Source organism: Caballeronia sp. J97, assembly GCF_905220305.1.
In the GTDB taxonomy this organism is placed as follows: Bacteria; Pseudomonadota; Gammaproteobacteria; order Burkholderiales; family Burkholderiaceae; genus Caballeronia.
In genome coordinates this window covers 173015-226455 of record NZ_CAJMZL010000007.1, presented here as the reverse complement: position 1 = coordinate 226455, position 53441 = coordinate 173015, and the positions used below count along the sequence as shown (strand labels likewise).

Below are 53441 nucleotides of genomic sequence, written 5' to 3'. Positions count from 1 at the left end.
CTAGACGAGTGGCATATTCTCGACATCTCGAACGTGAGGGCGGTCAACCCAAGCAGGGTGATCTGGGGGGCAGTCTTGAGCTGCCACGAAATTTTCGGTCATCGCTAAACGATATGTGCAGCGGTCTTCAGCCGCGGGACTATGACAAACATTGCAAACGAGCCATCCACAGCGAACCGAAACATGATGCGTTCTGTTCAGCGCATTCTTGCTGTGTTCGAAAGCTTCAGTGCCGATAGAACCAGCCTGACCTTACAGGAGGTTGCGGAGCGCATCGAACTGCCGAAGTCGACCGCCTTTCGCATAGTGCAGAGTCTTGAGAAGGCAGGTTACCTGGTCCGTCTCGAGGATCAACAGTACTGCCTCTCGTTCAGGTTCACTCGCCTGGCGGGCATGGTCAGGAGCACCTTGGACGTTCGAGCAATCGCTCGACCAATACTGGTTGAACTAGCTCAACAGACGAAGGAAACGGTTTCATTGCATACCCTGTCGGGACGAAGCCGTGTTTGCATTGATGCCCTATCCACTGTATCTGCGCCGTTGCGAGCGGTTACCCAACCCGGCGAGGAAACGCCTTTGCTCGGCGGTTCGGGCTCGAAGGTACTTTTAGCTCATATGCCACCGCTCGAGTTGACGTCGATCCTGCCGTCGGTGGCTCGCGTTTTGAAGATAACAGATGAGGCGCTCATCGCGGAACTTGAGTTGATACGCGCACATGGTTACGCAGTTTCTCACGGCGAACGGCTACTCGGCATTTCGGCGGCATCGGCGCCAATTCGGGATGCAAATCAGGAAGTTCGTTACTGCTTGTCCGTTGCTGCGCCCACCGTAAGATTACGGGTCAACGAGGACGAGGCCATACGGCTGGTCGTGAGTGCGGCCGAAAAGATCTCGCGTCGATTTGGCGCGCTCTACCAGTAATCAAACTATCGTTAGCGATCTACTGAATGTTTGGCGTTCCGTCGAAGTTTGCGACCGCATTTCGGCGTTGCCGTTGAAATGAGGTAGAAACATTCCACGAGCGGAACGTTTCGCAATCTTTCGCGAATCCAAGAATCCAAGCCGCGATCCCACATCCCCCTTTCCGGCTCTTCGTTCGCGGCGCAATCCCGCGTTGTTCCGTAGCTCTTCCTCCTGCCGGTCACTCTCGGTTCGTTGTCAGCGACTCGTAAATTCGTGTCGTGTTTTCAGCCGCCGCCCCTCTCTCTCGGATCGTGACATTTCAATCTTAAAGTTTCAACTATCGGAATTAATGCTGGTCAACGGAACTCATGTTACGATGCATTGAGGTTTTCTTCCTAATGGCCAATGACGGTTCGGAGTTGGAAATATCGGCTCGCGGGGAGCATCTGCGGGTCGACTCGCCTTCCTCGGGCAAGGGATCTCACAGGATTAGCTGACTCACCGCCAGCGCTTTTGATATTAAGAGAGACACTTGATGAGCGATACACAAAATGTCAGTTATCACGTCGAGAGCGGCGTGGCAGTGATTACAGTCGACAACCCGCCAGTCAATGCGTTGGCACCCGGTATGCGGGAGGGCATCATCGCCGGCTTGGATCGCGCTGGCGCTGACCCTGCAGTGAATGCGGTTGTGCTCATCGGGTCAGGCAAGAACTTCATCGCCGGAGCCGATATCCGACAGTTCGGGAAGGCGCGCCAAATCAATACCAGCGTCAGCACTGCAGCCTTGGATGCATGTGAGAAGCCTGTGATAGCCGCGATGCAAGGCTACGTTCTTGGTGCGGGACTCGAGCATGCCCTCGCATGTCATTATCGAATCGCCACGCCTGACGCCAAGTTGGGGCTGCCTGAGGTCAGCATTGGGGTAATTCCTGCTGGCGGTGGGACCCAACGGCTGACGAGACTGATCGGACCGAAGGTGGCCGTTGAGATGATCAGCAGCGGTCGTCATGTTTCCGCATTCGAAGCGTTGCAGTCTGGACTTGTCACGCAGATTGTGAGTCAGGAAACTCTTCTGGCTAGCGCAATTTCTTACGCGAAAGACGTCGCGCCTGCGCGCCCATTGCCGCGGGTGAGGGACATGAATGAACGAATAGCCTTTGCGGATCAACAGCCTGAAGTGTGGGAAGCGGCAAAGAAAGCCGCCCTTGGCAAGGCTCGTAACGTGAAGGCACCACACTGCGCTGTCGCTTGTGTGGAAGCGGCATTAACCGGTAGCTTCGAGGACGGACTGGCTCTTGAGCAGCGACTGTTTTCGGAGCTCGAGGGCTCGGATGAAGCGAGGGCGTTGCGATATGCTTTCTTTGCCGAGCGTGAGGCGAAAAAGATTCCGGGTACGCCCGCGTCCCATAAACCTGAAGGCGTGCGATCCGCTGCAATCGTGGGCGCTGGAACAATGGGGGCTGGAATTGCAATCTGTTTTGCGGACGTTCGCGTTCCGGTGAAAGTGCTCGAAGTGACGCAAGAGGCACTCGACCGAGGCATGAAGCGCATTCACGACACGTATGCGGTTAGAGTGCGGCGCGGAAGCCTCACACAAGAAGAAATGAACGAGCGACTGACGTACGTACAACCTGTCTTGCGATATGAGGACATCGGGGACGCGGATGTGGTCGTGGAAGCGGTGTTCGAGCGTATCGATCTGAAAGAAGAGGTGTTCACGAACCTGGACGCGGTGATGAAGGAAGGGGCGCTCCTGCTTACCAACTCTTCGGCGATCGACATCAACACGATGGCCGCCGCTACACGACGTCCGCATGATGTCGCGGGGGCACACTTCTTTGCGCCTGCGAATGTCATGAAACTCTGCGAAGTCGTCAGGGGCGACCGGTCGTCAATAGAAACGATCCTTCGAGCGACGAAATTGGGCCGTGACCTCGGCAAAGTAAGCGTCGTTGCTGGTTCTTGCGATGGCTTTGCGGCAAATCGTAGCCGCGCGCCGCTGGTGACGGAGATGATGCTGATGCTGGAAGAAGGCGCGCTGCCCCAGCAGGTGGATAAGGTCATGATTGGATTTGGCTATCCAATGGGACCTTTTGCGGTCAGCGATTTGTCGGGCCTAGACGTTAGTTACGATACGCGCAAGCGCCGCGCCGCTGCAGACCCGACCTATCGAAAGCTCCACGTCCCCGATCGCATGGTTGAGATGGGTAGAAAGGGGCAGAAAAATGGTGTGGGTTGGTATCGTTACAACGAAGGTGATCGCACGCCGCATCCGGACGAAGAGGTTTCGAAGATTATCCGTGACGTTGGTCGTGAGCTTGGCGTCCCGCAACGTGAGTTTTCAGACGACGAGATCCTGAACCGCTTGCTCTTCGCTTCGGTGAACGAGGCCTGCAAGATCCTGGAAGATGGTAAGGCCTACCGCGCAAGTGATATCGACGTGATGTGGCTGTATGGTTTCGGCTTCCCGCGCCATCGAGGCGGACTGATGTACTGGGCAGACTCGATTGGTGCACAAAAGATCTTTGAGCAGGTCAGTGTATGGCACGAGCAGTACGGAAAGCGCTGGAAGCCAAGCCAGTTGTTGGCGCAGATCGCCGAAGTTGGTGGATCGCTTCGAGAGGCCCAAGCGCCTAATCTTTCTTAAGCATTCAGCGCCTGGTTCAATGATAAGTAAGAGCCATCGAAACGGATTTGGTTCTTGCAGTCGCGAACGCGCGGCAACGACACAAAGTTAGTTCCAGGCGCTCGTCGAACCGAGTTGCGAGGCAATGATATGACGGCTGAAAACGAACGACAGAGTACTGAGATTCGTGAATTCAAGGTTTGGCAATGCCTTCTGTGCGGATTCACGTATGAAGAGGCTGAAGGTCTACCGAGCGAAGGGATCGCTCCTGGTACTCGTTGGGAGGACATTCCGGAGGATTGGGTATGTCCCGAGTGCTCGGCGACGAAAGGCGATTTTGAAATGGTCGAGATCTGACGAAAGTCAGAAATCGCCATAATCGAACGTCCAATTTATTCCTCGCAATGTCGTCAGTAAGGTGTCTAATACGACATCTACCGCTGATAGCGGTGCGCGGTTGTCGCGGCCCTACCTCACGGTGGTGTGGGTCGCGCTTTGCAAAGCTCGTTCGAAAGCTCAAGAGCTCCGTACGGCTACTTCCGCGGAGCTTCGGGAGTGTTGCTATTTTCGGGACTGATTGTTCAGCACGGTCTCGCGATGGAACGCGCGCTCAACCGACCGCCTTCCGAATAAACTCCCGTGCAGTTCTCGAAGTCGCGGCCCACGGACGGAACGAAGGCGTCGACTTGCGGCTAAGCGGGGCTGCCCTTCTCGTCAACGCAGGGCACAGCGTTTTTGCTGTCATGCACGCCCCCGACTTCGCCGCCTCCGCAGGCTTTCGTGCGGTTTGAAATTACGCCGTTCGCAATCTAGCAAGGCACTTTCGCATTCATGGCGCTCGAGGTACAGCAGAAGAACCGTCGGGCATTGCGCCCGTTGTCGATAGATGCTCTTGCAGGGCCGCGCAGGCCGAATCTGGCAACAAATCATCAGCCTGTCCAAGGTGGGCGATCAATTCGCTGGCTGACTGCACAGCGTTCATCCGCGATGACCGATATTACCTATAGATGATCCGCGATTTCTGGCGGGGAACGCTCGTCGTGAACGGCAACCCGGATGCGGACGATGTACGCCGCACGCGCAATTTCGAAGTCGATGGTACGTTCGTGTCGCGTCATTTCGGGGAACGGCACGGTGTGGCACGCCCAAAGTCGACAGAGGGTGGGGGGACCCCAGATGTCAACCCGGACGTTGAATCGGAGGATTGCCAATTCCGAAACTGCGAATCATGGCGGGCTCGTCTCCAACAGGCGGCTCAAGTCGCTTGAAACCATGCGTCCGCCGACGGACCCGTCGCTCGATTGCCGATCGCAGTGAGATCGGATGGCTGCTGGACGCCTCACGCATTGATCAAGGGGGCGACAGTTTTAGTCTTCGACCGCGTTGGTCTTCCGAGCGTCGATGCCTCTCGTGTCGGACGCTAGCTGGGCAAAAATGAGGGCAGATGACATCGTGATCAACCCGACGCACACGAACGTAGAGTGAAAGACAGGTAGAGCTTGGGGCTGTAGGTGCTTTGAAAATACGCTCCCAAACATCGCTAGCATCGCGCCCGCGACTGTCACCCCGAGGCTCATGGACAGCATTTGGGTGAGCGAGAAGAGGCTATTTCCACTGCTTGCGCCGACAGTATCCAAGTCCTTCAAGGTGAGCGCATTCATCGCGGTAAATTGGTTCGAATTGACCGCGCCAAAGAACGCGAGTTGTAGAAGTCGGATCCATAGCGGCTGCTGTGGGTCAACGAAGGCGAAGCTCGCCATGCTCAGTCCTGCAAGAACCGTATTGGAGACGAGGACCGTACGGTACCCATAAGATGTAATCATTGCAACGATGACTCGTTTTGACGCGATCCCAGCAGCTGCCACAGGTAGCATCATCAAGCCCGCATGAAATGGTGTGTATCCAAGAGCTACCTGCAAGAACAGCGGCAGGAGGTATGGCATTGCTCCGCCGCCGATACGAGCAAAAAGGTTTCCAAGAAGACCTATCTTGAATGTTGGGATTCTGAGTAGAGTCAGCGGGAGAAGCGACGCGGGGTTATCCGTCGAGTGCAGTGCATAGGATACGAGGAACGCAAATGCCAAGATTAGCAGAACCAATACGGAGGCTCGTTGTTGGCCGAACTCCGCAAGGCCATCTAGCGCGATGGTCAGGGACAGCATGGCGAGCGCTAGAAGAATGTATCCCTTGAAGTCAAATCGCGTGACAGTCGGTTGGGGCTTCCCGACCATGAAAAAAAAGCATCCAATGCACCCGACTGCGCCGATTGGCACGTTGATGAGAAATATCCAATGCCAAGAGGCGACGTCAGTAAGCCATCCGCCCAAGGTCGGGCCGAGCAGCGGACCCACTAGTCCAAGGATTGCTAGGGAACTCAACGCCGGCAGGTAGCGTTCCCGTGGAAAATTGCGCAGTATTGCTAGCCGTCCAACCGGTAGCAGCATCGCACCCCCCACTCCTTGAACGACTCGCGCAGAGACCAGTTCCCATAGCGCGCGCGAGTTTGCGCACATCAAAGAGCCGACGGTAAAAATGACGATCGCGGCGAGGAAGACTCTACGCGTTCCAAATCGGTCCGCGAGAAACCCGGATGCGGGAATCACAAGAGCCATTGTCAGCGAGTAAGCAATCACTACGGATTGCATGTGGAGCGGAGCTTCTCCGAGACTGCGGGCAATCGAAGGCAATGCGGTGTTGACGATCGTCGTGTCGAGCGTCTGCATGAAAAAGCCGGTTGCAACTAGCCACAGTGTCATTGTGACTTTTCGTGCGCTTGCTTTGTCGAGTTCGGCCGTTTGTGAGCCAATCGAGTTATCGCTCATCAGATGCTGTTCCGGTTATCGAATCGGTGAAGTCGGCGTTTGTGACATGACCAGAGAGCAGCGTTCTGCCGTGGCGCAGCGGGAGTGCAAGAATAGGAGCGCTTGATGAGGCGGGCGATGACCTGCGTCGACGTTGAGGTAGTGGCCGCCGAAGGCCGACTGGAGCGTCGAAGTCCCATGGAACATGCAGGGAGCAAACCACGTCGTTGTAATCGAAAACCACTGAAACTGGTGTGGCCCGATTTATTGCTCGTTTCGGAAAGCCGGGTTATGGCCCCTGCCTTGAGGAAGCAGGGGCGCAAGTCTGACTTGACTTAGCGTTCCTCACGCGGGTATTGCAGGACCAGCGCTTCCAGACCTTTATCGCCCGCCCGGATGTCGAACTTCTCTTCGCTAGGTTCCACCACGACCATTGACCACAGCGGCAGTTCTTCGTTGTTGTGCAACAGAGTGCCGTTCCCAACGAGCACGTAATAGCCGGCCGCTGCTTTCGGATCGGGTCCGGGGACGCTCATACCTGCGCCGAGGCGAACGACCTGGGCATGCATGCCGTCACTCGCGTCCTCGAGCAACGTCTCCCAGACTGCCTCTTTTCTTGCTGCAAGCACTGGTTCGATAGAGAAACGAACAGGCTCTGACGTGAGATGGCGCCGCTTGCTCGGTTCAAGGCGATCCCTGTAGCCGGGTTTATCAAGATACACGGGCTCCGAGTTGCCTGTGTACATGCGCATTGCGACGAACGAAAGCCCTTGAGGGCCGGCGACGATCGGGCCGTAAGCGGTGTGGTGATCCTTGAATTGAACCGTCAGAGGCTCCAAGACTTGCTTGCGGGCGCCCAAGGTACCCGATCCCGCGATGAAGCATTGGAACATCGTCACCCCGTGGAAGTGGGAGACAACGGATTCGTGGGGATTGAGTTCCGACATCGTCGCCTGCGGCCCAGCGCCCGCGCTGTTCGAACTGCGAGGCCCAAAGAAGACGGTGCCCCAGTGCTCGTTACCCGTGCCGGGCGAAACCACGACGTTGCGATTTGCGAGAGCGTCTGTGCCGCTTCGTGTGTAAATCATCAGAAATCTCCTTGTGTCTAACCACTGCCTGCAGGGTCGGTGTGTCGGATGGATCGCGGTCTCGTCGGCTGCTTCAGCGATCACAGGTTCATCCTATCACGGGTTTTGATAAGTAGCACGGGTTCCGATTATCGGAACCGCATACTCGCTAAGCGCGATATGCGAGGAGGTGGCCGTTTCGGTCGTTGTAGCGACGTGACAGGGGCTCGGGTTCCATTAGTCGAAACCAATTCCATTTTTGGTTGACGTGGCAGTTTTCCAGGAATAGAGTTCAGTCAACCAGCGGTACATCGATGACGCGTCGTGACCGTGCATTTTTCGTTTCAATCCGAGCGGCATCTAGCTCAAGCCCGAGATTTATTGAACTATGAACTCCTTCAAAAAGTTATTTGAACCCCGATCCGTCGCAGTCGTGGGCGTGTCGGACGACGCGGCTCGCCCCGGTTCCCAAGCTGTCCGGGCGTTGCTCAAGAATGGGTTCGCGGGAAAGGTATATCCAGTCAACCCCAAGTACGAGCAGTTCGAGGGGTTGAAGTGCTACCCGACAGTTGATCACATTGACGGACCGGTGGATCTCGTCGTCATTGGTGTGCCCGCAAAAGGTGTTCTGGCTGTTCTCGAGCAAAGCGCTGCCAAGAAGGTCCCGTTCGCTGTTGTGTTGAGCGGTGGCTTCCGTGAGAGCGGCCCGGAAGGCATTGATCTGGAAAAGAAGATGCTCACGATCGCCCGTGACTCGGGCATGCGTCTCATCGGACCGAATTGTCTTGGATTTGCGAATATTCACTCTAACGTATATGCCGCATTCGGCAGCATTACGCGCGAGCCGAAGCTCAAGGCGGGATCGGTTTCTCTCGTGACGCAAAGCGGCGGATTCGGCTATAGCCTCGCCCTTGGGTGCGCCGCCGCCGGGGTGGGTTTTCGCCATGTGATTGCGACAGGAAACGAGACCGACATCGATACCGTTCAGCTTATCGATGCCCTCCTGGACGATCCCGAAACCGAAATCATCGTCGCATATATCGAAGGTACAAGGGACGGACGCGCGCTGCTGAACGTTGGGCGCCGCGCCCTGGCGGCAGGGAAGCCCGTGCTCCTTTGGAAAGGGGGCGTGACGGAGCAAGGAGCTCGCGCAGCAGCCTCACACACTGCAAGTCTTACAGGTAGCTACGACTTCTATCGCGCGCTTTTCAAGCAGACTGGAATCGTCGAGGTCCGGGAGATTCACGAGGCTGTCGACTTTCTGAAGGCGCTTGCCGGTGCAAAGTACCCGTCTGGTGGCGGGGTTGGTGTCATGGGCGTGTCGGGAGGATCGGCAATCGTGTTCGCCGATGCGGGGGAGCCGGAGGGGCTCTCCCTGTGCGACCTTAGTGAAAGCACGCAAGCACGGCTCAAGGACGTCGTCCCGAATATCGGAGCAGTACACAACCCCATTGACCTGACTGCTGGCTACTTCTCCGCTGCAAACCGCGAAAAGTTGAAGGCGGCGGTTCTTGCCACGCTCGACGATCCATCGGTCCACTCGGTCTGCGTCAACCTTGCTACGACCGGCAACGCCGGGAGCGTCGCTGCTGCTGAAGTCTTGGCGGGCATTGCAAGTGAAACCGATAAGCCGGTGCTTGTCTTCTCTTCAGCTCCCGCAGACCAGATTGCTCCCGCTCTGGAGATCTTCGACCGCGCGAGAATTCCCGTTCTTCCGTCGCCTTCACGTGCGGCCAGAGCGATCGCAATGCTCAAGCGATACGGCGAAGCTAAGGTGAAGCTGACTGCCTCAGCGCACGCGTTAGAGGCAGAAGACGCTGGAGCTCAATCCAACGATCTCTCGGACGCAATCAAGAAGGGAAGTTTGTCGGAAACCGAGTCGAAGGAAATTTTGGCCGCAGCAGGCATTCCAGTCACGAAGGATGTCATCGTCGAGGGTATCGACGGCGCGGTTTTTGATACGCTGCAGGGTCCTTTGGTCGTAAAAATTGTCTCCCCCGACATTCCGCACAAGACCGAAATCGGTGGCGTTAAGGTGGGGTTGCGCACGCGAGAAGAACTCGAATCGTCGATCGCAGAGGTTCTTGAGAATGCGCGAACGCGCGCACCGGCGGCACGCATTGAAGGTGTGTTGGTTTCTGAAATGGTCCGGGGTGGCTTCGAGCTGATCGCTGGCGTCGTGAATGATGAGGTGTTCGGCCCCGTGGTCGTGGTCGGGGCGGGAGGCATTTATACCGAGCTTCTTCGAGATTCCGCTTGCCGCCTCGCGCCCTTTGACGTGAAGACTGCTCGAGAGATGGTTGACGAACTGCAATGCCGACGGATCATGGACGGCGCGCGCGGATCCGCTGCCCTCAATGTTGAAGCCGTGGCCCAGGCTCTCTCGGCGCTTTCCCGGTTTGCGTGGGACAACCGAGATATCGTGAAAGAGGTCGACGTTAATCCCCTCTTCGTGCTCCCGCAAGGTGTGGTCGCAGCAGACGCCCTGATCATTCCATCCACCGCGGGCAACGAGTAAGCGGCACCGTAAATACCCTCCAGTTTGTAAAAGGTGAACCTGTCATGAGTGAAGGTCAAGTTTTGTCGGATACCTTCCCAGTCCTCTTCAAACCGCTGGACCGTACCTTGGAAGTGCGATCTGAGCAGACCATTCTCGAGGCCGCGCTAAGCGCCGGATATCCGCTGCCCTACAGCTGTAAAAGCGGTGTGTGTGGGTCGTGTAAGGCGCGGGTGGTCGACGGAGAGTTAGACCCTGGTATGGCTCAATCGGCAACGCTTACGCAAGCGGAAATCGACGACGGCTACACGCTGCTCTGCCAATCTAAACCACGTTCTGCGTTGACCGTCGAATGCAACGTGGTTCCGGTGGTGGAGGGCTATCCGGTGCGCAAGTTGGCCTGTCGAGTGGATCGCCTTGAGCGGCTAGCAGACGACGTAATGCGGATTCGTCTGCGACTTCCGGCCAATCAGAGTCTGACGTTCTTGCCCGGCCAGTACATCAACATCGCTATTCCAGGTGGTATTCGTCGAAGCTTGTCCATCGCCAACTCGCCCGATGACTCGGGGTTCGTTGAGCTGCATCTGCGCAACTACGACGGGCCATTCAGTCGGCACGTGTTCGGAAAGATGGCCGAGAACGACCTTCTCAGGTTCGAAGGGCCGCTCGGTACCTTCTTCATCCGCGAAGCTACCGAGAAGCCGATCATTTTCGTTGCGAGCGGGACGGGGTTCGCGCCTATCAAAGCGATGATCGAGCAAGAGGTTCGCAAGGGTCACGGCCGTCCTATGACGTTGTATTGGGGTGGCCGGCGGCCGAAGGACCTCTATTTGGATGAGGTTGCCAAAGGTTGGGTAAAGGACGTCGGACTCAATTATGTTCCGGTGATATCGGATGCATCGGCGGAAGACAACTGGACTGGACGATCCGGGTTCGTGCATCAAGCCGTAATGGAAGACTTTGCCGATCTTTCGCGGCATCAAGTTTATGCATGCGGGGCGCCAATCGTTGTTCAATCAGCGCGCAAGGACTTCATTAACGAACGCCGTCTGCCAGAAACTGAATTTTTCGCCGATATCTTCGTGTCGGGCGCAACGCCGGCGGCCTGAGGCCACTCGAGCGGAAAGAACATAAGGAGATGCAATGATGCAAGCTGTCAGTCCTGGTTCAGCGACTATCGCTGTGGGCGTCGAGCAGCGTAATGCTCAGATCTGGATAACGATAAGCCGCGCCGAGAAAGCAAATGCGATGACGGTCGCGATGGTGGAGCGCATGACTTCCGCAATCGTTGAGGCGGGCAGCAATGCTGACGTGCAAACAATTCTTCTGACAGGTGCTGGAACCCGCGTGTTTAGCGCTGGGGTGGATGTGCGCGAAAGGCCGGAGGACGGGGATCAGGCGGGCCAACGTGAGCGCCGCTCCCACGCGTTGGCATCGTTGCAGGATGCGGTCATGAACTGTCCGAAGCCGGTGATTACGGTCCTTAACGGTACCGCAAGCGGAGCCGGAGCGATGCTCGCGCTTTTGTCAGACGCCTGTGTTGCCGCTGACGAAGCAGAACTGACATTGCCCGAGATCAATCTGAGCATCCCAACGTTCTCCGGGGCGAACATTCTTGAAGTGATCGGAGGTCGTGCCCTCGCATTGGATCTTATTCAGACGGGGAGGCGTATGCCGGCGCGGGAGGCTCTGAGTCGCGGTTTGATCACGAGCGTCGTCCCACCTAGTGAGTTGCAATCGGCCGCCGAGGTCGTCGCCGAAGGGCTCGGGTCTAAGGATCCTCACGCCTTCGCGGCGAACAAGCGCTGGATCAACCGCTCGCTCAAAAAAGCTTTGAACGAGGCGCGAGAGGAGCACGCGCGGCATCGACAGAAGGTTGCGAAGTAGGTAACGGGCGCCGACTATTCTTAATAGTTGGCGACACGCGACGAATGGACTGTAGAAACGTGCCTTGGCAAGGAGACCAAATGGCGGACCTCGAGCTTGAAAGAATTGACCGTGTACTCGTCGCACGACTGAATCGACCCGAAAAGAAGAACGCGCTTAGCGAGGAAATGCTGGAGGTCCTTCGCAACGCCCTAAAAGAAGCAAACGAAGATAACGATATCGGCTGTTTTGTAATTACCGGGGCTGGAGACGCGTTCTGTTCCGGGGGCGATCTCGGACGACGTGCGGCCGAAAGGGCCGCCGGAGACCCGACACCACTTGAACGAAAGCTCCGTTTGCAGAAGGTCACGCATCAGGTAGCGTTGGCTGTCGAGGAATTCGAGAAGCCTTTGATTGCTGCGGTCAACGGCGCAGCAGTCGGGGCGGGAATGGACCTCTCCCTAATGTGCGACATCCGTTTTGCAGGGACTTCGGCTCGGTTCTCAGAGGGGTACGTGAAGGTCGGCCTCATTCCTGGAAACGGCGGCTGTTACTTCTTACCTCGACTCGTCGGGCCCGCGAGAGCGCTTGAGTTGCTGTGGACGGGAGACTTCGTTTCTGCAGACGAAGCACTGAAGGTCGGCCTCGCCAATCGTGTCTTCAATGATGCGGATCTTTTTCAAGAAACGCTTACGTTCGCTACGCGCCTGGCTGAGGGTCCGCCTATTCAGATTCGCGACATTAAGAAGCTAATGTATCAGTCACTACGTACCGATTTGCGCACAAGCCTCGAGTCTGTGGCAGCGCACATGGCGGTTATCCAATCCACGGACGACTACAGAGAAGCAATCTCCGCGTATAAAGAGAAGCGCAAGCCGAAGTATCGGGGAAGCTAATCGCTCCCGCATCACCCATCGCTCTCCATTTCGTCATCAATGACTCCCCGCGTGTCCGACGTTGGTTCGTCTCGACGTCGGTACGCGTAGGGAGCTTGACCTGAGCGAACTCAACTCGCCCGCCTTGCCGTCGCGCGAAACGGGCGCACATTCGAACACTCGATGCGGGTTTCTTATTACGAAACGGCCTTCTGATGGGCGCAGTTAGGCGTTCGTGGGTCGGAGAAAGGATCGCCGCCCTCTCGAAGCGGAATGCTAACCGGTCGCGTCCCGCTCTCGCGAGCGCTTGCCGACAGCGCATGCGGCCCCTCGTGCAATCTGCCGCCAACATTGACGTAACCGCAAGCGAGGTCGCGCTAGTCCCACGACGCTTGCTGACAACCGTAGCGCGGCAGACCTCCTGCGCTTATTCGACGTTTCGGGCCCTGATTCGGCCTAGCCAAAAAAATCGACGAGCTCCATGTTCCGATGAGTGAAACTTGTACCAATCAACGAAATTGGTTGTAGACTAAAGTCACGACAGGATAGACGTCGCGGCGGAGTCGGTTCCGGGAAAGGAACTCGACCGGATTCGTTGGATTACAGATGCGGGACGAGGCGTCGGATGAAGTTTCCTCTAACGCTGAAGGTGAGGAACAGGCGAGGAGTTGATGATGAGAACGGACGGGCAGTCATTACGCTGGTTGGTTCACAAGTGGTTTGGCTCAGCGCCGGCAAGTGGGATCCGGGTCACTCGAACCATACCGGTGAAATCGAATCCGTTTCGAGGAGTTTGCGTCGAGACGATTCAGTCGGACCGAGACCTTGTCATTTTCTTCTTCCGTCACGACGACGGTTCGTGGAGCGTCCTTCCCCCATCTGCAAGGCGCCCGATGTTCAGTGTGTGTGTCTGAGCCAGCCGTGATTTAAGAACTTCGCATTGCTTGAGCGAAGGATTCAAACCGCGAAGACGTCAATAACGAACAAGCCTCGCTGTTCGCACGAACAAAACAGGTTTCGCGTGCATCGCGGTAAGAGTTAAGTGTTTGTGAAGACGTGTTGCCTCGATCCTAGTTTTGATCAAAAACCCCGAGGCCTACACTGAAAAAAAATGTCAGTCGGAGCGAGACGATGATAGATGTGCTTGTGATTGGAGGTGGCAACGCAGCCCTTTGCGCTGCCCTGATGGCGCGAGAAGCGGGTGCTTCAGTTCTCGTGCTCGAGGCCGCGCCAAAAGAGTGGCGTGGAGGGAATTCTCAACACACGCGTAACCTGCGCTGCATGCACGACGCACCCCAAGACGTGCTAGTCGATGCTTATCCCGAAGAAGAGTATTGGCAGGACCTTCTCAAGGTTACTGGTGGGTTGACCGATGAGAAACTCGCCCGAATTGCAATCAAAGCTTCGTCGAACTGTCGAGACTGGATGCGTGCACATGGAGTTCGATTCCAGCCACCGCTGTCTGGAGCCTTGCACGTCGCGCGAACTAACGCCTTCTTCATGGGCGGCGGTAAGGCGTTGGTGAACGCTTACTACCGTAGCGCGGAAACGCTCGGCGTTCAAATTCGCTACAACGCGCCAGTTGATTCGATCGAGCGCGATGGCGAGCGCTTCGTGGCCGCTCGAATTGGCTCTGAGCGCATTGAGGCACGTACTTGCGTGCTCGCCGCTGGCGGATTTGAATCGAATCGCGAGTGGCTGCGGGAAGCGTGGGGGCAGGTGAACGGTCAGTGGATCGCAGACAACTTCCTGATCCGGGGTACCCGCTTCAACATGGGAACCTTGCTCAAATTCATGATTGACGCGGGTGCCGATACTATCGGAGATCCGTCTCAATCGCATTGTGTGGCTATCGATGCGCGAGCGCCGCTCTACGATGGAGGCATCTGCACGCGAGTTGATTGCGTTTCGCTTGGAGTCGTCCTCAATCGAGACGGAGACCGTTTCTACGACGAAGGCGAAGATTTTTGGCCTAAACGCTATGCGATCTGGGGACGCCTCGTTGCTCAGCAACCTGGGCAAATCGCATATTCAGTGATCGATTCGAAGGCTGTGGGGCGATTCATGCCCCCTGTATTTCCCGGCACTCGAGCTCATTCGCTCCCTGAACTTGCCCGTGCGATGAAGATAGATGAAGCACGGTTCATGAACACGATCGAGTCGTATAACGCGGCGTGTCGAGTAGGGACGTTCAACCATGCCATTCTTGACGACTGCCATACCGAGAATCTAATGCCCCCGAAAACGCACTGGGCGCAACCTCTCGACAAACCTCCGTACTACGCCTACGCGCTTCGCCCAGGCATCACTTTTACCTATCTGGGGCTGAGGACTGACCCCCGCGCGGCCGTCTACTTCGACGGAACCCCGTCCGAAAATCTCTTCGTAGCAGGGGAGATGATGGCGGGCAACGTCCTCGGGAAAGGATATACGGCGGGGGTCGGTATGGCTATCGGCACCGCATTTGGCCGCATCGCAGGTACTCAGGCTGCACTCGCGGCAAGAAACGTGAAAGGGAAACATGACCATGCAATCGCTTGAAGCTTTGGCTCGAGAGGCATCTGCCCTCGCTAAGAACGAAATCATCGTTCGATCTGCTCTGTCGGAGCAAGAGAACGAAGTAAGCAGAATCATGCAGATTTGCAACGCTTGTCGCTACTGCGAGGGCTTTTGCGCCGTTTTTCCGGCTATGACTCGCAGGCTGGAATTCGATCGCTCTGACGTGCATTTTCTGGCCAATCTCTGCCACAACTGCGGTGCGTGCCTTCATTCCTGCCAATACGCACCGCCGCACGAGTTTGCAGTGAACGTGCCCAAAGCGATGGCACAAGTCCGCTTGACTACCTACGTCGACTATGCGTGGCCCTCAGCGTTCGGACGGCTTTACAAGCGTAACGGGCTGACGGTGTCGGCCGCGCTCGCGAGTGGTTTGGCGCTTTTCCTCGTGCTCGGAATGTACATGACGGCGGGATCGGTACCTGCCGCGGGTGCGAATTTTTACGCAGTTTTTCCACACAATCTCCTGGCATTGATGTTCGGCGTTGTTTTTGCCTTTGCAGCGCTGGCCTTGGGCATCGGAGTGAGACAGTTCTGGAGGAACGAAAATCCCGGCGCGCCGTCAATGTCTGCTGCGTCGGAAACCGCCGGTGACGTATTGAGCCTTCGCTATCTTGGAGGCGGCCATGGAGATGGATGCAACAACAAGGACGACGCGTACTCACTCGCACGCAGGCGTTTCCATCACTTTACCTTCTATGGATTCTTACTGTGCTTCGCCTCGACGTGCGTGGCGACCGCCTACCATTATCTCTTCAAGTGGGAGGCGCCATATGCACTCAGCAGCCTTCCGGTGTTTCTTGGATCGTTCGGCGGTATGAGCTTGCTCGCCGGAACTAGCGGACTCTTTGTCCTTAATCTGAAGCGGCACCCGCTCCATGGAGACCGTGGCCAAAGAAGTATGGATGTTGGTTTCATTGTTCTCCTGTGGTTAACCGCATTAACCGGGCTGATTCTATTGGCTCTAAGGGAAACCTCTGCGATGCCCGTATTACTCGCGGTTCATCTTGGGGTAGTCATGGCTCTTTTCGCGACCCTTCCATACGGAAAATTCGCACATGGAATCTTCCGCACGGCGGCTTTGCTGAAATGGGCAATCGAAAAGAGAAAGCCGTCTACCCTGTTGGTTGAAGATTGATTAAATGTGTAGGTTAGCAAATTAACTAGGTGTACCGCGTCGATCGATTGGGATTGTCACTCCACTATCGAACTCGGCATTCAGATGCGTGTGAATTCTTTAAATACAGGAGACTGAGTGTCTTACGGGTGCAAGTGATGTTGTTACGACATCGCAAGAGTCGCCCGAAGTCCTCAAACGAAGATCATGCCCCTCAAGACATTCCATCTTCGCGCTTCCAGCGTGAGAGGTCGTAGCCACTTATCAACGACGCTCGGTCGTTGCCGAACCGCCTTCCGATCGTTTTTGGTCGACGCAGCGGCCGGAAGCGTGTGCGATGCCGTTGTGCACTTCGATGGCATCGCCGCGTACCAGCTCTTTCTAGCGGATTTTCAGGCACCCGAGAATTCGCTGGGTCTGGAGGCGTGAGACGGTAGCTAGATCGGCGCGTAACGGCGCTTAGAAATATCTAAAAGGAGGCGTGATGTTTGGAAAAAGCCTAAACAGGGATGTCATTGGAGGCGTCTTGATGTTTGGCATTGGGATTGCAGTAGCAATACATTCAATGTCGTTACATCTAGGTTCACTCAGCCAGATGGGGCCAGGGTATTTCCCATTTGCGCTTGGTGCCATCCTGACCGTAGTCGGAATTGCGATCGCTGTGCAGGGTCGTCTCTCGTCGCCTGCTGAAGAAGGGAAAGAACACCACGGCGCGGAGTGGAAGGCCTGGTTTCTCATATGCCTCGGCGTGATGGCGTTCGTTGTCCTCGCGAGGTATTTGGGGCTCGTCGTCGCGACGTTCGCCGTCGTATTTATTTCGGCACTCGGTGATCGAAAGAACACGTGGAAATCCGCTGCGCTTCTCGCCATCGCGCTAGTTGGGGTCGCGATTGTGGTCTTCTGGTGGGCGTTGCAAATTCAGTTGCCTTTGTTCAAGTGGGGTTTCTAATGATCGCTCAGACACTTCACGACTTGTGGTTCGGCTTCAGCGTTGCGTTGCTGCCGCAGAACCTGTTCTGGTCTTTCTTCGGGGTGCTCGTCGGCAACCTGATTGGTGTGCTTCCCGGGATGGGCGCGCTGTCGGCAATCGCCATGTTGTTGCCGCTCACTTATTCGATGCATGCTGTTCCTGCGCTCTTGATGTTAGCGGGGATCTTTTACGGCTCACAGTATGGCGGCGCACTCGGCGCGATCTTGCTTAACCTTCCTTCCCATCCACCACATGCGGTGACATGCATTGATGGGTATCCGATGACCAAGCAGGGGAAGGGTGGTACGGCGCTCGGCATCACGATGGTTGCATCGTTCTTTGCGGCCTCGGTCGGCATTATCGTCATGATCTTTGCCTCCCCATTGCTTGTAAAGGTCGCCTTTGAGTTTGGGCCGACCGAAATTGTTTCGATCATGATGCTCGGACTTATCGCGGGCTCGACGATGGCACGCGGTTCTAAACTAAAGGGAATCGCGATGACGGTCTTCGGGCTCCTTTTGGGCATTGTCGGTACGGATGTCAATACTGGTATCCAACGCTTCACCTTCGGCTTTACAGAGCTTTCAGACAAAATTGAACTTGTGGCTCTTGCGATGGGTCTTTTCGGCGTTGCCGACTTCATGCTCAGTGTCAACCGAGTCGCATTCATCGGTACGCAGGCCAAAGTTCGTTTTCGCGATATGCGGCCATCGGTCAAGGAATTAAAGCAGGCGTTTTGGCCTATGGTACGCGGAACGTGCGTTGGTACCTTGTTCGGCGCGATGCCAGGCACCGGGCCGACCATCACGACGTTCATTGCGTATGCTTTAGAGAGAAAAATCGCGAAGGATCCTGACCGGTTCGGGCAAGGCGCAATCGAAGGGGTGGCGAGTCCCGAAGCGTCCACGCACGCTAAAACGCAGGTTGACTTCATTCCAACGATGACCCTTGGTATCCCCGGGGACGCAGTGATGGCATTGCTTCTTGGGGCGTTGCTGATTCAGGGGTACCAGCCGGGTCCGCAACTCATCACTGAACATGCGGATCTATTCTGGGGACTGATTGCTAGCTTCTGGATCGGAAACGTGCTTCTCCTGATCTTGAACGTGCCGATGATTGGAATTTGGGTGAAGCTGCTTCAGGTTCCGTACCGGCTGATGTATCCGTCGGCGTTGTTTTTCATTGCGATCGGGGTCTATAGCACGAACAATAGCCTGTTCGAAGTTGCCGAGGTCCTCGTGTTCGGTATCATCGGAGCCATACTGTTAGCACTCAAATTCCCCGTTGCAACGATCTTGTTGGGGTACGTACTCGGGCCAATGGTCGAGGAGAACTTTCGACGTGCGCTGCTGCTTTCAAGAGGCGATATGGGGATCTTCATTGAGCGACCCATCAGCGCGGCGTTCATGTCTGCCTGTATGCTGCTTATCGTTGGTCAAGCGTACTTCGCATGGCGCGGTGCAAGAAAGAAGAAGGGCCCGCTGGCGGACGCCGACAAACAGGCCCCGTCTCTGTCAAATACTGTTGTAGCCGAAGACTAGTCTGAGCTTCCGGAATTTCAGTTAGAAGCGATGGCCGCCGCCTGTTCTCTGTAACGTTGAGTCAAGCTCGGCGGCGAAAAAATCCTCTCAGGGGTGGGGCGCCAACCGTGTTATGTGGGAGGCGCCCTCTTTTTTTGAGCAAAGTCTATGTACTAGCAATGCGCGTTGCGATGCCAGCGGTATGGCGATCACCCAAGAGGCAGATGTGGGTCGCTCAATCTCTGTGATTGAGAGGGTCGGCGCGAGCCTCGATGTGATCCCGGGGCTCTCTGACTCGTATGAAGGGTTAAATGGTTGTCCGAACTCCGCGCACGCTACCGTTCAGAAACGCGGCTCCAGCTGCCAGACGATTGTAGTCCTCGATAAAAGTCCACTTTATACAAGATTATTTGTGGGCTTCGATGTGCCTCTCGCATGCGGTATCTGAGGAATTTTGCTCGAGAAAGCGTCGTCGGACATGGCTCTGTATCGCGAAGCCACCTGTGCTGTTGTACCATACAGCATCACAGAAATATTCGAACGGAACTTCATCCTATGATGCGCTCGGTGGAACGGATTTTGGCGGTTTTTGAGAGTTTCAGCACTGAACGAAGCAGTCTATCGCTCCAGCAGATCTCTGACCGCATTGAGCTGCCAAAGTCGACGACTTTTCGTATCGTCCAGAGCCTCGAGCAGGCAGGTTACCTCGTGCGATTGGAGGACCAGCAGTACTGTCTTTCCTTCCGGTTTACGCGCCTCGCAGGCCTTGTGAAAAGTACCCTCGGTATCCGCGAGATTGCGCGACCGTTCATGACTGATCTTGCAGAGAAGACGAAAGAGACGGTCTCGCTGCATACTGTGTCCGGACGTAACCGAATCTGTATCGAATCGATATCGACCGTTATGGCGCCATTGAGGGCGGTCGTTCAAGCAGGCGAGCAGATCCCGCTGCAGGCTGGCTCTGGGTCAAAGGTGCTGATGGCTTTTATGCCGAAGGCTGAGCTCACTCCGTTACTTGCGAGCGTAGGTAAGGCGTCAAAGCAAACTAAAGCTGAGCTCCTTGCGGAGCTTGAGCGGGTTCGCGAAGCTGGGTTTGCCGTGTCGCATGGGGAGCGGCTGATGGGAATTTCGGCAATCTCCGCGCCAATCACGGATGTCAATGAAGAGGTGCATTACTGCCTGTCCGTTGGCGCGCCTACGGTTCGAATGCAGATGCATGAGAAAGAGTTTGTGAAGCTAGTCGTGGACGCCGCATCGAGCATTTCGCGGCAATTTGGGGGGCAGGCTGAACTGTCTGTCCCTATCGACGAGCCCTGAGCGTCCACGTGGTCGTTTCAGACCTAAAATAATGAGCTAACCATCCCACCGTCCACCGGCACCGTCGCACCGGTGATGAAACCTGCTTGCATCGACGCGAGAAAAGTGACCACCCCCGTGAGTTCTTGCTGAGTTCCCATGCGCCCCAGTGGCGTAAGCTTCTTTCGTGCTTCGGCCTGTTCTGGAGTGTACGCTGCGGAACCCGCGCGGTGAGGCGTTTCGATCAGCGCGGGCGCTACGCAGTTGACCGTGATGCCTTTCGTTCCCACTTCGTTGGCCAAGTGCTTCATATAGGCGGTCACGCCCGCCCTGAAGACGGTCGAGAGACTGTGGTGCGGCATTGGCGCCTTTACAGACGCAGAGGTGACGGCGATGATTCGCCCCCAACCCCTCGTCATCATCTGTGGCGTAAGCTGACTCACCACCTGGATCGTCCCCCACAACTGGCTTTGATACGCCTCGGTCCATCGTTCCTCTTCGGTCTCTTCGACCGTGGCGCGGATGGGGTTTGGTGGGCGGCCCGTGTTGAGGACGGCGATGTCCACGCCTGAAAATTCGGTTTGTAGCCTTCGCACAAGGCTGTCGACATCACTGCGAGAGAGCATGCTGCCCGGAATCGCCAGCGCTCGGACGCCATGCTGTGCCTCAATTTCCTGCGCTATTGCCTGCAGCTTGTCCGCAGAGCGCGCAAAAAGCGCCAGATTGACCCCCTCGGCGGCTAGCGCATGTGCAATGTTTCGACCCATTCCCCCGCTCGAGGCGGTGACCAATGCCGTTTTGCCGCGTATTCCCAAATCCATAATCAGCTTGCCTCAGGTGTACGTTTTCAATAGCGTTCGCACGCTTAGCCGGTGATGAGCACTTCGTCTCCGACCACTTCGAAGCGGTGTGGCATGTCTTCGGAGACCCATTCCATGTATGCGACGAGGTCGTCAAAACGCTTGTCATCGCGCAGCAACACTTGGGGGCGATAGCGGTCATCGAAGGTCATCGGCAGAAATGAAACCCGGCCAATCCCGTTCTTTGAAACTTCTGCCTTTGCCAGCAGACCAAGAGTGCAGTCCTTCCCGTAAGGCATGAGGGGGTAGGTAGGGTCTAGGTCGGTATGGTTCCTGACAGCACCGTGCGCCCAAGCCGGCTCATTGGTCCACGAAGGAGCAGCAAAGGACTTTGTCATGGCGAAAACACCCAAGCTGTAAAAGATTACCTTTCCCTTGTAAACCTCGATAGCCTTCGGAATATGGGGTGCGTGGCACACGACCATATCGGCACCTGCGTCGATCGCCGCATGCGCCACGGTGACTTGGTAGTCGGAGATCACCCGTGGTAGGCGGATTACACCAGAGTGGAAGGCCAGGATGACTACATCAACCTGAGCGCGTAAGGCGGTGACGTCCTCAATGAGTCGCCCTAGGTCGTCAGCATTAGGTTCGGTCTGCACGCGCACAGGTTGATGCGGCCCGCGCGTTTCATAGGTCGTCTTGATCCGCACATTTGTCACGCCGGGCTTCTGAGGTCCGGCGTCACTGCCGGCCGCTCCTACCGAGGTGTAGCCCAGGTAACCGACCTTTACGCCGTTGCGCTCGACAATCGCGGGCTGGCGCGCCTCCGCGAGATTACGTCCTGCGCCCGTAACCTGGACGCCGCTTTCCATGAGCAGGTCTCTCGTATCCACAAGAGCGTCAGGTCCAGCGTCATAGCTATGGTTGTTGGACATTGTTACAGCATCGAACAGCCCTCCGGTGAAGAGCTTCGACATTTCTACGGGCTGACACACCTGCGGTGCATGGTCAGACTTGACCCCGCGAGTCGAATAGGTCCGCATACAGTTGACGAACCGGAAGTTCGCCTTCTCCAAAACCGGCTGGACCAGCTCAGTGTAGCCCTCAATCGGGTATCCCTCAGCGGGCCCATGGGTGGGTCCACAATCTCCAGCAATAACTACGGTTGAAGTGTCTGACATTGCGCCTCCTTTGATGTTCGGTCCGCTGAGACCTTCTGACCCGGTCGACGCCGAGTCTTTCCGAAAAATCCTCTTCTTCCAGTCGAAATTGTCCCACCATATGAGAGATCACGCCCTCAGGGTTTCAAGAGGGCGCTCTCAAGCGAGATCGATTCTTTGAGTTCCGTTCAATGAAACGCGTGCTGATTATAGGAACCCATGATAGCATTTTCTTGTCGGTCCACGAGTCTATCTTGTGGATCGAGGAGGCTTGGGAAGCGCAACCGGCTGCATATACGAGACATAGCGAGGACAGACATGGATAGAAGTGATCGCGGGCAAGGATGGACGAGGAGGGCTCGACTGGAAGGGAAAGTCGCGGTGGTCATTGGGGCAGGACAGGCGCCTGGGGAAGGGATCGGCAACGGCAGGGCGGCAGCCGTTCGCTTCGCGCGGGAAGGGGCGCGCGTGGTGGCCGTCGACCGGTCGATCGAGTCAGCTGAGGAAACGGCCGAGATGATCCGGGCCGAAGGTTTTGAGGCCGTTGCGTTCGGCGCGGACGTGACTCGTGAGAATGAACTTGTCCAAGCCATCTACGGCGCAAAAGAGCGGTGGGGCTCGCTGGACGTACTCCACAACAACGTCGGGGTCAGCTTGGGCGGCGGTGACGCTGATTTAATGGACATCACCGAAGACAAGTTCGACAATATATGCCGAATTAATTTGCGAGGAACGGTGTTCGCTTGCAAACACGCCGTCGCGATCATGCGTGCGCAGCGCTCGGGCTCGATTGTCAACGTGTCATCCGCCGCAGGGCCTGGGAAATATCCCTACGTGGCGTACAAGGCCACCAAAGCGGGGGTGATCGCGTTTACAGAACAACTCGCGCTGCAAAATGCGCCGTTTGGGATTCGCGCCAACTGCGTGCTGCCGGGGTTGATTGCGACACCGATGGCGGTTGAAGCTCGGGTTCGTGAATGGAGCCAGTCACGCGAGCAGGTGTTGGCGGACCGTGATGCCAAAGTACCGCTCGGGCGTCAGGGCAGCGCTTGGGATGTTGCGAACGCCGCGCTCTACCTTGCTTCTGACGAAGCGGATTTCGTCACTGGCGTTTCGCTTCTTGTCGACGGCGGCCGCATTCTGAATCGAATCTGAGTTGCCGTATTCGCCTTTTGGCGAATACGGCACAAAGCCTTACTTCGCTGAGACAATTCCCATCCAATATTGAAGTTCATTCCCGGAAGTCTCGACATCGTACTTCTGCATGAAGTCGAGACTTCCATCTTCACCTATCCGGAAAACGCTCAGGGCTGCAGGGACCTCTTTAAGTCCTGTACCAACCTCGACAGAGAGAGCCTTGATGCTCGCTGTCACGAGCAACGAGCCGCTTGGGTCACACGCGAAGGTCCGGACGTGAAAGGAATGCGTGTCGGCATGTTGCATGAGTTGCGGTTCGCCGGTAGCTTGATCAAGCACATACACTGCAATGTTGTTTTCGCCGCCCGCAAAGACCTTTTGGCCATCTTTTTCGATTGAGTGGTCGGCTCGATTGGCGACATAAACGTATCGACCGGACGGGTGAACGTGGATCGGGCCGGCAATTTGCCGCGCAGCGACGCTTTTGGAGTCTGCGAGCGTCTCTCGTGTATAAGCTGGTTCTTGTTCTATACGACCGTCAGTGATGCGGAACATATACAGGCGGTTCATACGCTCGTCAGACGCGTAAAGCCAGGGTTTGGATGGGTGGAAGTCGACATGCCGTGGCCCGAACCCATACCCTCCCCATGGCGCAGCGACGTTTCCGACATCAAGCACACCATTGCGCATTTTGAACGAGCGAAGAGCGCCGGGGTCCTCGGGCTTGTCGCCCTGTGGGTTGTTCCCTCGATCGACAATGAGTGCCGCATCTCCGGATGGAAATGTCATCACCTGGTGAGGATAGATTCCATAGTCGAGAGAGTGCGGTTGCTCAACTGCTTTGCCAATAGTCCCATCCGCGTTGATGCTATGAACGGTTATGCCGCTCATCGGATGATTGTGCGCGTTCAAGATGAACTGTCCGGTCGGGTCGACGCACATGTGGACCGCGCGCCGGTCGAGTGGCTGCGGATTGCCGTGCTGCGTCAGGGCTCCGTCTGGCCCGATGGCGAACGCACTGACGTGGTTGTAGTCCGACTTGACCCTGGGGCCACCGTTGCTGGTCGTTAGGTAGAGGTACTGGCGCGACGGATGTGGCCACGCATACTGAATTTTCGCAGGGACCTGGATGCTGCACCTTCTCTCCAGAACGCCCGAAGCAACGTCGACCTGGTATTGGGTCAGGACGTTGTCGACGGCGCTATACAAGAACACCTTCCCTGTCATGTCTCCTCCAAGAGTGTGGATCGCTCAGTTGTTTGTCAGCTGTCGGTCTCAGCAGGGGACCGTCACGGCTGGCGTGCGCAGAAACATTCTTACGAAGACGGAGTGAACATCGGGATTGACGTGCCATTCGCTGATGTTTTGAAGACGGCCTTTACGCGCTGGCCGATCTTCACCGTGTCTAAATCGACGTCGACGATGTTTGTCATCACCACAGGTCCCTCATCAAGCGCCACGTACGCAATGCAATAGGGTGCTCCCGCTCCCCGTCGAGTCACGCTGTAGGTGTAGATTTCTCCATCGCCGCTTGCATCGCTCCAGACTACATCCGAACTCCAGCAGAATGGACACAGTTGGCGGGGATAGTGATGCGGCTGCCCGCAGGAGTTGCAGCGTTTGATCAATAGCCGGCCTTCCTTTGCGGCCGCGAAATATGGCTCGTCGCCCGGATTCATCGCGGGGTCGCCAATCTTTCTTTCAGGATTCTGTGCAGTCATCTCTTCTCACTCCCGTTCCAAGATAATGGTGGCTGCTCCATGGCGATGACCAATAGCGCCGCCGATACTGGTAGCAAGCGCCAGCGCGCAATCAGGGACCTGCACCTTGGCGTGAGCTTCTCCGCGCAGTTGCCGCACTGCTTCGATGATTTTTGTCATACCGCCCCTGTTCGATGGGTGGTTGTTACAGAGACCACCGCCATCAGTGTTGAAAGGGAGCTTCCCTGAACCGGAGATCAAGTTACCGTCGGCGACAAATTTGCCGCCTTCCCCCTTCTTGCAGAAACCGAGGTCTTCGAGTTGGAGAATTACAGTGATGGTGAAGCTGTCGTAGATTGACGCATACTGGATGTCAGATGGCGACAAGCCTGCCTCTTCAAAAGCACGCGGACCGGTCCATGCTGCACCTGTGTACGTCAGGTCAATCTTCCCGCCCATCTGGTGTTTCGTTGATTCACCGCAGCCTAAAAGCTTAATCTTCGGACGGGTCAGGCTTTTAGCGATTTCGGGGCGCGCGACGATAATTGCCCCGCCGCCGTCACTCACAACGCAGGAGTCGAGACGGTGCAAAGGATCGGAAATCATCGGCGATGCCAAAACCTCGTCGACCGTTACGACGGACTGCAACATTGCTTGAGCGTTGTATTGCGCGTGGTGTGAAGCCGCAACTTTGACCCACGCGAGTTGCTCGCTAGTCGTGCCGTACTCATGCATATGACGCATCGCAGCCATTGCATATAGGTTCAACGTCACGGGGCTGTACGGGAGCTCGTAGGGCGCGTCAGGCAGGTTCACGCCGCGAACGCGAACCTGTGTTCCTGAGATTCCCTCGGAATTTGGCCGGCCCGCGAGTGTGATGAGCGCGACGTTGCATTTCCCGGCGGCAATCGCCTCCGCGGCATGAGCAACGTGGATCAAGTAGGAGCACCCTCCCATGTCCGTCGAATCGATATGCTTCAGTTGATTGAGGTTTAGGTAATTCGCCAGAGACCAGGCGTTGGCTCCTGGGGCGTCGCCGGCGCAAAAGAAGCCGTCGATATCATCTTTGGTCAATCCGGCATCTTCTATTGCGCCTTTTGCTACCTCGGCATGCAATTGGGCAACAGAGTGATTGGGTGCTTTACGTAATGGATGCTCATAGGCTCCAACGATGTAAGCCTTGCCTTTAACAGTCATACGCTCAACTCCTCTTCAACAGGTGAAGTTGCGACTCCCAGCACGCGCCTGGTGCCTGGGGGGCCTGGTCATGAACCGCTAGCACCGTGATCAAGTTTCTGTGAGTGAAACCGGTGCTGTTCTGTAAAACCAATGATACCATTGGTGGTGTGGGCGGGGTAACGTAAATGGGGAGGAGACAGAGGGGGTGGTGCTTGATGTGCTCGGGGCCGCCGGCTTCAACACGGTTTCGGTGAGAGCCTTCTCGGGCTCGTTGTCTCGTGGGCGACGACCTGCAAGTGCAGCTTTTTAATCGACACTGAGTTGCAGGGCTCGTTTTCGTCTAGCGACTGCGTTTTATACCGGCTGGTAGTGCCGGTTGTTGAGGAAAGTATGAACGCGAAATTGAACGAACTTGACGATGTTTCGGCGGATGCGCCGGCTCAGTCGGACTTTAAGGTGTGGCAGTGTGTTCTTTGCGGTTTCATTTACGACGAGGCCGAGGGTATTCCCGAGGACGGCATCCCTGCTGGCACGCGTTGGGAAGATGTGCCCGCCGACTGGCTATGCCCGGAGTGCTCGGTGGGAAAGAGTGATTTCGAAATGGTGGAGGTTTGATAGACGTGGGGCTTGCGCCGATACTTCATCATTTGATATCGAGCATTTGATTCGGGCCGCAAAAACGCCAGATCTCCGCATGCTTCCTTGTCTTGAGGATCTTCTTAAAACCACCCGCGCCGAGCATAGCGGGCAGCTCGGCGCAGGTCTCCGTCGTTCTCGCGATCCCTAAGGGCACGGGACAGGGCGCGTTCCGCGACCTTAGAATGTTCGCGTTATTGTTTTTGTATTCCGAGGTTGGTAACGACTCGGTTCACTTCTGACACTTCATTCCTAAGATACTTATTGAACTCCAGGGGCGTCATGGGAGACGTCTCAATGCCTTGACTAGCCAATCGCTCTCGAAGCGAATTATTGTTTATCGAGTCGCGCAGTGCTTCTGAAAGACGTTGAACTGCGTCTTTCGGGGTTCCGACGGGTGCGACAAGGCCCATCCAGGTGTAGAAACTATACCCGGGAGCTCCTTGCTCAGCCAAGGTTGGAACATTCGGTAGCGCCTTGAGCCTTGAGTTTGACGTAACTCCGAGGGCTCGAAGCTTACCTCCGTCCAGATAGCCCTTACTGCTGCTGTAAGCTTCGAAGATCATATTCACACGACCGCTCATCACGTCAGGCATCGCTGGTCCGTTGCCCTTGTAAGGGACGTGCAGAAGTTGCAACCCAGCCTTCTGAAGATAGAGTGCCGCCCCTAGATGTGTCCCGGTTCCGATGCCAGCCGATGCATACGAAAGCTTGCCTGGATTCGCTTTCGCGCGGCTTATGAAGTCTGAAAGGGCTTTCTCTGGTTCGCTGGTAGAGACTTCGAGAAGTAGGGGCGATCTACCGATGAACCCGATTCCGGTGAAGTCGCTCAAGAGGTTGTAGCCTGGATCCTGTCGCACCGATTGCTGATAAACCATAGTGCCCGCGGATGCTAACAGGGTGTATCCGTCGGGCCGAACCTCCTTGACGACGTTGATGCCTACCAGACCATCGCCGCCGGCCCGATTTTCGACGATGACGGACTGTTTAAGGCTGAAACTCATTTGCTGGGCAATCAGACGTGTCGTTACATCGAGCAGGCCGCCCGGACCGGTGTTCACAATGATCCGGACAGGGTGTGAAGGAAATGAATCTTCAGCGTGCACCTGGGTCGCTGAAATAAGAGAAATGCAAAAGACGTTCGCGAGATTGACTAGAAGCTTTGGCAATGGAGTCGACTCTTGAAAGGTAGATGTTTCTCAATCCCGGCGCCGGGCAGTTCGGAATTACCAGAAAAGTCCGATTCTCGAGATCAGTAGCTCTAACGTTGGCTTACCGAGGCGTCACTCTTGTTGCCGCATCTTGACACCGGCCGTGTCCTCATACATGCGAGCAAGTTGCTCAACGCTGGAGGAGCCTCCAAGCTGATTTTTTGCCTGTTCGAAGATCCCGAGGACCACATTCGGTATCAGCGTGGGCGCGCCCACTCGGCTGGCCAGCGAGGAACATGCCTTGAGATGACCGAGGAAAGAATCTATGGCAGCCCCGGATTCTGACTTGCCAGACGCAAGCGCCGGAAGAAGCGTTCGCGAAGCGTCGCTCCAACCCGAGCCTTTGTTCACAACCAGCGCTATGTCATCGAGCTTGAGCCCATACTTCAGCCCGGCGGATACGCATTCGTAGGTCACAGCTCGCCCGAGACATTCAAGACTGTTGATCAGAACATCCTCAATTGCTGGCAGGGGGTCCGTCGAACCGGCAAGGTCCGGCTTTGTCGTCTCCTTAGCCTGGGTCAGCTTGGTCGCTGCCATAGACTCGACGAGACCAACCATGTCTTCCAAACGCGCGCGATCGCCAATGGTGTTCAAACCAATCTGCAGCAGTCCGCGGGTAATGTTCATGATGGGCATCGGCACTGAGCGAGTCATGCCAAGTGACACCGCCTGATTGACATCCTTCAGCATCAGCGAGAGGGCGAAGTTGGTCGACTCCTTTCCTTCGACCAGAGCCGGAAGCATCTTCAAAGTCGTTTGATTGCGAGCAGGTTCCCGGTTCAAGAATTCACTCAGATATGCGAGCGAAAGACCGGCCTTCACTCCCAGAGCGGCGATCTCCAAAGTGCCAAGGCGACAGGCCGCGTTCATCGCATTGTTGACCATCTTCATGGCTTGTCCGTCGCCAACGCGAGTGCCGCAGCGGAAGATTGTTTCAGTGATGGTTCGAAGCGCTGGAAGAGCCTTCTCAACTACATCGTCGGGACCCGAAACCATGAGTGTTGCGCCACCGCTGGCAACAATGGATGGAGAAGCCGATACAGCGGCATCGATCATGCCAACGTCTTGACGAGCAAGAAGCTCTGCAATTTCTCGAGTCTCCTCGGGAACACCGCTGGTCTGATCGATAACAACTTTTCCGGCCGAAAGTCCTTCGGCTAACCCGCCAGGCCCGAAAATCAGTTCTCTTACATCAGAGCTTCGTGGAAGGCAAAGAAGGATCACGTCGCTCTCAGAGGCGAGCGCGGCCGCCGACGGAGCGACCTTCGCGCCCGCCTCAGCGAATGCCGTTGCAGCGTTCGCATTCAAATCCCACACGCAGAGCTCGTGCGCTGATAAAAATCGACGTGCCAGTTGACCGCCTAGCGCTCCCAGTCCGATGTAACCAATCTTCATCTTGCGTCGCCTCCCTAGTCGTTTGCCTATCTTTTCTACAGAACCCGCCTTCGTGGGCCGAGATCAAACGCCGGCGGAAGTGTATCGGGTGTATGCGAATCATCGTAGCACGCATTCTACTCATCAGTATCGATTCCATACAATGAAACCAAAAATGAAAGGGGCACTCTGATGTCGTCGCGCTTACGGTTTCGATGAGTGGAACGGATTCCATTTACATTGACGTAGAAGCGCCCCGGATATAAAGTTGATGCAAGATTTCGTGGCGGCGCCAACCGTTGTATAGGACAGGGGGTTAACCCTTTGTTCGTTCAGCTGTGGCGAACGCGAAGTTGACATTCACAAAACTTAGGAGACGACCCACCATGCGGCATTCGACAATCTTTCAGACCGAGCGTTGACCGAAGGCCTCCGTACGCTCGCCCGCTGCATGCTGTTCAACGCAGTGGACAGCCAGGCGCGGGCCCTTTGCCTTTCGTGTCAAATGAGAACACCCTTGTGAACACAGACCAGTACGCACGATAACTGGCGGGATGGAGCAGACCATGGAGCAATCAGTACAGCCCCCTGTACAGGGTTGGAGCGGTGATCAGCCTGCTGAGGCATCGGCGACTGACAAGGAGGTGAAGGCAGCGTATCGGAAGGTCACCCTGAGACTTGTTCCGTTCTTATTTCTTTGTTGGGTAGTTAACTACATTGACCGGGTGAACCTCGGGTTCGCGAAGATTCCGCTGTCGAGAGATCTCGCGCTCTCGGACGCAGCCTACGGATTGGGGGTAGGGTTATTTTCGATCGGCTACGTCCTGTTTGAAGTTCCGAGCAACCTGATGTTGGAGCGAACCGGTGCGCGGCTCACCATGGCGCGAATTATGTTCCTGTGGGGCTGCATCACTTGCTTGATGATGTTCATACAGACGAGCACGCAGTTCTACATCGCCCGAATTGCGCTTGGAGCTGCCGAAGCCGGCTTCTACCCTGGTCTATTGCTCTATCTCACCTATTGGTTTCCGTCCGCTCGTCGCGCACGCATCACGTCGCGCTTCTTGCTCGCAATTGCGGTATCAGGAATGATTGGAGGACCCTTGGCCGGTTGGATCCTCAACACGTTCGTCGACGTTGGCGGACTTCGTAACTGGCAATGGCTGTTCTTGCTTGAAGGGATACCCGCAGTCCTGCTCGGGGTCTTCGCTTACTTTTATCTCGATGATAAACCCGATCAGGCAAAATGGCTGACGGACACCGAGCGCAAGATTATCTTGGATAACATCCAAGCGGATCGCGCATTCAAAGGCAAGCCTGTTCATTCCGGCCTGGTCGCGGTTCTTCGCGACCCACGCGTCTATGTGGTCGTGCTCGCATCGTTGGTTACGCCGATGCTGGGCATCGTTATGAATTATTGGACGCCCACTATCATTCATCGAGCAGGTGTCACCAACATCCTGCACCTATCTCTACTTTCTGCGATTCCCTCCGTTATTGGTGCGATTGGGATGATTGTCATTGCCCGACACTCCGACCACCGCGTCGAGCGCCGCTGGCATTACCTGTTCTCGATTTCCATTGGGGCAGTGGGGCTCGTCCTGCTTCCGAGTGTGGTCCACAGCCCGGTCTTGACAATCGGCTGCCTTTCGCTGCTGGCAATCGCATATTACGCGGGTAGCACAATGTTCTGGACGATTCCCCCCGCGTACTTCCCGGCAGCATCTGTTGCGGCCGGCATCGCGTTGATGAGCAGCCTAGGACAGGCAGGTTCACTGCTGACACCGACCTGGCTGGGCTGGCTGATGACCAATACTCATAGCATCGCCATCGGGCTATACACCATTGCAGCAATCGCACTTGCCGGTGGCTTCATCATCGTCTTGGGGGTGCCGGCTTCCAAGCTGAGGGAACGGCGTGATGAGTCCGTGTAGCAGCTAGGCTTGGCGCTGCCCAAGAGAAAATTGAATCTTGTCCTCTCGAGTTTAACAATGACTGAACCAACCGCTCCTACAAACCACGTTACCTCTGAGCCGATCGGATTTATCGGCCTGGGGGCGATGGGCGCCCCAATGGCGTGTCATCTTGCGGCGCTCGGATACTCATTGCTTGTGTACGACACCAACGTAGCGGCCGTCGCTTCGGTCGTCGAGCGAGGTGCGGAATCGATGACGTCAGCCAAAGCGATTGCCGATCGTGCCCCAATCGTGTTGACTTGCTTGCCGTCCTTGCCGGCCATCAAGGAAGTTGTCTTTGGAAAAGAAGGTGTTTCGAAAGGCGGCGCCGCACGTATTCTGGTCGATTTCTCGACGACCGGGGCACGATTCGCTCAAGATCTCGCAGCGGATCTGAAGTCCTTCGAAATCGACCTGCTTGACTCTCCTATCACAGGCAACGTGACAACGGCGGGGAATGGCAAGCTCGGAATCATGTGTTCTGGGCCCGCGCGCGCGTTCGAACGTGTCTCTCCCATTATGCGAGACCTGGCGAGCCTCGAGGTGCTGTATCTAGGTGAGGAGACCGGAAAGGCTCAGACGCTCAAACTTCTCAATAACTCGCTGTCGGCCACCGGTATGGCGTCCGCCTGCGAAGCGTTCATTTTGGGCGTCAAGGGCGGACTAAACCCTCAACGGATGCTTGAAATCATCAACTCAGGCGACGCAAGCAGTAGTGCGACCCGAAATAAGTTCGCACGGTCGGTGTTGCCGCGTAAGTTCGATTTTGGAGCCCGCATGGCCATTACGGCCAAGGACATTTCACTGACGGTCGAAGAGGCTCAAAATCGCGGGGTTCCGATGTGGGTTGCACAAACCGTGCAGCAAGTCTGGAAGTATGCGGCAACGCAGGGGGGAGCGGACCGCGACGGAACTTCGCTTATTGCCTATCTTGAGCCGTGGTCTGGGGTCGAGGTGGCGAGCCGCGGAGAGGCCATCTCCTGCGAGCGGGCGGTTTCGGTGAGCGCAACCTTCGTTCCCCATATTCTTATATGTGACGAATCCGAGGCTGAGCCTATTTCTCTTCGATTGCGTGCCCAGGGATTTAAAGTCGAGATACCGCACGGTGAGGCAGGGGCGGCACAACCTACGACTGTGCCAGCTCGATCTTTCGGGACGTGCGTCTTGATCGGCGTGAAGGAAAGTGACGAACAGTACCTTGTTGTGAAGCGCATTCGCCAAGCAGCCGGCGAAGGCTGTGTTGTCATCAACACTCGAGCAATGCCTGTAGCCGAATCCACTCGTTTTCACCAGCAGACACGAGAGCTCGGCCTCAAATGCGTTGACGGCTTGCACACTGGATCGTCCCATGAGCGTCGATCGGGCGAAGGGGTAATCATCGTCGGCGGCGCAGCCGCTGCCATCGACGCAGTAGCGCCGTTGCTGGCCGCGTTGAGTCGTCGAGTGTTTGTGATCTCGGAGCGGCCAGGGGACGCCCAGTTGATGCACATGATTCACGCGTCGTTGTTTGCGACACTTCTTGTCGTTACGTCCGAGGCATTCGTCGCAGGGGCCAAGGCTGGCCTGACTCCGTTGCAAATGAGGACGATTATGGGCATCGAGACCGGAAGAAACGCCGCGAGTGCTCGGATCCTCCCAGAGCAGGTAGCGACTCGCCGCTTTGACTATGGGTTGACTCTCGCACAGGCTAGGCGCCACCTGACTATGGCAACGGATGCGGCACGTCAACTGGGTGTTACAACGTGGATTTTCGACAAGGTCTTGGGAGTCTATGGCCTCGTTTGCAGTGGCGGACATTCCCCTGAAGACGTGAGTTCCATCGCGAAGCAGTACGAGTCCTGGGCGCAAGTCAAGGTCGAAACCGTCGATCGCGCACAGCAGGCCGCGTAGAAACGTTTTTGTCAGCGAGTATCTCTAGTCGTCGAAGTGCCGGGGCGGTGAAGCGAAGCTTCTGCCGGTCCGACGGTCGACAGCCAGCGACAGCATTGAACAAAAGAGAGGTTCCGGAGTGACGACGCAGAACGAGACTGAAACTATTCCAGCGACAGTGGTGGATTTTCGGGGCAATAACCATCGAGATCTCGAAGCGCTGGATGCCTGGACGAAGCGACGCGTCGAAGAAGCCCTAGAGCCTGAGCTTCCTATCATCGACCCGCATCACCATATTTGGAATGACGAGCGCGGGCGCTATCTTGCGGACGAACTGCTCGCTGACATAGGAACGGGCCACCGAATCGAGGCGACCGTGTACATGCAGTTCAAAGCGAACTACCGTGAGACCGGTCCAGAGTCGATGCGCCCAGTTGGTGAAGTTGAGTTCGCTAGCATGTTTGCCGATGCATGCGCAACCGAGCGACCGGAAGGCCCCAAGTTGTGCGCCGGAATTGTCGGGCATGCAGATCTTCTGCTCGGAAGCGATGTGCAAGCTGTACTCGATACGATGCTTGAGGCGGGTCGCGGCCGCTTGCGCGGGATCCGGCACGGTGCAACGTTTGATTCGGGACAGGCCGGATTTGGGCGCGCGTTCGCCCGTCCTCACGTTCTTCTGGATTCCAACTTCCGAGAAGGATTCGCGAGGCTCGCGCCACTGAACCTATCATTCGATGCGTGGATTTTCTATCCCCAATTACCAGATCTGATAAGCCTTTTGCGCGAGTTTCCGAATACGAATGTCATCCTTGACCACGCGGGTGGCATTCTCGGCGTTCCGCCGCATGTGAATCGTCCCGAGGTGTTCTCGACTTGGCGCGCGTACATCCAGCAGCTTTCGCAGCATCCAAATTTGACGGTCAAGATCGGTGGGCTCGGGATGCTCTACTGCGGCTGGAACTATCATCTGTATTCGGAACCCCCGACATCCGAAGCACTAGCCGCAACTTGGAGACCGTACATTGAGACCTGTATCGAATTCTTCGGCCCTGAACGTTGCATGTTCGAGAGCAACTTTCCGGTCGATAAGCAAACCTGCGGATACGGTGTGCTTTGGAATGCCTTCAAGCGCGTAACGCGACACTACTCCGAATCTGAGAAGCGCGCGCTTTATCGAGACAATGCAGCTCGGATCTATCGGCTTCAGTAGGGGTTCAGAACCTCCGGTGAGGTGCAATACCTGTTAATCGGAGCTTCGGTTGTTATGTGGAACGCGTTATGCCGCGAGCTTCACCGCCGCGTAAATTCAATCGGTGCGCTCATAAGGGAGTCGCTTGAGGAAACCTACCAAAGATTTTCGCAGCGACTTTTCTTCACCCGCAGCTCAGCTACGAGCAGGAATGTCTAGCTGGATATGTCGTTCGCGCCAACGTACTTGCCCGACTTTGCCCGCTCGGACCTGTTCATGGGCGTTTTCGTTTCGAGAATCGAGCGCTGCGTGCGCTCAGGAATGTCGACCGAGGCGGCAGGACTAGGACCGCTGTGACACAGGCGGCGTGGCCGAACACAAGCAGTCGTTGAACCGCTCAAGTAGAAATGCGAGTCCCGTCCAGCCTCGCTCCTCGATCAGCGCTCGGGTTCGAGGGTGCGCGCTCGCAAAAAACATCTTAAAACGCGGTCCCCTTCAGGGCCGCCGACAGCGTTTCCACACCATATCCGAGCCTCGATCGGTTGTCCGTAATCTACGGCCTCACCGAATTTCTAAGTTGCACTCAGTGAAACGCGTTCCTTTTTCGTTGACACCGCGGTGCCATCGACGTACAGTCGATTCTGACGCTGCCGAGATTGCACGGCACCGATACCTTCCAGCAAATTCGCAGAGATGTGGGAGCGCTAATTAACAATGAGTGAATATCTCTCTCTCCGTTACGCCAACTTCATAACGGAATCGAATATTGAGCACTTGCCGCCAGACGCGGTCGACTACGGGAAGATGCTTCTGGCAAGTACACTCGCCAGCGCGGCATTGGGATCAACTCTCGATTCGAGCAAGCTCATCAGGTCGCTTGAGCTGAGCAGAGGGGGAGCGTCAGAGAGTTCGGCGTGGTTCGGCAAGTGGGAGCATTTGCCAGTGGTGGCAAGTGCTAGGTTGAACGCGCTAATGAGCGACGCCGCTGCGTCTGACGATAGCGACCTTCGTAACATCGTGCATAGTGGCACCCAAGCATGCGCCGCGGCGATGGCAGTGGGAGAAGCGCGCGGAGCATCGGGCGCCGAAATCGTTGAGGCGATCGTTGTTGGGTATGAGGTCGCTGGCAACATCAACACTGCAATGATTGGCGGGTTGCAGCGCAAGGGTTTCCACGGGTGCGTTGTTGCGACTTTTGCGGCGGCGGCAGCGGCCGCGCGTTTGCTTAACCTGAGTCGAGACGCTGCTGCGCACGCGTTATCGCTGGCCGCCACTTCCATGGGCGGCCTGCACGCTGCGGCAGCGACAAGTCTTGCTCGTGAATACCACGCTGGCAATGCGGCAATGATGGGCGTCTACAGCGCTCAGGCGGCCGGGCTGGGATACGAGGCAGAGCTCGGCACATTCGAAATGAAGCGAGGTTTCTTCGAGACTCTGGGTGGGGGGCACGATGCCAACGCCGTGATCGACCAGTTGGGAAGTAAGTGGAGCATTTTGACTGAACTCGGAATCAAGATGGTCCCGGGCGGCTCCCCTTTTCATGCGGTGGCAGAAGCGGCGGCCCTCGCCGCAAGAGAAGGAGACTTGGATGTGACTGACATCCACCACATCTCATTCACGTTGCCCGACTACCCATTTCCCGGACCAAAGAATCCAACCGATCTAATTGGCATCGCACATAGTCCTTTCTACTTTGCTGCGGCCGGCGCAGCGGACCATGACTACAGTTGGCCGCATGCATTCCCCGAAAAGATTGCTGACCCCCGCATTAGATCTCTGTTCGATCGGGTTACGCGGGTCGACTACGACGTCCCGGATAAGAATCTGTACAAAAGCGGCGCTATCGTCAAGATTGAGACCAATGACGGTGGTGTTATTGAGCGGTCGGTCCGCTTTCCGAAGGGCGCTGCTGTACGCGGCATCGAATGGGATCAGGTCGAATCTAAATATAGGTCGCTCATGCCATACGGAGGTGCCGACGTGGACGCGATTGATAGAAGCTTTCGACTGATACGAGGGCTGACCGCGGTTGAGGACATTAAGGATTTGGTCAATATGCTAAAAAACGAATAAGAAGATTCTGAAATCCGTTGGTTGTCGCCTGCATCAAATAGAGCGAGTCTTCGGGAAGAGATGCAGGCGGAAGAAGTACAGTAAGTGAAACACAAAACAAGATTAGGAGACGGATAATGACTAGGTTGAAAACACTTATCTCTGGGATGATCCTTTCGGCAACTGTAGCCGCGCCCTTCGGCGCATGGGCGGCCGATGACTTTCCGACACGCTCCATCCGAGTGATTGTGCCTGTCTCTGCCGGCGGCTGGGGAGACGTCACCACTCGTGTTATTTGCCAGCGGCTTGGGGAAATCCTCGGGCAATCGATCATTGTTGACAATCGCACCGGTGCGGGCGGCCTTGTGGGAATCCGTTACACCAAGGAGCAGCCGGCAGATGGATACACCTTGATGTCGACAGGAAGCACGTTGGCGATTCAGCAGTCCCTCAATAAAGAACCCGGCTACGACGCACTGAAAGACTTCGTTGACGTCGGAACGATGGTCCGCTCACCGGCGTTGATCGTAACGAGCAGCAAGTCAAGCTACAAGTCTCTTTCAGACTTGCTCAAGGACGCGAAGGAAAAGCCCGGCTCAATCAGCTATGGCTCTGCCGGCGTCGGCACAACGACACACATCGCAGCAGCGATGTTGTTGAAGGATGCGGGCGTACAGATGCAACACGTTCCCTACAAAGGAAATGGTGCCGCCATGCCTGATGTAATCGCAGGACGAGTCAGCTTTCTGATTGACGCATACGGCAGTAGTCAGCCCGGTTTGAGCGGCGGTTTGCTGCGAGCCCTGGCTGTCACGTCCGACGCACCGATTGGTGTGCTTCCGAATCTTCCGACTGCCGCGCAACAGGGTGTTCCTGGCTACAGCTATTACTACTGGTTGGGGCTCTTTGCACCGGCGGGTACTCCTCCCGATAGGGTGAAGAAACTATCCGACGCGTTAGCCAAGACATTAAACGATCCGAAAATCAAGGCCAGATTGCAGTCAGAGGGAACGGAGCCGTACTATGCGTCGCCTTCAGAATCCGAGGCGTTCTTGAAAAAGGATTTGGGAGCTACAAGTCAAGTCATTAAGGAAACGGGTATTCCGAAGCAGTAAAGCTTGAACCCCCAGGGCGTCATTCAGGAGCAGATGATGATTTCGGTGGCATACATCGGACCGAGCGGCGATTGGGCTACCCGCGTTGAACGCCTTCCCGAGTTGAGGAGATTCAATCCGTGTGAGACAGGGACGGCGTCCGAACGAGTCGTTCATGACCGATTGCTTGCAGAGATGGAGCAAGCTCTGCGTTGTGACATCGTATTCTTACGCCTCGCTGAAGTGGGTAATTGCGATCGCTTTAGTTTCGAGAGGGACGGATACCTTAGCCGGCTCTCTCCAGGAACGGTACTGGTCGACCTGGATGGCGACCCGAGGTGGTGGAGCGAGGAAGCTGAGTTTCGACTTGAGCGGACCGGTGTCCTGCTGTTGTCAGCGACTGCGATCTTCGACCTTGGGTCAGAGACTAATACCGTACTCGTGTCGGGTTGGCAGGATGCGTATCGGAAGGCACTACCCGTTCTGGAAGCAATCGGCCCCTACGCCTATTGCGGTCCTCGATTGGTACATGCGTACGCGGTCGCCCTGATGAACCAGTCGATGTACCTCACCGGGCGACTCTTAAACTTGGAGTCGGTAGCCATGGGCTTCCGAGCTGGACTTTCGTTGACTGACTTGACGGAGGCGATAAATCTGAGCAGCGGTCGAAGTCGCATCTCCGAAGTGTTGCTTCCCGACTTGTTCAGGGACGACCGTAAAAAGGAGCAATCTCTGACGTCCGCCATGGACGACTTGAATCGGGTCATTAGCCTTGGCATGACGCTAGGAGTGCCCATGCCTTTGGCGAGCCACACACGCTCGCTGCTGGCAATGGGCGCGAATATGGTCGGGGCGAACGCGGATCTAAATGATATGCACACTGTCATTGGGTCTATGGCTGGAATTTCCCTCGAAAAGCCGCTTGCCGAGTTCAACCCAGTCGCCCGCACGGAAGCGTCCGATACTGACCTATCCTGGACCGCTTCCGCGCCGGTAATCGGTTACGTCGGGCTCGGGGCAATGGGTGCAGCGTTGGCGCGTCAGGCGTTGAGCGTTGCACGCGAGTTGCATGTCTACGATGTGAGTCAAGACCGAGTTAATCAACTCGTCAGGATGGGCGCTGTCCCAGCGCCCGACGTTCTGACACTCGCGCAAAAGTGCGACCTCATCATCCTGTGCGTACCGACGTCTGGGGATGTCGAGAACATCCTTTTTGGGGAACAAGGGATGTCTGGTGGGTTAAAGGCGGGAACAATCGTAATTGACCAAACAACCGGAAGTCCTTTCAAGACACAGATGATGGCCGAGAGGCTCCGGGAGCAGGGCGTCGAGTTAATCGACGCGCCAGTGACGGGCGGTCCACGAGGGGCGGCAGAAGGTACATTGGTAACTCTGTGTGGAGGACAGCCTGAGGCGTATGCCCTCGTGCATCCGATATTGGAGAGAATGGGCGGAAAGATTTCATATTTCGGCGCAAGCGGCGCCGGGCAAGCCGCCAAGCTCGTGAAGAATGCGCTAGGGGCGAGTAATCGAATCGCCGTTTACGAAGCACTCGCGCTCGCGTCAAAAATCGGCCTGAGGCTGGATTTACTGGATCGACTCATCGAACGAAGTTCGGGCTGGACTGCAGCCTTCCGTCGCGTCATCGGCGCAATTCGAACGGGCAAGCCTACAGCCGATGTCAAGCTCTCGTGGTATGTCAAAGACCTTGTACTCGTGTCGCAGATGGCGGCCGCCCTCCGCGTGCCTATGTCCATCGCGAATCTGGTTCGCTCGCGTGTTGAGGTCGCCCAGTCCGCGCTTGACGGAGATGTCAACGTCGATGCATTAGCTGCTCTGTTCGAGATTCCACTTACGTATAGCGAAGAGAAAAATGAGGCAATTTGACAAGTTTTATATTGACGGACGCTGGTGCGAACCTGTTGGCAAGGAAAGCTTCGAGCTAATTGATCCCGCAACTGAGCTTCCATACGGACGGGTAGCTCTCGGTGCTCAGGAAGACGTGGATCGCGCAGTAGCGGCAGCGCGCAAGGCGTTCGAGTCTTTTAGCCAGACGCCGAAGGAACAGCGCATCGAACTGCTACAAAACGTCGTTGAGACGTTCGCACGTCGGCAGGATGACCTTATGTCGGCAGTCACGCAGGAGATGGGCGCGCCTGCTGCACTAACCGCACAAACGGGTACCGCTTTGCAAGCCTTCCGGCAGGCTATAAGCACACTCGGCGACTATTCGTTTGAGAAGATGATGGCCGACAACATCATTCGGAGAGAACCGATCGGTGTCTGCGGGCTCATCTCGGCATGGAACTGGCCCCTGCAATTGCTTTGTACCAAGCTTGGATCAGCTCTGGCTGCAGGCTGTACTGTGGTGGTAAAGCCGAGTGAATACACGCCGGTCAGTGCATTGGTATTGGCCGAGGTCTTTGATGCTGCGGGCGTACCACCCGGAGTTTTCAACCTTGTCAATGGTGATGGTCCGACGGTCGGAGAGGCCATATCGAGACACCGCGGGATCGACATGGTTTCGTTCACTGGATCCACTCGAGCAGGTGTGCTCGTAGCCCAGGCTGCAGCCGATACGGTCAAGCGAGTGTGCCAGGAACTAGGCGGAAAGTCAGCGAATATCATTCTTCCAGACGCCGACCTGGAGGCTGCCGCGCGCTTTAACGTGACGAGAGGCTTTTCTAACACGGGACAATCGTGCCATTCTCCGACGCGTATTCTCGTTAAGGACGATCAACTTGAAACTTTCCTCGACTTCGCTCGCCGTGAAGCCGAAAAAGTGCGGGTAGGGAATCCACAGGACGCCAACACCACCATGGGGCCGGTTGTCAACCGAGCTCAATTCGAGCGAGTCCAGAGTTATATCGAAAAGGGAATACAAGAAGGGGCGAGGTTGATTCACGGTGGACCGGGGAGGCCTGACGGGCTCGGTAAGGGCTACTTCATTCGTCCGACGGTATTTGCTGACGTCACGCCCGACATGACAATTGCTCAAGAAGAGATCTTTGGGCCTGTCTTGTCGGTGATCACATATCGCGACATTGAAGAGGCTATTCAGATTGCCAACGGTACGTGCTATGGCCTTGGTGGCTATATTTTTGCTGGAGATCTTCGGGCTGCCCGGAAGGTTGGGGAGCGCATGCAGGCAGGACGCATATTCTTGAACGGCGCGCCGTCCAATAACGTAGCTCCGATGGGCGGATACAAACAGTCGGGAAATGGTCGCGAAATGGGCGTCTTTGGTCTCGAGGAGTACCTTGAAGTCAAAGCAATGATTGGTTTTGCCAATTCTTGAGAAAAGCACACTCGGCCACCTGACTGCCGGGCTGAAGGTGATTCCGCCTTCTTGACGTCCGCACGCGAGTCGTTCGAACTATATAAGTGAAACTACCGATCGCGCGTGTTTGTGCGCGTTCGGACTTCACTGCTAACCGAGTCTCGACCCTGGACGGACGTCTGCGCTTTGGTCTACCGGTCGAGGTCAGAGGGTGACTAATCAGGTCTAATCCAATAGAGCGCCTCGAAGTTAGCTCCCGCGCAAGAAAATGGAATTATCCGAAGGAGGAGATGGAGAGAAGTTAATCTCGACGTACCTAAATAGTACTGCATAGTAAAAGCCAATATAATACCAGTTTTTGGTAGGGGACGCGTCCGACGAAAAGAGTTCGCCATAAGGCCGTCCTAACAAAGCGATACAACTTATGGAGACTTCAATGAGAAATAAGCTGGTTCCCGCGATTTTTGCTGTCGGTTTGTCTAGTAATGTTTTTGCCCAAAGCAATGTGACGCTCTACGGAATCATTGATGAAGGTATCAACTACAACAGTAACGCTGGCGGAGAACGGCTCTATAATTTGTCGAGCGGCGTGCTGAATGGTAGCCGCTGGGGCCTGCGTGGCACCGAGGACCTTGGCGGCGGTCTTGGAGCGATCTTTGTCATTGAAAATGGTTTTGACGTGAATACGGGTAAGCTCGGCCAAGGCGGATTGGGATTTGGCCGACAGGCCTATGTTGGTTTAACCAGCCGGTATGGCTCAATGACCTTGGGGCGTCAGTACGATTCGGTTGTGGACTATCTGGGCTTGTTCGAAGTCGGTGATCAATGGGGTGGATATATTGCTGCCCATCCAGCTGATGTCGACAACTTCAACAACACCCAACGTGTCAACAGCGCCATTAAGTACGCGAGCAATTCCATCAATGGTCTGACGTTCGGTGGTGTCTATTCGCTTGGCGGTGTTGCCGGTAACGTGAGTCGTAACCAAATTTGGTCAGTCGGTACCAAATACTCGCAAGGGCCCTTCGCCATCGGTGTCGCATATCTGAATGTCCGCAATCCCAATACATCGTTCTACGGCTCTGGAGGAACGGTTGCGGCCACCGTTGGTGGTGTCCCAGGATCCAATCTGGGATCGTCTCCGGTTATCAATGGATATGCATCGGCACACACGCTTCAGGTGATCGGTGCGGGCGCGTCGTATACCTTCGGCGCTGCGACGGTGGGTGCAACATACTCAAGCACCAAGTATATGAGCCTCGGCGATCGTTCATCGGGGCCCGTGCCGGTGGGAGGAATAAGTGGAACCGCGACGTTCAACAATGCCGAGGCGAGCTTCAAATATCAATTCACGCCGGCTCTGACCGGTGGAGTTGCGTACGATTACACGCATAACAGCGGCGCGAGTGGTCTCGGTAGCGCAACATACCATCAAGCAGCGGCTGGCCTGGACTATTTCCTCTCGAAGCGGACCGATGTGTATACAGTGGCAGTTTTCCAGAAGGCGAGTGGTACCGATTCTACGGGTAAGACAGCGGTCGCGTCGATCAACCAACTGACGCCGTCCGACTCGAATCATCAGGTGGCGATTCGCCTCGGGCTGCGACACAAGTTCTAAGGACAGCAGGCTTTCTGGTTTCCGCAATTGCGCAACGCCGGGGCGGCGAAGGTCCTGCCCCGGGGGAGGGCGACGCCGTGTAGTGCAGGTCCTCGGCCTACTTTGGTTTCTCAGCGGTAAGAAGCATCGAGATCAAAGCGGGCCCGATGCCTTTTTGTCAACTCCGTGAAGTCTCTCCCAGTTTTGGTGGGCAAACTTAGTTTTTTGCGTGTGGTCTCGAGATTCCGTTCTTCCATAGAGCGCTTTGCATCGTCTCCAGGACGATACGGGTACGGGCAGTCGGTGGAGAAGAGAATACGGTCGGGACCAAGAACGTCGATGGCCCGCTGTAGATAGTCCGTGCTAGATATGCCACTGGCCGTCAGGTGAAGATTTTTTTTGGCCATTGTGAAGCAACGACTTTTTGCAGGCCAGACACGCGATCTAGCATGACGAGGCGCTCCAGGTAGGAATTCACGACTTCGCCCCAGTGCCCGAGAATGACCTGCAGATTGGGGTGTTGATCGAAGACACCACGCAGCGCCATTCGGACGAACTCAATACCGGCCTCGTAATGCCTACCAAGGCCGAAGGTTGAGAGAGCCGAGTCGACGAGCGGCGCGAAGCCTGTCTAGTAGTCTTTGCGAACGGAGGAGTGAGGAATTTGAGGGTGAGTCATCATCGGAACGTTGAGATCGGTCGCGCAGACAAAAGTGTCCTCGAACAGTTGATTGTCTAGATGCTTGTCGCCGAAGCGCACCGCTTTTGAGAATGGCACCACCGCCCCTCGAGTTCTGTCACCGCTCGGCGCAATTCACTAGCGGCTGATTTTGAAGTCGCGAAACACGCACGGCAATAGCTTCGAAGCGGGCCGGATTGCTGCGCACGGTTGCCGCCCCGCAGATCATGCAGCGCACCGCGTTGCTTCAACGTGCTCGCTAATAGATAGGGCGCAACGTCCGTGTACTTGACCTCGGTCCTCCTCGTCTGCGAAGGAAGCAATCTACTTTCCGGCCACAAGGTAACTGCCGTTAGAGAGTTTTGAGCTTCGCGTTCACCAGAGCGGCCAGGCCAGACAGGCCGCGGCGACGCCGCCGCCAGCTTCTCAGATATTGCGGATGATATTTTGAACGGCCACGCTGTCAGCGAAATCCCACATCGTGCCGTGCCCACCAGCCAAGAACGTTGCGGGATGCCGTGAAGGGAGTCGATCACCAAGCGCCTTGGAATGAGCGAGTGCTTCGGGAACCCCGTATGCAGTTTGGAGACCGGGTCGCACGGTAGCCGCATGGCACTGCGCGTCAATGACGCTTTGCCTGATACTCGACAACTGAGGAAATCTGTCGAGGCGCCAAGAATGAATAAAAGCCGCACCGAGCGACGCGGCTGTTCATGAGAGAACGGAGATGCCTCAGAACCGGTGAATAATCCCGACTCCGGCGGCGAACATACTTCTCGACGAGGAGGGGGTTGAATTGAATCCGTCACCGATTGTGGCGGTTGCGCCGATGATGTTGCCGGCGCCGTTGGTGCCTAGTGTCTGTCCGTTTGCGCGTTGATAAGCCTGAAGGGCATACAGGCCCGTTCGCTTTGACAACGCATAGTACTCGGAAAGATTAAACTGTTGATATTGTGCACTGCTGGTGATTCCGTTCGCTCTCGTTGCGCGAGTGTAACTGTAGGCGGCAGCCAAATCTAAGGGCGTGTTTGGCTTCCAGTGCAGTTCAACTCCTCCAGTATTGAAAATTTCAAGGTCGTGAAATTTCGATCCCAGTCCTGGAATATACTGGACATTCGTATAGATCGCTCTAATGTCGAAGGAGCCGCTGAAGGCGTAGCTCGCGCCAACGCCGAATCTCTGCTGCGCCTGAGCCGTCTGATAACCATTCGTAACCGCTGACACTCCGGCTTGGGCGCCATTATTGGACGTTGCTGAATCTACCCCGAATGCGCCACCGCCTGTTGTCGAGTTGTTTATTCTGGAAAAAGCAACCCCGAATCCAATAGGGCCCTGAGTGTATTGAAGACCCGTCGCCCACGTCGAGCCTCTATATGCACTCCCTGCTACGTTCCCGAAGGAATACGAGCTGCTAAACCTGAAGCCGGCTATGGTTGGTGACATGTATTCCAGAGTGTTGTTCGCTCGGTATGTTGTGTCAAGACCGTCGACGTCTCCAGGATGTGCTGCGAAATAGCCAGATGTCCAATTGGTTGGGCCGAACTGTTGAAGGGTCTGGAAATACGAGGCATACTGGCGACCTGCCGTGAGCGTACCGTAGTGATCGTTTGTCAGCCCGACGAACGCTTGACGATTGAACAGAAGTCCGCTTACTGATTGTGCGCCGGTCGAAGAGTTAAATCCGGCCTCCAACTGCGAGATTGCTTTGGTACCGCCACCAAGATCCTCGGCTGTCTTAAAGCCGAAACGGCTGCCTGCCCAGACACCGGTTGTCATTTTGATAGCGGATCGACCACCGGAGGTTGATCCCAAAGTAGTCTGGCTTGTCTGATAGCTAAAACCCTGGTCTACGATCCCGTAGAGCGTGACGCTACTCTGCGCGTGTGCCGCGGATTGCCAAAGCGCCGCTGTACCAGCAACAATAAGCGCCGATTGAAACTGCTGCCTCTTCATCTCCATTTCTCCTTTGTGGTTAGCTTTCGAGGGAAGCCTGATATGTGAGTAGTACTACTATAGAAACACGTGCGCGATAAGCTAACGCGCTGTATCGCGAGACTGCAGGTTTAGGCAAGCAGATCCCGCTCTCGGAAAGCTTAGTAAGCGTATTGAGGCGCCGATACGATCGGAAAATTTTGCGCGCCCCTATGATCCCGCTCTCGCCATTCTTCGAGCAAGGATGCGATTTATTGTTGGGGCGAAAACAGGCAGACTCGAATCATTGACCCCTCGGTGGTCACGCCCCCGTGATGCGTGAAATATGTATCCGCTTCAGTCCGCCAATCGGTAAACGCGAGCAGCAGTACCCCTGAAAAGGTATTGACGCTCAGTTGCCGAGAATTCTCGCGTCAGTTTTTTGAACGCGTTCCAAAGCACCTGGTAACTACACATTCCGCGATCTACGGGAAAGTTGCTTTCGAACATGCAACGTTGCGGGCCGAACAGTTCGATACAGACATCAAAATATCGCTTCCAGTTTTCCAGTAGTACGTCGGAGGAAGGTGGTTCAGGAAGTTCGTTAAACGCGAATCCACCATACCGCATGGCGAGTCCGCCAAGCTTGATCACCGCGTTTTCACAGCGCGAAACGATTTCGAGCTTCTTTCGCCATTCGACGAAGACGTCTTCGCGCCGATCTGCATAAGGGCCAATACCGAGCGGACCGCCTGCATGATTAACCACGACGGTAAGGTCGGGGTTGTCGCGACAAACTTGAGCGACTTCGTCCAATTGGGTGAAGAACGCCCAAAGGTCCAGCGAGAGCCCAAACTTGGAGATTGATCTCACAGCGGCCATCGCCTCGGGACGCGAGAGGACGTTCGGCACATTATCGGCTGGCAAGACTTCCTTGCTCTCGTGCCAAACGATAGTCGGACGCACTCCGCGGAAACGGTCACCTCCAGCCGCCAAATGAGATTCCAGCACAGGCTCGACCCGATTTCCAAGTAGCAGGTCGACGGTTCCAACGATGCCGGCACAAACCTTCGTCGGACCATAGAGGCCGCTGGCGCTCTGAGCCGCAATTCCGTTGATGAACTCCGTTTCTCCAATCGGCTTAAACTCTTCAGGACCAGAGGCACGGTACATGGATCTGCACTGTAGATGTACAGTTGCGACGACGTTGTGCCCGGATGTGAAGTCCTGCAGGGCCTCTTCGAGGAGGTACCGGTCGCCAGGATGATCCCAGAGATGATGGTGCGGATCGATAATCGGTAGCTCAGGCTCTACGATTTCTTCTTTGCGCCGTGCAAGCCATGCTAAGTCTGCAACCGGGTGAGCTTTCAGCGCCGCTTGGATTGATTCGTCAGGCATGGGTGATTGGGTACTCGTCAGGGTTCGCAGTTTCGAGAGCAAGACGCTCTCAATCAGTCGTTACTGATCTCGATGGGGCAAGGCGCTCGCAATCGGTCATTACTGGTCTCGATAGGGCGTGGTGCAAGGGATAGTCCACTTAGTCGCACCCTCGCCTTCTTGCGGGACTCAGGTCGAGGCGTTTGCTTGACGCGACTTATCATCCTGCCCAGCTGAACGGTTAACGAGAGAGTAGTGAGGTTTGCTAGCCATGATTGCGACCAGGCTAACGAACCCAATGAACATGGTGTATCCAAAGAACAGGCGAATGCCCCCACCTTGCGCTGCGATGAGCGCGGTTGCCACGATGGGCAGCGGGCCTCCGAAGATTGCGCCCGAGGTTTGGTATCCAGCGGAGATTCCAGTGTAGCGAACAGAAGTCGGAAACATGTCTGCAAAAAGGGAAGCTTGAGAGCCGTGACAGGCCGCGTGTCCAATACCCAGCACGAAGACATAGCCCACTACGATTCCAATGTAAGACTTTGCTTCAACTGCGAAACAGAAGGGGAGCGCAGAAGCGAGGAGTACAAAGATGCCCCACACGAAGACCTTTCTTCGACCGATCTTGTCTGCCAGCGCACCGTACATCGGGATGGTAAACATCTCGACTGCCGCACCAATACATACGGCGATCAGCATATCCTTCTGGTTCATGCCGAGCTTCGATACGGTGTAGGAAACCATTGCTACCGCGCATGTATAGAAAAAGGTGTTCGGCGCTGCTTGGGCGAACATTACGCCGAAGAGCTGCCTCGGATATTCGCGAAGGACGGTCATGAACGGAACCTTCTCGATGTTTCCCGAAGCCTTGGCCTTGATGAAGGCAGGAGACTCAGAAACCTTATTTCGGATGTACATGCCTACGCCGAGCATCCCTGCGCTGAGAAGGAACGGGACTCGCCATCCCCACTCCATAAGAGCCTGCTTGTCCAGGTTGATCATCAACAGGAACGTTGCGTTTCCGAGAAGCAAGCCAAAAAACGAGGCGCTCTGCGGAACGCTGCCGAAAAGGCCGCGTTTCGACTCATCAGCGTGCTCGACCACTGCGACGATAGCGCCGCCGTACTCGGCACCAGCGGAAAGGCCCTGCAGGATACGAAGTAAGACTAGGAGAATTGCGCCGACCGATCCCGCAGTCTCATAGGTGGGGAGAAAACCGATCAGAGTGGTCGCCGCGCCCATGATGATGAAGCTCCAGAGCAGAGTCGTTTTCCGCCCAATCTTGTCACCAAGGTGACCAGCAATAACGCCTCCGATCGGACGAACCAACCAGGCCGTGGCAAATGCCATGAACCCCAAGATGGTTCCAATGGTGGGATCGAAGGTAGGGAAAAATAGCTTGTTCAGAAAGAGCGCGGAAATGATCCCGAAGATAAAGAAGTCGTACCACTCGATGGTAGAACCGATGAAGGTCGACGCGACGATCAAGCGCCGCTGGCGGACGCTTGAGGTAGGGGCAGATGTATCCATGTAGTGTCTCCGTTCGACCCGGTTTGAGTCTGTTTTATTGAGGCAATCGCGAAGTTTCGAAAGCAAGATCAATCTAGCTCGGTTTACGGCTGCGGTCAATAAAATCAGAATCAGTTCCGTTCAGTGAAACTTATTGAGTTTCGTCTCACGCACGCATAATGCATTCGGCTCGAAATCTAGAAGCTTTGGGCAAGGCACCTATTGCGTATCAACTTGTCTCACTATACAGTACTTTTTAACGCCCAAACTCAGGGTATTCGCGGGGATGCGTGAGCCGTACTTTGGCAGGATAGGTGCTGCCGTATTCCTTTGGATTGATGGAGAGGAAACTAGATGAACGTTCTTGTCACCGGCGGTGCTGGCTTTCTTGGCGCCTATCTATCGAATGCGCTTCAGGCTGCTGGGCACGTGGTCTACACCTACGACATTGCATCGCCGCCTAAGGAGCTCTTGCATATTTCTCCCTTTTTGGAGAGCAACCTGCGTCGCGGGGCGATCGGTGACATTGACCGTTTGCTTACCGTGTGCCGGTCGGACAAAATTGATGCCGTCGTGCACGCGGCTGCCAGGGTGGGGCTCGAACCATCGTTGGACGATCCGGGTGGGTTCTATCAAACCAACGTGATGGGTCTGGTCAACGTTTGCGAGGTGGCTAGACAACTAGGCCTAGGCAAGGTGGTCTTTGTTTCAAGCAACACTGCATGTCATGCGGGGGTTGGCGCCGTTCAGAAAGAGACGGACCCGGCGTTCTCTATCACGCGAGCTAACCCTTCGGCGCACTACGGAACGTCCAAGATGATTGGCGAAGCCATCGGGTTGTCGTACGCCGACTTCCACGATCTGGAGTTCGTTGCGCTCCGGGTTGCCGCGGTGTATGGCTTTGGCATGCGCATTCCGCTTTACATCAAGCCAATGGTTGAAAACTCTGTCGCGGGAAGGCCGACGCGCTTTGAAACGGGAGGGCGGATGAAGAGGGATTTGACTCATGTGCTGGACGTGAGCCGCGCCGTCGCACTCGCGCTGGATTGTCCGAAAATCGCTCGTGGAACGTCTCGGGTTCTGAATATTGCGGCGGGGCGGCTTGTTTCGCCTGCGGAGATTGCGGAGATCGTCCGTCGAGTCGTTCCGGGAGCGGATATCGAGATTGGCAACGAGCTCACGCCAATCGAGGAAGAGAACCTCAAGTCGCGCGTTCCTTTGGACGTAACCTTAGCTCGCGAGGTCCTTGGCTGGTCTCCAGCCTGGTCTATCGAAGAAGGAATCGAAGAATACGCACAGCGCTTCCGGGATTCTCTGAAGGCCATTTAAAGGCTGCGCCATGGCGTCTGCTAACGCATGGCTCACGACGCAGCATTAGCGCGACGGAACGGACCCGAAGGCACGCGGTGGCAAAATGAGTTCGTCACCAGCATCAGCAATCGCCTCTGTGAGCATCTGGCCTGCTTTCACAACCTCGTTGCAGTAGGCCGGTAGGTTCTTTCGTTCCAATCGGTCTTCTCCGCCTGCGATGCCGACACTACCGACGGCGAGTCCTTCTGCGTTGAAAACGGGTGCCGACACGCCGAAAACGCCTTGATTGAACTCGCCGTGGCTGACAACAAAGCCGTCCTTTCGGATTGCCGCGAGCTTTTCGCGGAAGCCTTGCCAGTCAGTGCCCAGTGCCGCGCGCGCGATTGTGCGCTGATGTTGCTGAAAGATGCTTCTGAGCCGATGAGGGGGCACATACGGGAGGATCACCTTGGATGCAGCCCCAGAGAAGAGCGGTCGCCGTTGGCCTCGTGAGAAGAGATTAGGCGGGCTTCCTTCGGATAGGTCCTCCCTGATGCACATTACCGAATCACGATATAACGCACAAAGAAGGGCTGAATGCCCTGTACGCTTCACCAACTGGCGAAGAATCTTCCCCCCGGCCTTGTACAGCGGGTCGGACATCCGGATTTGACGGTCGAACTCAACGAATCGCGGGCCCAGGACGTATTTTCCGTTGGCAACCGCTTCAATCAGACCAGCTTCGTGAAGCGCTTTTATGTACCGATAGGACGTTGATCGTGACGTACCCAAGTAATTCACCAGGTCGCTCACGGGTCGGACGGGAGCCGCTGGCGTAAAAAGGTCAAGTATGCCCAACATGCGCCCGATGCTCGTCTGTGCTTCACTCTCTTTTTTCGAGGCAGCTTCCGTGGAGTCGCTCAACTGTGATGTTTGCCTTGCAGTCGATTTGGCCATTTTCTGCATTCCGTGTGGCTTAACCTGCGAAAAGTGGACCGCTTTGCGGATCGGCCCAACTTCTCGAGCGCTCACTGCTAAGGATTTGAGGATCGGCGTTGTTGTCGCAATAAATGCGACGCAATTATATCAGAATGCGGGAATTTATTCGTATAATGAATAATCGCGTTTGAAACTTTCGATCCGCGCGGATGGCTGCGTTCGACCGAGCGAGCCAAACGAGCCACTATCGCTACGACGTTTCCCTTCGCTGTCCACCGCTCGAAGAATTCCGCTTTCGCTGTCCCGTTAGATCGAGCTTGGCGCGGCTGCACGTATGATGTCTGCTGCGTCCTCAAGCTCTTCAATGCGCCAGGAGCGCTGGCACATGGTCGCTGCCTCTGACATAGGTATGTGAAGAAGCGCTTGATTGTAAAACTTTTCGTTGATGTCATCGTTGGACATCGGGTTCGTTACGCTTCCCTTGCAGTGTCCGATACAAACAGTTTGCTCCTCGCCGCTATCGAAGAGGACGTGCAAAACAGCGCTTTCCGGTGCGATGGCATCATCCGTCAGCACATTGATGCGATCCCTAAGTTGCGCGATGACCGGATCCTGAACCACTTGCAACTGTCCTTCAGCGATGCCCGCGCGGCCGTACCGGAGGGCGGTCGCCACCCAATGAAAAAGACTGACTTTGGCCTCGAGTACGTTCTCCGGATGCCGCCGAAATCCAAGTGCCATTGCGGACGGATGCGTGTGTAGGCGGACCTCTCTGATCTGGCGACTGCGGTCTGCGCCTTGAGAGTGGTGCCATTGAAGGGCCGCATCGACGACCGGATGTATGACGGCCCCACACGGATAGGGTTTGTAAGCGAGAGCTTCCACCTCGAACGGGCTGCCAAGGGGAGGTAAGAGATATTCAAAGTGAGGCGTGCTGGAGAACAGACTCAAATATCCGTACTTTCCTTCCAATGGAGCACGCGGGCCGTCGAACCCGTTCTGCGCGAGAATCGCTGCGCGCAACCCGGTTTGTGCCGCGTGACCAAAAATTAAGGTGGCACTCATGCTGCCATGAGCAGCTCTAAATCCGGACGACTGAGTGGCGGCGATTCCTATCGCCCAGCCAATCTGCTCGGAGGTCAGTCGCAGTGCTTTGGCCGCAGCCGCCGCTGCGCCAACGCCTGCGGCAATGCCCGTCTGCGACCATCCGATATCGCCCCGAGCGGGAGGAACCGATACCGCCTTGCTCAACCGACTGGCGATTTCGATGCCGAGCACCATCGACAGCAAGAAGTCGCTGCCAGTCAGTCGCTGCCGTTCTGCGAGGGCCAGAAGGGTCGTAGCGACTGCGCCACTGGGGTGTAAGAGCGCTTCCGAATGGGTGTCGTCAAACGAATAGGCCGCGGAGCTTAGGGCATTGATTAAAGCGGCCGTGAGAACATCTACGCGTTCAGGTCGGCCGAGAAGCGTACAGGTTTGGCCTCCGGCAAGCGGGATCAGTGCTCTAGCAGCCGTCTCGACAATTTCATGGTGGGATCCGCCGATACAACATCCTAAGATATTGACCAAGGCTCGCTTCGCTGATTCACGCGACGACGGCGATAGATCGGTTGATGTCGTGCGAAAGACGAACGAGGCAACGTCGTGAGTGAGCGTATCCGGCGGTGCTTTATCGTTCATGAGGTTTCCGTTGATCCGAATGCAGGTGCATCACTGGCGTCTGGTCATTGTTTCAGCCGACGCCGGTGGGCTAGACAGTTACATAGATGATCGAGTTGCTCGAATTGCTCTCTAAGAGGCCCAAGGGCTATTGTTTGCCGCCGTTCAACTCTTCCGTTTTGCGCAGTGACTGAGACTGCATGTAGAGGAAAACCTTCATGCTATCTTCGTCGCGATATCCGGCTGCCGCGGCTTCCTCATAGAGTTCAAGGATGCGCGGAGCGATCCAGGTAGGGGCGCCACACCGCTGCGCCTCCTCTAACAAGAGCGCTTCATCTTTTAGGCCAATGGTCAACGGGCCGTTGAACTTAAAGGTTCCCGTAAGAATTGCCGCCGGTACCTTGTCAGTGGTGGTGTAGTTGCGCGCAGAACCAGCATTGAAGACATCGTTAAGGACCTTCGGGTCAAGTCCAGCCTTGATACCCATCGCAAGGCCTTCAAACACCGCCAGGCGACCGGCCGCGGAGATGTGATTATTGATCACCTTTGCGACTTGGGAGACCCCTGGCTTGGCGCCAAGATAGAACAGCTTGGCTGCGAGTTTTTCCAGCAAAGGTTTCCCAAGTTCGAAATCGCCCTCGGCGCCCGAGGCCAAGATTGCGAGAGTGCCGGCGCGTGCTCCAGGCGGACCGCCACTGACTGGCGCATCAATCATTCCGACACCTTCATCCCGTAGACGCGAAGCAATCGACTCGATCGTGCTGCTTCCAATGGTCGAGGTTTCAATATAGACGCATATTTCCTTGCCTTTGACCACGCCGAACTCGCCAAGGGCGACATCTAGGCTTGCTTCTCGCGAGGGCATCGATGCGATCACGATCGAACATGCATTCGCCACTTCCAACGGGCTCGCTGCAACCTTTGCTCCCAATCGCTGTAGTTCCTGCACTGCTTCGGGATTCCGGTCGCACACAGTGAGATCGACACCTTGCTCGAGCAGGCGTAGAGCCATCGGCTTCCCCATGTTGCCTACGCCAATTAGTCCCACTCTTAACGGATTCATTGATGCCTCACACAAAAAATAATTTATTCAACGCTTGCTGCTTTTTGCCCCCAACCTGCTGGCAGCTTGCCCGATGGCAGGGGAAGTTCCGCGGCATTAAGTATGAAAGCTAGCGTCGTGTAGTAGCCGCATACCGCGAGAACATCAAGGCTCGTCGCGCTACCGAATCGGCATTTCAACGCACTGAAGGCGGAGTCCGACGGGCGGCCCTGCCAGGCAGTTTCGTACGCAAAATCGTAGATTAGTGAAGCATCCGAATCCAGCGGATCCGGCCTTCGTCCCGTGCCCAATGACGTAATAACGTCATCTGACAAGCCAGCCTCCCGCCCAATACGCGCATGGGCAAGCCATTCATAGTCGCTGGACCATCGATGAGCGGTGATTAGAACAGCTATCTCGACCAGATGTCCTGGCAATCCTGTTCGAAAACGCAGATGTTCCCCGAGCGCCTGCAAGTGATTTGCGAGTTCAGGGTTATGAATCAAGGCGATAAAAGGACCTTTTAGCGATCCTCTGGGGCCAGCGGCAATAGCGTCAGCGACTTGTCGCTGACGAGGTGACATTTCGTCTCGAGTCAGGATTTCATATTTGCTCATGCTTGGTCTCTATGCTGTTCCCGAAAATATGGCTCGTTTCAAAAGCCCGATCATGCGTAAGTGACGGCATGCGCGCCCTTGC

Annotated in this window: 41 protein-coding genes (1 of these 41 cut by a window edge); 23 read left to right on the top strand and 18 right to left on the bottom strand. The window is 55.9% G+C overall.

Going from position 1 to position 53441, the window contains the following annotated elements:
- Positions 1-183: 183 nt before the first annotated feature.
- From U4Y90_RS13100 to U4Y90_RS13090, 3 genes are all read left to right on the top strand, one after another.
- The gene (locus U4Y90_RS13100; RefSeq protein WP_321794993.1) at positions 184-921 is read left to right on the top strand and encodes an IclR family transcriptional regulator; all 738 of its coding nucleotides are present in this window, start codon (positions 184-186) and stop codon (positions 919-921) included.
- 517 nt (positions 922-1438) lie between these two features.
- Positions 1439-3553: a 3-hydroxyacyl-CoA dehydrogenase NAD-binding domain-containing protein gene (locus U4Y90_RS13095; RefSeq protein WP_321794992.1), complete on the top strand. Its 2115-nt coding sequence runs from the start codon at positions 1439-1441 to the stop codon at positions 3551-3553.
- Between the two features lie 129 nt (positions 3554-3682).
- A complete protein-coding gene (locus tag U4Y90_RS13090) occupies positions 3683-3889 on the top strand; it encodes a rubredoxin (RefSeq protein WP_321794991.1) in 207 nt (68 codons plus the stop codon).
- A gap of 1010 nt (positions 3890-4899) precedes the next feature.
- Here the strand turns inward: U4Y90_RS13090 and mdtD are convergent.
- Together mdtD and U4Y90_RS13080 are read right to left on the bottom strand one after the other, a co-directional pair.
- A complete protein-coding gene (mdtD, locus tag U4Y90_RS13085) occupies positions 4900-6354 on the bottom strand; it encodes a multidrug transporter subunit MdtD (RefSeq protein WP_321794990.1) in 1455 nt (484 codons plus the stop codon).
- A gap of 314 nt (positions 6355-6668) precedes the next feature.
- Positions 6669-7421, bottom strand: coding sequence for a hypothetical protein (locus U4Y90_RS13080; RefSeq protein ID WP_321794989.1), 753 nt, complete (start codon positions 7419-7421; stop codon positions 6669-6671).
- Positions 7422-7788: 367 nt separating this feature from the next.
- Between U4Y90_RS13080 and U4Y90_RS13075 the strand changes: the two genes are divergently transcribed.
- From U4Y90_RS13075 to U4Y90_RS13035, 9 genes are all read left to right on the top strand, one after another.
- Positions 7789-9918, top strand: coding sequence for an acetate--CoA ligase family protein (locus U4Y90_RS13075; protein WP_321794988.1), 2130 nt, complete (start codon positions 7789-7791; stop codon positions 9916-9918).
- A 44-nt stretch (positions 9919-9962) separates the two neighbouring features.
- Positions 9963-11006, top strand: coding sequence for a CDP-6-deoxy-delta-3,4-glucoseen reductase (locus U4Y90_RS13070; RefSeq protein ID WP_321794987.1), 1044 nt, complete (start codon positions 9963-9965; stop codon positions 11004-11006).
- Positions 11007-11040: 34 nt separating this feature from the next.
- On the top strand, positions 11041-11784 hold the full coding sequence (locus U4Y90_RS13065; protein ID WP_321794986.1) for an enoyl-CoA hydratase/isomerase family protein: 744 nt from the start codon (positions 11041-11043) through the stop codon (positions 11782-11784).
- A gap of 80 nt (positions 11785-11864) precedes the next feature.
- Complete coding sequence (locus U4Y90_RS13060; protein ID WP_321794985.1) at positions 11865-12659, top strand: enoyl-CoA hydratase/isomerase family protein; 795 nt, start codon at positions 11865-11867, stop codon at positions 12657-12659.
- A gap of 1110 nt (positions 12660-13769) precedes the next feature.
- Positions 13770-15179: an FAD-dependent tricarballylate dehydrogenase TcuA gene (gene tcuA, locus U4Y90_RS13055; protein WP_321794984.1), complete on the top strand. Its 1410-nt coding sequence runs from the start codon at positions 13770-13772 to the stop codon at positions 15177-15179.
- Positions 15166-16332: a tricarballylate utilization 4Fe-4S protein TcuB gene (gene tcuB / locus U4Y90_RS13050; RefSeq protein ID WP_321794983.1), complete on the top strand. Its 1167-nt coding sequence runs from the start codon at positions 15166-15168 to the stop codon at positions 16330-16332. The genes tcuA and tcuB overlap by 14 nt, the downstream gene beginning before the upstream one ends.
- A gap of 463 nt (positions 16333-16795) precedes the next feature.
- On the top strand, positions 16796-17260 hold the full coding sequence (locus tag U4Y90_RS13045; RefSeq protein WP_321794982.1) for a tripartite tricarboxylate transporter TctB family protein: 465 nt from the start codon (positions 16796-16798) through the stop codon (positions 17258-17260).
- On the top strand, positions 17260-18822 hold the full coding sequence (locus U4Y90_RS13040) for a tripartite tricarboxylate transporter permease (protein ID WP_321794981.1): 1563 nt from the start codon (positions 17260-17262) through the stop codon (positions 18820-18822). Before U4Y90_RS13045 ends, U4Y90_RS13040 begins: the two co-directional genes overlap by 1 nt.
- Before the next feature lie 534 nt (positions 18823-19356).
- A complete protein-coding gene (locus U4Y90_RS13035; protein WP_321794980.1) occupies positions 19357-20118 on the top strand; it encodes an IclR family transcriptional regulator in 762 nt (253 codons plus the stop codon).
- A gap of 23 nt (positions 20119-20141) precedes the next feature.
- Here U4Y90_RS13035 and U4Y90_RS13030 read toward each other — a convergent pair whose 3' ends face one another.
- Positions 20142-20918, bottom strand: a complete 777-nt coding sequence (locus U4Y90_RS13030; protein ID WP_213232261.1) for an SDR family oxidoreductase — start codon at positions 20916-20918, stop codon at positions 20142-20144.
- Between the two features lie 44 nt (positions 20919-20962).
- Positions 20963-22081, bottom strand: a complete 1119-nt coding sequence (locus tag U4Y90_RS13025; RefSeq protein ID WP_321794979.1) for a CapA family protein — start codon at positions 22079-22081, stop codon at positions 20963-20965.
- 297 nt (positions 22082-22378) lie between these two features.
- On the opposite strand from U4Y90_RS13025, the gene U4Y90_RS13020 reads away from it, so the two are divergent.
- Positions 22379-23215, top strand: a complete 837-nt coding sequence (locus tag U4Y90_RS13020; protein WP_321794978.1) for an SDR family NAD(P)-dependent oxidoreductase — start codon at positions 22379-22381, stop codon at positions 23213-23215.
- 39 nt (positions 23216-23254) lie between these two features.
- Here the strand turns inward: U4Y90_RS13020 and U4Y90_RS13015 are convergent, their stop codons facing one another.
- The 3 genes from U4Y90_RS13015 to U4Y90_RS13005 all read right to left on the bottom strand — a co-directional run bounded on the left by U4Y90_RS13015 (position 23255) and on the right by U4Y90_RS13005 (position 26094).
- The gene (locus U4Y90_RS13015) at positions 23255-24424 is read right to left on the bottom strand and encodes a lactonase family protein (RefSeq protein WP_321794977.1); all 1170 of its coding nucleotides are present in this window, start codon (positions 24422-24424) and stop codon (positions 23255-23257) included.
- Positions 24425-24513: 89 nt separating this feature from the next.
- Positions 24514-24918 (bottom strand): Zn-ribbon domain-containing OB-fold protein, encoded by a 405-nt coding sequence (locus U4Y90_RS13010; protein WP_106854497.1) that lies wholly within the window; start codon positions 24916-24918, stop codon positions 24514-24516.
- A 6-nt stretch (positions 24919-24924) separates the two neighbouring features.
- Positions 24925-26094, bottom strand: coding sequence for a thiolase domain-containing protein (locus U4Y90_RS13005; RefSeq protein ID WP_321794976.1), 1170 nt, complete (start codon positions 26092-26094; stop codon positions 24925-24927).
- 438 nt (positions 26095-26532) lie between these two features.
- On the opposite strand from U4Y90_RS13005, the gene U4Y90_RS13000 reads away from it, so the two are divergent.
- Positions 26533-26691, top strand: a complete 159-nt coding sequence (locus tag U4Y90_RS13000) for a rubredoxin (RefSeq protein WP_225936536.1) — start codon at positions 26533-26535, stop codon at positions 26689-26691.
- 215 nt (positions 26692-26906) lie between these two features.
- Here U4Y90_RS13000 and U4Y90_RS12995 read toward each other — a convergent pair whose 3' ends face one another.
- Together U4Y90_RS12995 and U4Y90_RS12990 are read right to left on the bottom strand one after the other, a co-directional pair.
- Positions 26907-27881, bottom strand: a complete 975-nt coding sequence (locus tag U4Y90_RS12995) for a tripartite tricarboxylate transporter substrate binding protein (protein ID WP_321794974.1) — start codon at positions 27879-27881, stop codon at positions 26907-26909.
- A 114-nt stretch (positions 27882-27995) separates the two neighbouring features.
- Positions 27996-29321 carry an NAD(P)-binding domain-containing protein gene (locus tag U4Y90_RS12990; RefSeq protein ID WP_321794973.1) on the bottom strand — a complete coding sequence of 442 codons (1326 nt, stop codon included), beginning with the start codon at positions 29319-29321 and terminating at the stop codon, positions 27996-27998.
- A gap of 545 nt (positions 29322-29866) precedes the next feature.
- On the opposite strand from U4Y90_RS12990, the gene U4Y90_RS12985 reads away from it, so the two are divergent.
- The 8 genes from U4Y90_RS12985 (at position 29867) to U4Y90_RS12950 (ending at position 42357) form a co-directional block, all read left to right on the top strand.
- Entirely contained in the window at positions 29867-31234 is a 1368-nt protein-coding gene (locus U4Y90_RS12985) for an MFS transporter (protein ID WP_321794972.1), read from the top strand.
- A 57-nt stretch (positions 31235-31291) separates the two neighbouring features.
- On the top strand, positions 31292-33145 hold the full coding sequence (locus tag U4Y90_RS12980; RefSeq protein ID WP_321794971.1) for an NAD-binding protein: 1854 nt from the start codon (positions 31292-31294) through the stop codon (positions 33143-33145).
- 118 nt (positions 33146-33263) lie between these two features.
- Positions 33264-34334 (top strand): amidohydrolase family protein, encoded by a 1071-nt coding sequence (locus U4Y90_RS12975; RefSeq protein ID WP_321794970.1) that lies wholly within the window; start codon positions 33264-33266, stop codon positions 34332-34334.
- 693 nt (positions 34335-35027) lie between these two features.
- On the top strand, positions 35028-36386 hold the full coding sequence (locus tag U4Y90_RS12970) for an MmgE/PrpD family protein (protein ID WP_321794969.1): 1359 nt from the start codon (positions 35028-35030) through the stop codon (positions 36384-36386).
- A gap of 116 nt (positions 36387-36502) precedes the next feature.
- Positions 36503-37480 (top strand): Bug family tripartite tricarboxylate transporter substrate binding protein, encoded by a 978-nt coding sequence (locus U4Y90_RS12965; RefSeq protein WP_321794968.1) that lies wholly within the window; start codon positions 36503-36505, stop codon positions 37478-37480.
- Positions 37481-37483: 3 nt separating this feature from the next.
- Positions 37484-39346 carry an NAD(P)-binding domain-containing protein gene (locus U4Y90_RS12960; protein WP_321794967.1) on the top strand — a complete coding sequence of 621 codons (1863 nt, stop codon included), beginning with the start codon at positions 37484-37486 and terminating at the stop codon, positions 39344-39346.
- Positions 39333-40757 carry an aldehyde dehydrogenase family protein gene (locus tag U4Y90_RS12955; RefSeq protein ID WP_321794966.1) on the top strand — a complete coding sequence of 475 codons (1425 nt, stop codon included), beginning with the start codon at positions 39333-39335 and terminating at the stop codon, positions 40755-40757. Before U4Y90_RS12960 ends, U4Y90_RS12955 begins: the two co-directional genes overlap by 14 nt.
- A gap of 418 nt (positions 40758-41175) precedes the next feature.
- The gene (locus U4Y90_RS12950; RefSeq protein ID WP_321794965.1) at positions 41176-42357 is read left to right on the top strand and encodes a porin; all 1182 of its coding nucleotides are present in this window, start codon (positions 41176-41178) and stop codon (positions 42355-42357) included.
- 361 nt (positions 42358-42718) lie between these two features.
- Here U4Y90_RS12950 and U4Y90_RS12945 read toward each other — a convergent pair whose 3' ends face one another.
- The 4 genes from U4Y90_RS12945 to U4Y90_RS12930 form a co-directional block, all read right to left on the bottom strand.
- Positions 42719-42883, bottom strand: a complete 165-nt coding sequence (locus U4Y90_RS12945) for a hypothetical protein (RefSeq protein WP_321794964.1) — start codon at positions 42881-42883, stop codon at positions 42719-42721.
- 864 nt (positions 42884-43747) lie between these two features.
- Positions 43748-44968, bottom strand: a complete 1221-nt coding sequence (locus U4Y90_RS12940; protein ID WP_321794963.1) for a porin — start codon at positions 44966-44968, stop codon at positions 43748-43750.
- Positions 44969-45283: 315 nt separating this feature from the next.
- The gene (locus U4Y90_RS12935; RefSeq protein ID WP_321794962.1) at positions 45284-46324 is read right to left on the bottom strand and encodes an amidohydrolase family protein; all 1041 of its coding nucleotides are present in this window, start codon (positions 46322-46324) and stop codon (positions 45284-45286) included.
- A gap of 168 nt (positions 46325-46492) precedes the next feature.
- Positions 46493-47833: an MFS transporter gene (locus U4Y90_RS12930; RefSeq protein ID WP_321794961.1), complete on the bottom strand. Its 1341-nt coding sequence runs from the start codon at positions 47831-47833 to the stop codon at positions 46493-46495.
- Between the two features lie 333 nt (positions 47834-48166).
- Between U4Y90_RS12930 and U4Y90_RS12925 the strand changes: the two genes are divergently transcribed.
- Positions 48167-49141, top strand: a complete 975-nt coding sequence (locus U4Y90_RS12925; protein WP_321794960.1) for an NAD(P)-dependent oxidoreductase — start codon at positions 48167-48169, stop codon at positions 49139-49141.
- A gap of 45 nt (positions 49142-49186) precedes the next feature.
- Here the strand turns inward: U4Y90_RS12925 and U4Y90_RS12920 are convergent, their stop codons facing one another.
- The 5 genes from U4Y90_RS12920 to U4Y90_RS12900 all read right to left on the bottom strand — a co-directional run.
- Positions 49187-50059 (bottom strand): IclR family transcriptional regulator, encoded by an 873-nt coding sequence (locus U4Y90_RS12920; protein WP_321794959.1) that lies wholly within the window; start codon positions 50057-50059, stop codon positions 49187-49189.
- A gap of 288 nt (positions 50060-50347) precedes the next feature.
- Complete coding sequence (locus U4Y90_RS12915; protein ID WP_321794958.1) at positions 50348-51721, bottom strand: MmgE/PrpD family protein; 1374 nt, start codon at positions 51719-51721, stop codon at positions 50348-50350.
- Positions 51722-51848: 127 nt separating this feature from the next.
- The gene (locus tag U4Y90_RS12910; protein WP_321794957.1) at positions 51849-52763 is read right to left on the bottom strand and encodes an NAD(P)-dependent oxidoreductase; all 915 of its coding nucleotides are present in this window, start codon (positions 52761-52763) and stop codon (positions 51849-51851) included.
- 23 nt (positions 52764-52786) lie between these two features.
- Positions 52787-53359, bottom strand: a complete 573-nt coding sequence (locus U4Y90_RS12905) for a carboxymuconolactone decarboxylase family protein (protein ID WP_321794956.1) — start codon at positions 53357-53359, stop codon at positions 52787-52789.
- Positions 53346-53441, bottom strand: the 3' end of a protein-coding gene (locus U4Y90_RS12900) for a carbon-nitrogen hydrolase family protein (protein WP_321794955.1). Its footprint extends 774 nt past the window's final position; only the last 96 of its 870 coding nucleotides appear in the window; its start codon lies beyond the right edge, outside the window; its stop codon occupies positions 53346-53348. Before U4Y90_RS12900 ends, U4Y90_RS12905 begins: the two co-directional genes overlap by 14 nt.

Excerpts from the sequence above, each read along its gene's own strand:
- U4Y90_RS12955 (WP_321794966.1), top strand. The coding sequence starts at position 39,333 with ATGAGGCAATTTGACAAGTTTTATATTGACGGACGCTGGTGCGAACCT.
- U4Y90_RS12930 (WP_321794961.1), bottom strand. The coding sequence starts at position 47,833 with ATGGATACATCTGCCCCTACCTCAAGCGTCCGCCAGCGGCGCTTGATC.
- U4Y90_RS12970 (WP_321794969.1), top strand. The coding sequence starts at position 35,028 with ATGAGTGAATATCTCTCTCTCCGTTACGCCAACTTCATAACGGAATCG.
- tcuA (WP_321794984.1), top strand. The coding sequence starts at position 13,770 with ATGATAGATGTGCTTGTGATTGGAGGTGGCAACGCAGCCCTTTGCGCT.
- U4Y90_RS12920 (WP_321794959.1), bottom strand. The coding sequence starts at position 50,059 with ATGGCCAAATCGACTGCAAGGCAAACATCACAGTTGAGCGACTCCACG.
- U4Y90_RS12925 (WP_321794960.1), top strand. The coding sequence starts at position 48,167 with ATGAACGTTCTTGTCACCGGCGGTGCTGGCTTTCTTGGCGCCTATCTA.
- U4Y90_RS12935 (WP_321794962.1), bottom strand. The coding sequence starts at position 46,324 with ATGCCTGACGAATCAATCCAAGCGGCGCTGAAAGCTCACCCGGTTGCA.
- U4Y90_RS12910 (WP_321794957.1), bottom strand. The coding sequence starts at position 52,763 with ATGAATCCGTTAAGAGTGGGACTAATTGGCGTAGGCAACATGGGGAAG.
- U4Y90_RS13015 (WP_321794977.1), bottom strand. The coding sequence starts at position 24,424 with ATGACAGGGAAGGTGTTCTTGTATAGCGCCGTCGACAACGTCCTGACC.
- U4Y90_RS13040 (WP_321794981.1), top strand. The coding sequence starts at position 17,260 with ATGATCGCTCAGACACTTCACGACTTGTGGTTCGGCTTCAGCGTTGCG.
- U4Y90_RS12940 (WP_321794963.1), bottom strand. The coding sequence starts at position 44,968 with ATGAAGAGGCAGCAGTTTCAATCGGCGCTTATTGTTGCTGGTACAGCG.
- U4Y90_RS13070 (WP_321794987.1), top strand. The coding sequence starts at position 9,963 with ATGAGTGAAGGTCAAGTTTTGTCGGATACCTTCCCAGTCCTCTTCAAA.
- tcuB (WP_321794983.1), top strand. The coding sequence starts at position 15,166 with ATGCAATCGCTTGAAGCTTTGGCTCGAGAGGCATCTGCCCTCGCTAAG.
- U4Y90_RS12950 (WP_321794965.1), top strand. The coding sequence starts at position 41,176 with ATGAGAAATAAGCTGGTTCCCGCGATTTTTGCTGTCGGTTTGTCTAGT.
- U4Y90_RS12980 (WP_321794971.1), top strand. The coding sequence starts at position 31,292 with ATGACTGAACCAACCGCTCCTACAAACCACGTTACCTCTGAGCCGATC.
- U4Y90_RS12965 (WP_321794968.1), top strand. The coding sequence starts at position 36,503 with ATGACTAGGTTGAAAACACTTATCTCTGGGATGATCCTTTCGGCAACT.
- U4Y90_RS13030 (WP_213232261.1), bottom strand. The coding sequence starts at position 20,918 with ATGGATTTGGGAATACGCGGCAAAACGGCATTGGTCACCGCCTCGAGC.
- U4Y90_RS12945 (WP_321794964.1), bottom strand. The coding sequence starts at position 42,883 with ATGGCGCTGCGTGGTGTCTTCGATCAACACCCCAATCTGCAGGTCATT.
- U4Y90_RS13090 (WP_321794991.1), top strand. The coding sequence starts at position 3,683 with ATGACGGCTGAAAACGAACGACAGAGTACTGAGATTCGTGAATTCAAG.
- U4Y90_RS12985 (WP_321794972.1), top strand. The coding sequence starts at position 29,867 with ATGGAGCAATCAGTACAGCCCCCTGTACAGGGTTGGAGCGGTGATCAG.
- U4Y90_RS13035 (WP_321794980.1), top strand. The coding sequence starts at position 19,357 with ATGATGCGCTCGGTGGAACGGATTTTGGCGGTTTTTGAGAGTTTCAGC.
- U4Y90_RS13080 (WP_321794989.1), bottom strand. The coding sequence starts at position 7,421 with ATGATTTACACACGAAGCGGCACAGACGCTCTCGCAAATCGCAACGTC.
- U4Y90_RS13075 (WP_321794988.1), top strand. The coding sequence starts at position 7,789 with ATGAACTCCTTCAAAAAGTTATTTGAACCCCGATCCGTCGCAGTCGTG.
- U4Y90_RS13045 (WP_321794982.1), top strand. The coding sequence starts at position 16,796 with ATGTTTGGAAAAAGCCTAAACAGGGATGTCATTGGAGGCGTCTTGATG.
- U4Y90_RS13095 (WP_321794992.1), top strand. The coding sequence starts at position 1,439 with ATGAGCGATACACAAAATGTCAGTTATCACGTCGAGAGCGGCGTGGCA.
- mdtD (WP_321794990.1), bottom strand. The coding sequence starts at position 6,354 with ATGAGCGATAACTCGATTGGCTCACAAACGGCCGAACTCGACAAAGCA.
- U4Y90_RS12990 (WP_321794973.1), bottom strand. The coding sequence starts at position 29,321 with ATGAAGATTGGTTACATCGGACTGGGAGCGCTAGGCGGTCAACTGGCA.
- U4Y90_RS13060 (WP_321794985.1), top strand. The coding sequence starts at position 11,865 with ATGGCGGACCTCGAGCTTGAAAGAATTGACCGTGTACTCGTCGCACGA.
- U4Y90_RS13065 (WP_321794986.1), top strand. The coding sequence starts at position 11,041 with ATGATGCAAGCTGTCAGTCCTGGTTCAGCGACTATCGCTGTGGGCGTC.
- U4Y90_RS13005 (WP_321794976.1), bottom strand. The coding sequence starts at position 26,094 with ATGACTGTTAAAGGCAAGGCTTACATCGTTGGAGCCTATGAGCATCCA.
- U4Y90_RS13025 (WP_321794979.1), bottom strand. The coding sequence starts at position 22,081 with ATGTCAGACACTTCAACCGTAGTTATTGCTGGAGATTGTGGACCCACC.
- U4Y90_RS13100 (WP_321794993.1), top strand. The coding sequence starts at position 184 with ATGATGCGTTCTGTTCAGCGCATTCTTGCTGTGTTCGAAAGCTTCAGT.
- U4Y90_RS12905 (WP_321794956.1), bottom strand. The coding sequence starts at position 53,359 with ATGAGCAAATATGAAATCCTGACTCGAGACGAAATGTCACCTCGTCAG.
- U4Y90_RS12915 (WP_321794958.1), bottom strand. The coding sequence starts at position 51,721 with ATGAACGATAAAGCACCGCCGGATACGCTCACTCACGACGTTGCCTCG.
- U4Y90_RS13020 (WP_321794978.1), top strand. The coding sequence starts at position 22,379 with ATGGATAGAAGTGATCGCGGGCAAGGATGGACGAGGAGGGCTCGACTG.
- U4Y90_RS13010 (WP_106854497.1), bottom strand. The coding sequence starts at position 24,918 with ATGACTGCACAGAATCCTGAAAGAAAGATTGGCGACCCCGCGATGAAT.